This is a genomic window from Fontibacillus phaseoli (assembly GCF_003337355.1).
Lineage (GTDB): Bacteria > Bacillota > Bacilli > Paenibacillales > Paenibacillaceae > Fontibacillus > Fontibacillus phaseoli.
In genome coordinates this window covers 1-57,671 of record NZ_QPJW01000005.1, presented here as the reverse complement: position 1 = coordinate 57,671, position 57,671 = coordinate 1, and the positions used below count along the sequence as shown (strand labels likewise).

Annotated in this window: 43 protein-coding genes and 1 rRNA gene (1 of these 44 running past the window's edge); 40 read left to right on the top strand and 4 right to left on the bottom strand. The window is 42.0% G+C overall.

What is annotated here, in order from left to right; all coding sequences use genetic code 11:
• Nucleotides 1–451, top strand: the 3' portion of a protein-coding gene (gene galU, locus DFP94_RS14455) for a UTP--glucose-1-phosphate uridylyltransferase GalU (RefSeq protein ID WP_114497184.1). 416 nt of this gene lie to the left of the window's left edge; the window shows 451 of its 867 coding nt (coding positions 417–867); the start codon falls outside the window, past its left edge; it ends in the stop codon at nt 449–451.
• Between the two features lie 55 nt (nt 452–506).
• Here the strand turns inward: galU and DFP94_RS14450 are convergent, their stop codons facing one another.
• A complete protein-coding gene (locus DFP94_RS14450; RefSeq protein WP_114497183.1) occupies nt 507–2,963 on the bottom strand; it encodes an O-antigen ligase family protein in 2,457 nt (818 codons plus the stop codon).
• A gap of 205 nt (nt 2,964–3,168) precedes the next feature.
• Between DFP94_RS14450 and DFP94_RS14445 the strand changes: the two genes are divergently transcribed.
• The 23 genes from DFP94_RS14445 (at nt 3,169) to rfbD (ending at nt 31,339) form a co-directional block, all read left to right on the top strand.
• Nucleotides 3,169–4,353, top strand: a complete 1,185-nt coding sequence (locus DFP94_RS14445) for a glycosyltransferase family 4 protein (protein ID WP_245954854.1) — start codon at nt 3,169–3,171, stop codon at nt 4,351–4,353.
• Nucleotides 4,350–5,426: a mannose-1-phosphate guanylyltransferase gene (locus DFP94_RS14440; RefSeq protein WP_114497182.1), complete on the top strand. Its 1,077-nt coding sequence runs from the start codon at nt 4,350–4,352 to the stop codon at nt 5,424–5,426. The genes DFP94_RS14445 and DFP94_RS14440 overlap by 4 nt, the downstream gene beginning before the upstream one ends.
• A gap of 32 nt (nt 5,427–5,458) precedes the next feature.
• Nucleotides 5,459–6,424 (top strand): GDP-mannose 4,6-dehydratase, encoded by a 966-nt coding sequence (gene gmd, locus DFP94_RS14435; protein WP_114497181.1) that lies wholly within the window; start codon nt 5,459–5,461, stop codon nt 6,422–6,424.
• Nucleotides 6,425–6,437: 13 nt separating this feature from the next.
• A complete protein-coding gene (locus DFP94_RS14430; protein ID WP_114497180.1) occupies nt 6,438–7,397 on the top strand; it encodes a GDP-mannose 4,6-dehydratase in 960 nt (319 codons plus the stop codon).
• Between the two features lie 17 nt (nt 7,398–7,414).
• Nucleotides 7,415–8,164 carry an ABC transporter permease gene (locus DFP94_RS14425; protein ID WP_181873158.1) on the top strand — a complete coding sequence of 250 codons (750 nt, stop codon included), beginning with the start codon at nt 7,415–7,417 and terminating at the stop codon, nt 8,162–8,164.
• 14 nt (nt 8,165–8,178) lie between these two features.
• Nucleotides 8,179–8,913 (top strand): hypothetical protein, encoded by a 735-nt coding sequence (locus tag DFP94_RS14420; RefSeq protein WP_114497178.1) that lies wholly within the window; start codon nt 8,179–8,181, stop codon nt 8,911–8,913.
• Nucleotides 8,900–10,525: an ABC transporter ATP-binding protein gene (locus DFP94_RS14415; RefSeq protein WP_114497177.1), complete on the top strand. Its 1,626-nt coding sequence runs from the start codon at nt 8,900–8,902 to the stop codon at nt 10,523–10,525. The genes DFP94_RS14420 and DFP94_RS14415 overlap by 14 nt, the downstream gene beginning before the upstream one ends.
• Nucleotides 10,515–12,362 (top strand): glycosyltransferase, encoded by a 1,848-nt coding sequence (locus tag DFP94_RS14410; protein WP_114497176.1) that lies wholly within the window; start codon nt 10,515–10,517, stop codon nt 12,360–12,362. Before DFP94_RS14415 ends, DFP94_RS14410 begins: the two co-directional genes overlap by 11 nt.
• The gene (locus tag DFP94_RS14405; RefSeq protein ID WP_114497175.1) at nt 12,359–13,402 is read left to right on the top strand and encodes a glycosyltransferase family 4 protein; all 1,044 of its coding nucleotides are present in this window, start codon (nt 12,359–12,361) and stop codon (nt 13,400–13,402) included. The genes DFP94_RS14410 and DFP94_RS14405 overlap by 4 nt, the downstream gene beginning before the upstream one ends.
• A gap of 11 nt (nt 13,403–13,413) precedes the next feature.
• Nucleotides 13,414–14,784: a glycosyltransferase family 4 protein gene (locus DFP94_RS14400; RefSeq protein WP_114497174.1), complete on the top strand. Its 1,371-nt coding sequence runs from the start codon at nt 13,414–13,416 to the stop codon at nt 14,782–14,784.
• Nucleotides 14,777–16,960 (top strand): hypothetical protein, encoded by a 2,184-nt coding sequence (locus DFP94_RS14395; protein ID WP_114497173.1) that lies wholly within the window; start codon nt 14,777–14,779, stop codon nt 16,958–16,960. The genes DFP94_RS14400 and DFP94_RS14395 overlap by 8 nt, the downstream gene beginning before the upstream one ends.
• Before the next feature lie 62 nt (nt 16,961–17,022).
• Nucleotides 17,023–19,668 carry a LamG domain-containing protein gene (locus DFP94_RS14390; protein WP_114497172.1) on the top strand — a complete coding sequence of 882 codons (2,646 nt, stop codon included), beginning with the start codon at nt 17,023–17,025 and terminating at the stop codon, nt 19,666–19,668.
• The gene (locus tag DFP94_RS14385; RefSeq protein ID WP_181873157.1) at nt 19,665–20,057 is read left to right on the top strand and encodes a GtrA family protein; all 393 of its coding nucleotides are present in this window, start codon (nt 19,665–19,667) and stop codon (nt 20,055–20,057) included. Before DFP94_RS14390 ends, DFP94_RS14385 begins: the two co-directional genes overlap by 4 nt.
• On the top strand, nt 20,057–21,613 hold the full coding sequence (gene rfbH, locus DFP94_RS14380; RefSeq protein ID WP_220270920.1) for a lipopolysaccharide biosynthesis protein RfbH: 1,557 nt from the start codon (nt 20,057–20,059) through the stop codon (nt 21,611–21,613). The genes DFP94_RS14385 and rfbH overlap by 1 nt, the downstream gene beginning before the upstream one ends.
• A gap of 18 nt (nt 21,614–21,631) precedes the next feature.
• A complete protein-coding gene (gene rfbF, locus DFP94_RS14375) occupies nt 21,632–22,429 on the top strand; it encodes a glucose-1-phosphate cytidylyltransferase (RefSeq protein WP_114497170.1) in 798 nt (265 codons plus the stop codon).
• A complete protein-coding gene (gene rfbG / locus DFP94_RS14370; protein ID WP_114497169.1) occupies nt 22,426–23,496 on the top strand; it encodes a CDP-glucose 4,6-dehydratase in 1,071 nt (356 codons plus the stop codon). The genes rfbF and rfbG overlap by 4 nt, the downstream gene beginning before the upstream one ends.
• 12 nt (nt 23,497–23,508) lie before the next feature.
• Complete coding sequence (locus tag DFP94_RS14365) at nt 23,509–25,275, top strand: thiamine pyrophosphate-binding protein (protein ID WP_114497168.1); 1,767 nt, start codon at nt 23,509–23,511, stop codon at nt 25,273–25,275.
• Between the two features lie 10 nt (nt 25,276–25,285).
• Nucleotides 25,286–26,248, top strand: a complete 963-nt coding sequence (locus DFP94_RS14360; protein WP_114497167.1) for an NAD-dependent epimerase/dehydratase family protein — start codon at nt 25,286–25,288, stop codon at nt 26,246–26,248.
• A complete protein-coding gene (locus tag DFP94_RS14355; RefSeq protein WP_114497166.1) occupies nt 26,241–27,185 on the top strand; it encodes a glycosyltransferase family 2 protein in 945 nt (314 codons plus the stop codon). The genes DFP94_RS14360 and DFP94_RS14355 overlap by 8 nt, the downstream gene beginning before the upstream one ends.
• A 937-nt stretch (nt 27,186–28,122) precedes the next feature.
• A complete protein-coding gene (locus tag DFP94_RS14350; protein ID WP_114497165.1) occupies nt 28,123–28,866 on the top strand; it encodes a sugar phosphate nucleotidyltransferase in 744 nt (247 codons plus the stop codon).
• 18 nt (nt 28,867–28,884) lie between these two features.
• On the top strand, nt 28,885–29,433 hold the full coding sequence (rfbC, locus tag DFP94_RS14345) for a dTDP-4-dehydrorhamnose 3,5-epimerase (protein WP_114497164.1): 549 nt from the start codon (nt 28,885–28,887) through the stop codon (nt 29,431–29,433).
• A gap of 14 nt (nt 29,434–29,447) precedes the next feature.
• Complete coding sequence (gene rfbB / locus DFP94_RS14340; RefSeq protein WP_114497163.1) at nt 29,448–30,470, top strand: dTDP-glucose 4,6-dehydratase; 1,023 nt, start codon at nt 29,448–29,450, stop codon at nt 30,468–30,470.
• Nucleotides 30,467–31,339 (top strand): dTDP-4-dehydrorhamnose reductase, encoded by an 873-nt coding sequence (rfbD, locus tag DFP94_RS14335; protein ID WP_114497162.1) that lies wholly within the window; start codon nt 30,467–30,469, stop codon nt 31,337–31,339. Before rfbB ends, rfbD begins: the two co-directional genes overlap by 4 nt.
• Before the next feature lie 102 nt (nt 31,340–31,441).
• Here the strand turns inward: rfbD and DFP94_RS14330 are convergent, their stop codons facing one another.
• Entirely contained in the window at nt 31,442–33,355 is a 1,914-nt protein-coding gene (locus tag DFP94_RS14330; protein ID WP_114497161.1) for a hypothetical protein, read from the bottom strand.
• 236 nt (nt 33,356–33,591) lie between these two features.
• Here DFP94_RS14330 and DFP94_RS14325 point away from each other — a divergent pair, with 236 nt between their 5' ends.
• On the top strand, nt 33,592–34,533 hold the full coding sequence (locus DFP94_RS14325; RefSeq protein ID WP_245954836.1) for a glycosyltransferase family 2 protein: 942 nt from the start codon (nt 33,592–33,594) through the stop codon (nt 34,531–34,533).
• A gap of 189 nt (nt 34,534–34,722) precedes the next feature.
• Here the strand turns inward: DFP94_RS14325 and DFP94_RS14320 are convergent, their stop codons facing one another.
• On the bottom strand, nt 34,723–35,502 hold the full coding sequence (locus DFP94_RS14320; RefSeq protein WP_342768251.1) for an acyltransferase family protein: 780 nt from the start codon (nt 35,500–35,502) through the stop codon (nt 34,723–34,725).
• Nucleotides 35,503–35,534: 32 nt separating this feature from the next.
• Complete coding sequence (locus DFP94_RS26295; RefSeq protein ID WP_114497159.1) at nt 35,535–35,846, bottom strand: acyltransferase family protein; 312 nt, start codon at nt 35,844–35,846, stop codon at nt 35,535–35,537.
• A gap of 147 nt (nt 35,847–35,993) precedes the next feature.
• Here DFP94_RS26295 and DFP94_RS14310 point away from each other — a divergent pair, with 147 nt between their 5' ends.
• The 15 genes from DFP94_RS14310 to DFP94_RS14240 form a co-directional block, all read left to right on the top strand.
• Entirely contained in the window at nt 35,994–36,926 is a 933-nt protein-coding gene (locus tag DFP94_RS14310) for a glycosyltransferase family 2 protein (RefSeq protein ID WP_114497158.1), read from the top strand.
• Nucleotides 36,923–38,329 carry an undecaprenyl-phosphate glucose phosphotransferase gene (locus tag DFP94_RS14305; protein WP_114497157.1) on the top strand — a complete coding sequence of 469 codons (1,407 nt, stop codon included), beginning with the start codon at nt 36,923–36,925 and terminating at the stop codon, nt 38,327–38,329. Before DFP94_RS14310 ends, DFP94_RS14305 begins: the two co-directional genes overlap by 4 nt.
• Before the next feature lie 187 nt (nt 38,330–38,516).
• Entirely contained in the window at nt 38,517–39,395 is an 879-nt protein-coding gene (locus DFP94_RS14300) for a phosphatidylinositol-specific phospholipase C/glycerophosphodiester phosphodiesterase family protein (RefSeq protein ID WP_114497156.1), read from the top strand.
• A 267-nt stretch (nt 39,396–39,662) separates the two neighbouring features.
• Nucleotides 39,663–40,376 carry a heptaprenylglyceryl phosphate synthase gene (pcrB, locus tag DFP94_RS14295; RefSeq protein WP_114497155.1) on the top strand — a complete coding sequence of 238 codons (714 nt, stop codon included), beginning with the start codon at nt 39,663–39,665 and terminating at the stop codon, nt 40,374–40,376.
• A 720-nt stretch (nt 40,377–41,096) separates the two neighbouring features.
• Nucleotides 41,097–43,469 carry a DNA helicase PcrA gene (gene pcrA / locus DFP94_RS14290; RefSeq protein ID WP_114497154.1) on the top strand — a complete coding sequence of 791 codons (2,373 nt, stop codon included), beginning with the start codon at nt 41,097–41,099 and terminating at the stop codon, nt 43,467–43,469.
• Between the two features lie 456 nt (nt 43,470–43,925).
• A complete protein-coding gene (ligA, locus tag DFP94_RS14285) occupies nt 43,926–45,941 on the top strand; it encodes an NAD-dependent DNA ligase LigA (RefSeq protein WP_114497153.1) in 2,016 nt (671 codons plus the stop codon).
• A 262-nt stretch (nt 45,942–46,203) separates the two neighbouring features.
• The gene (locus DFP94_RS14280; protein ID WP_114497152.1) at nt 46,204–47,547 is read left to right on the top strand and encodes an ABC transporter substrate-binding protein; all 1,344 of its coding nucleotides are present in this window, start codon (nt 46,204–46,206) and stop codon (nt 47,545–47,547) included.
• A gap of 221 nt (nt 47,548–47,768) precedes the next feature.
• Nucleotides 47,769–49,130, top strand: coding sequence for a radical SAM/SPASM domain-containing protein (locus DFP94_RS14275; protein ID WP_114497151.1), 1,362 nt, complete (start codon nt 47,769–47,771; stop codon nt 49,128–49,130).
• A 300-nt stretch (nt 49,131–49,430) separates the two neighbouring features.
• Nucleotides 49,431–50,333, top strand: coding sequence for an N-acetylmuramic acid 6-phosphate etherase (gene murQ / locus DFP94_RS14270; RefSeq protein ID WP_114497150.1), 903 nt, complete (start codon nt 49,431–49,433; stop codon nt 50,331–50,333).
• A gap of 2 nt (nt 50,334–50,335) precedes the next feature.
• On the top strand, nt 50,336–51,796 hold the full coding sequence (locus DFP94_RS14265) for a PTS transporter subunit EIIC (RefSeq protein ID WP_181873155.1): 1,461 nt from the start codon (nt 50,336–50,338) through the stop codon (nt 51,794–51,796).
• Between the two features lie 51 nt (nt 51,797–51,847).
• Entirely contained in the window at nt 51,848–52,897 is a 1,050-nt protein-coding gene (locus DFP94_RS14260) for a DUF871 domain-containing protein (protein ID WP_181873154.1), read from the top strand.
• A 46-nt stretch (nt 52,898–52,943) separates the two neighbouring features.
• A complete protein-coding gene (locus DFP94_RS14255) occupies nt 52,944–53,810 on the top strand; it encodes a MurR/RpiR family transcriptional regulator (protein ID WP_114497147.1) in 867 nt (288 codons plus the stop codon).
• 216 nt (nt 53,811–54,026) lie between these two features.
• The gene (locus DFP94_RS14250) at nt 54,027–55,490 is read left to right on the top strand and encodes an ABC transporter substrate-binding protein (RefSeq protein WP_114497146.1); all 1,464 of its coding nucleotides are present in this window, start codon (nt 54,027–54,029) and stop codon (nt 55,488–55,490) included.
• A gap of 41 nt (nt 55,491–55,531) precedes the next feature.
• Nucleotides 55,532–57,010, top strand: coding sequence for an ABC transporter substrate-binding protein (locus DFP94_RS14245; RefSeq protein ID WP_114497145.1), 1,479 nt, complete (start codon nt 55,532–55,534; stop codon nt 57,008–57,010).
• 362 nt (nt 57,011–57,372) lie between these two features.
• Nucleotides 57,373–57,671, top strand: a 16S ribosomal RNA gene (locus DFP94_RS14240); the annotation flags it as partial.

The window sequence follows — 57,671 nt, the reverse complement described above, 5'->3', positions numbered from 1 at the left end:
TTGCCTTAAGCAAATGATCGACGTGTACAACTTCCAGAAGGCGTCTGTCGTTGGCGTACAGCCGGTTCCGTGGGAGGAAGTTTCCCGGTATGGGATCGTGGACGGTACCGAAATCGGAGACCGCGTGTATCAAGCCAGACAATTGGTCGAAAAGCCGGCGGCGGATCAAGCCCCGTCGAATTTGGCCATTATGGGCAGATATATTTTAACCCCGGCAATCTTCGGTATCTTGGATGAGCAGCATGAAGGCGTTGGCGGTGAAATTCAATTAACCGATGCTATTTCGCGCCTAAAGGATACGGAACGTATCGTAGCTTATCATTTTGACGGCACCCGACATGACGTTGGAGAGAAGCTCGGATTTATCCAGACCACGATTCACTATGCCCTTCAGAATAAAGAACTGCGTGATGGATTGCTATCCTACATGAGAGATAAAATAGGGAATTAAAAAAATCGGCACTCTCTTTTATGAGAGGCCGATTTTTTAGTGCCCAGAGTGGGAATTAGAAGGTTAACTCTACAAGTTGTGCAATGGAATCTTTTTCGCTCGGATCGATTTGAATCAGTTGATCATAGACGGCCTGGTCAGTGCTTCCTGACTTCTGCAAGGCAGCCAGATACCAGCGGGCAATTTCCCGGTTAGTATGATCATTCAAATCCGGGCCTAAGCCTTGTTTAAAGATGGCAACAGCCTCGGCAGACCTGTTCATCATAAATTGCATCTTGCCGGCATTTAGCGCCATTGTAGGGGTTACAGCAAATGGGTTGCCTTGGAACTGCCCCTTCGGCAGGTTCTTCAGGTGCTCCACGCCACGGACTACGTGATCAAAGGCTTGGAGTCCGGAGGTGAAGTACTGCTCTTTTTGGGCCACATCCTGATTTCCCAATGCCTGATAACCCATTTCGAATGATTGCACGATGAGTCTTTCATACCAGTCTTGATCATAAGTGTAACGGTCTGCATTGTCCTTCAGGACATTATAAGCTTTGTCTGTTTCTCCTTTGAGTTGATAGAGAAGGATGAGCTGATTGTAAATATTTTTGTTAAACGCATCCTTTTTCAGCGCATCCGTCAACAGCTTCAGGTCTTCATTGAAAAATGCTTCTTCTTTAGTTTGTTCATAGACGGCCCTAAGGAGAACATTGTAGTTGAGTATAGCATCCGGGTGGTTGCTCCGCTTTTTGAGTGCATCCGCAAACGGGGCTTTGATTTCCTGGAAGTCGGAGCTCGTTGCCATTAATGTTCTGCCTTTTTCGATTGCATTATTGGCTTGGATATACCGGATGGACGTGAAAATCAACACCAGTACCCCGACCACCAGAACAGCGCTATACAGGGTGCGGAAACCGGTTGACTTCCAAGCAAACCGCTTTACCGGATGATTGTCCATCGCAGCGGCCATACCACCCAATCCAAGGAAGACAAGCATACCGATAAAGACGTAACTCATGTTAAAGTCCATTAAACTGTGGACCAGAATCGATATGACCACGATAAAGTAGATGAAGTAATCATTTCGCTTTGTTTCATCGGAATGAATATAGCCGCGAATATATTTATAAAAAATGAAGGCAAGGAATGCGAGTAGTACTATGAAGCCTAATACCCCGACTTCGACCAGATATTGCATAACAAAGCTGTGCGCCTGACGGCTGGCGTACGGGTTGTTCTGGTATTTTTCAAAAATGGAAGCCCAAGCGCCTCCGCCTGCTCCAATCACGGGATAATCTTTAATTACCTTCACGGCATCTTTATAGAACGTTAAACGTTCTAGCAAACTATGTTGCTGTAAATTGATGTTTTCCAAACGCTGTCCGATATTTCCCGGAAGAACATTTTTAAGGCTAGTACCAAGTAGCAAGACAGCCAGAACCACAACAGCTGCGACAGAAACGATCGGCAGCCACAAGTTTGCAAGTTTTTTCGCAGACCAGCGTTCCGTACGTTGTTCCAGCCATGGAGCCAAGTAACGTTGAATTACCCAGGCCAACCCAGCCACCACGACGGATGCAACAAGCACGTATCCCCAGCCTTTGGCAGGGTCGCCGATTTGCCCAAGATGAAATTGCTGTCCCAAATCCGTGACCGGTTTGGCAACCGCCAGGGTCGCTGCTGCAGCAATTATACAATACAGAATCCAAAGAATTTGCTTGGCCGGTTTCAAGAACAATAGCAAGATAACAAAGACAACCGGAAGAAACACTAATCCGCCGCGGGAAAGTGTCAGCAGCAGCGAAAGCACCATGGGTACCAGCATAAAGGCATGAATTACCTGGCTATACCATTTTTGGGATCGGGTGATCGCAAAAATCGCTACAAAGAAGAACGCCATCAAAAAAGCGGCGTATGTATTCGGGTACTGGAACACCGAGGCTAAACGCGGACCGTTAGCATCGACCCAAATGGCCTGATTATATTGTCCGTTTATAACCGTCTTCGTAAACCAGCCGACGATCGCCGACGCAGTCCGGCCTTGGCCGAGCCAGTTCAGCAAGCCGAACATGACGATAATATATGCAACAGTAATTGTGGTCGTTTCTATGATAGAATTACTTTGCTTATTTTGAAGCAAATATAGACCAATAATGAACAGCATCGCATACAGACATTGAATGAGTACAGCGTTCATCGCATAATACTGGCTTGCTGCAGAGATCAGACCCAGAAGGTAGGTAATCGGGATCAACAGCACCCAAACGGCCGTCCAATCCCGTTGGTCCTCTAACTTGATTCGCTTGAAGAATAATGCCGCCCAGGCTATCAACAACAAGCTTCCTGTCAACACTGCCCAATAAATGGACTTTTCAAAATTCATAACAAGTCCATTAAACAACCCGGCCTGGAACGGTGCCCATACCAAGAATAAAATCAATCCAACCATCAACACCCATAACGTCGCAGGCAAATTTTCCCCATTTCTCGACGTTGCGGCTTTTTTCCCGTATACTGGATTCGACACGTATTTATCTCCTTTGCTAATAGATACGTAAGTATTTTAGCATAAGGAATAGAATGGGGCTAGATTCCATCAGGCTAACGTCCAAGATTTGGTGGTGTAAAAAATTAAAAACTTTATTTATAAGGTTACATATAAGCTAGCGGTTAAAGTAAAGCCTCTTATCACATCTATAATTCCGCCGAGTGTCAGACAAAAAGTGAAGAAAATGCTATTAAAGAAAGCTTTTCCTATTGAAAAGAGTCCTTCACCTCGCAATATTGCTAACGGTATGAAGGGTGTGAATTTGCTGGGCTATTCCAGGGCGGAAATGGGGATCGGCGAATCTTGCAGAATCGCTGCCAATAACTTGGATGCGGTGGATATACCGTTCGGAATCCTTAATTTCACAGGTACCAATAGTGCCAGAATGGAAGATATGTCTTGGGCTCATAAAGAAGTTACTGAACCGGCATATCATATAAACTTGCTGCATGTGAATGCCGAGCAGATGACTGAAATATATGCGCACTATGGGAATTCGCTTTTTCAAAATAAATATACGATAGGATATTGGCATTGGGAGCTTCCCGATTTTCCTGACGAGTGGCTCGAAGGTTTTAATTTGGTGGATGAAGTATGGGTTCCGTCTACTTTTGTAGCAGATTCCGTCGCTGTAAAGAGTCCGGTTCCGGTCGTGAAGATTCCTCATTCTATTGAAGTTAAAATCACGGAACCTCGAGATAGAGCGTACTTTCATTTACCGAAGGATGCATTTCTATTTCTTTCTATGTATGACGTGAAAAGCTATCAGGAAAGGAAAAATCCGAAAGCAGCAGTGGAGGCTTTTAAAACAGCTTTTAAGCCGGATGATTTTCGCGTCGGACTTGTATTGAAAGTTAATAGCTACAAAAGCGGATCGACTGATATCAAGGCACTGGAGACACTAATAGGAGATTATCAAAACATTCATTTAATTACGGATACGATCAGCCGAAATGATGTTAATGCGTTACTATGCGTAACAGACTGTTTTGTATCCTTACACCGTAGTGAGGGCTTTGGCCTTGGATTGGCTGAAGCCATGTACCTTGGAAAGCCGGTGATCGGAACAAACTGGTCTTCAAATACCGATTTTATGGATATAAGCAATTCCTGTCTTGTTGATTATACGCTAATCCAAGTTGGAAATGATTACGGCCCTTATAAGGCATACCAGCAATGGGCGGATCCGGATGTTGGTCAAGCAGGAGACTATATGAAAAGATTAACTGCCGACAAAGAGTTCTATGACAAGATTGCTCTTGCCGGTCAAAAAAATATCAAAGAGAACTTTTCACCGACGGCTGTCGGGAAATTGATACAAGAACGTTTAAACTACATTGAATTATGGAAATTCGGAGGAAAATCATGACTATAACATGCGTCATCATGGCTGGAGGTAAAGGGGAACGGTTTTGGCCCAAAAGCAGAACCAATCTTCCTAAACAATTCCTAAACATTTCAGGAAATAAGTCAATGATTCAACAGTCTATAGCCCGGTTGGAGAAGCTGATAGATATTACCCAAATATTTATCGTAACGAATGGGTTATACGCTGAATTAATTAAGGCTCAAATTCCGCATTTACCGCATGAGAATATTATTATCGAACCTGTGGGAAGAAACACGGCACCTTGTATCGGTTTAGCTTCCATATTAATTGAAGAACGGTTCCCCGACAGTACCATGATTGTATTACCCTCGGATCATATCATTGAAAATGAAGAGGGCTTTATAAAGATTTTGGAAACGGCTGTGGAAGTGGCACAAGATAATCAAAGCCTAGTTACTTTGGGAATTCAACCCGGATATCCAGAAACGGGATACGGATATATAGAAAGTACTAACCAAAAGAAAGAAGTTAATGATCTGGAAGTCCTCAAAGTAAATAAATTTGTTGAGAAACCCGATCAAGCTACCGCAGAGTCCTATTTGCAGGCCGGGAACTATTACTGGAATAGCGGAATTTTCGTTTGGAGAACGGAAGTGATCCGTAAATATATCCAGCAGTTAATGCCGGAGATGCATGATATACTGGAAACGATGCGAGCCGCTTTTGGCAGCATAAATTTTGCTGAAGTTATTAAAGACGAATTCATTAAGATGCCTGATCAGTCCATTGACTATGGAATTATGGAAAAGGTTGAGAACATCTATGTAATACCTTGTATTTTTGGATGGGACGATGTTGGCAGCTGGACCGCTTTGGAACGAATCAATGAACTTGATGAAAATGGAAACGTCATTAAAGGAAACATTCTAAATCTCGACACCAAAAGATGCATCATTGAAAGTAACGGTAAGTTAATAGCTACCCTAGGGATTGAAGACCTGATTATTGTCGATACCGAAGATGTCACTCTAATTTGTAGTAAGGACAAAGCTCAAGAAGTAAAACTGCTGCTCAAAGAGTTGAGAATGCAAAAACTGGAACAATACCTATAAATTATATCGAAAAGAACTGGAGAGATTTGATTATGTCAAAAAATGCACTGGTAACCGGAATTACGGGACAAGACGGCTCTTATTTGGCTGAACTTTTGTTGGAAAAAGGTTATAAGGTTTATGGTCTTCGTCGTAGAACCAGCACACCGATAATGGATAATATCGAGCACATCAAAAATGAGATTGAATTTATTGAAGGTGACTTGTTAGATCAAGGGTCGCTTATTAATGCAGTTCGAAAATCTAGTCCGGATGAAGTGTACAATCTGGCTGCACAATCTTTTGTGGCCACATCTTGGGAACAACCTGTTTTGACTGGTCAGGCGACTGCAATCGGAGTTACAAATATGCTGGACGCTGTTCGCTTAACGAAACCTGAGGCCAGATTCTATCAAGCTTCCAGTAGTGAAATGTTCGGTAAAGTTGTCGAAACACCGCAGAAGGAAACAACCCCTTTTTATCCGCGTAGCCCTTATGGTGTTGCCAAGGTTTACGGCCACTGGATTACTGTGAACTATCGGGAAAGTTATGACATGTACGCATGTTCTGGAATCTTGTTTAACCATGAATCGCCGCGTCGCGGAGTCGAATTTGTTACCCGTAAAGTAACGGATGCGGTAGCGAGAATTAAAATGGGACTCCAAAGCGAGCTGCGCATGGGCAATCTGGATGCCAAAAGAGATTGGGGTTTTGCTGGGGATTATGTTAAAGCAATGTGGTTAATGTTGCAGCAAGACTCACCGGACGATTATGTCATTTCAACAGGAGAAACACATACTGTTCACGAGCTTGTTGAAATTGCTTTTGGATATGCGGGACTGAATTGGAGAGATTATGTGGTTATCGATCCTAAATTTGTCCGCCCGGCTGAGGTCGATTTATTGCTTGGGGATAGTACGAAAGCGCAGGAGAAGCTGGGATGGAAGTTGGAAGTTGGCTTTGAAGAATTGGTGAAAATGATGGTGGATAGTGATTTAAAGAAGCTAAACCAAAAGTAAAGGGAAATATACCGTGAAAACTGCTCTGATTACTGGCGTGAATGGATTTGCTGGACGACATTTGGCTCAACTATTAATGAGCCAGCGTTTTAAAGTTTACGGGACAACAAGATTAACCCCTACATTTTTTTCTGAGAATTCCATTGATGAATTAATTGTCTCCGATATGGGTAACAAAGAAGAATGTGTTCAAGTATTAACAACGGTAAAGCCGGACGTTATTTTTCACTTGGCTGCACAAAGCAATGTAAAGGAAGCTTGGGAACAGCCGAGTGACACTTTTTTCTCGAATACGGTTAAAACAATGTACTTATTTGAAGCTGTAAAACAAGTATCCCGTAATATTCGTATTATAAGCATAGGTTCATCCGAGGAGTATGGTTATTCGAAGCAGATGGAGTTTCCCATAACAGAGAATAGTATGCTTAATCCTACTAATCCATATGGCGTATCCAAGATGAGTGCGGGGTTAATGGCCAAACAATTCTTTGAAGGTTTCGGCATGGATATCATTCATGTTAGACCCTTTAATCATATTGGACCAGGCCAGAAAAAGGGATTTGTTGTACCGGATTTCGCTCATCAAATTGTCAATATTGAAAAGGGCAGGCAGAAGCCAGTTATTTCTGTTGGGAATCTTTCCTCTTTAAGAGATTTCACGGATGTCAGGGATATTGTCAACGGATATAGATTAATTGCTGAGATGGGAATTAAAGGTCAGACTTATAATCTTTGTTCTGGAAAGCCGACCTCTATTGAAGATTTGCTTCTTGCAATGATATCTTTATCACCTTCGGAAATTACAATAGAGGTGAATCCGGATAAACTAAGGCCGGTGGATATTCCAATCTATTATGGAAGCAATGATAAAGTCATAAATCAGACCTCTTGGGAAAGAGGGATAGATCTGAATCGAAGCCTTGAAGATATTTTAGAGGAAATCAGAAAAGAAGAGTGGTTAGAAAAATTATGAGAAGTGGTACCCTTTATATGATTTGGGACATGGTAAAAAGGGATTTTCGCAATAAATATGCAGGCTCAGTATTCGGGTTGTTATGGAATCTTCTGATGCCAATTGCATATATTATTATTTACACTACGGTATTCTCACAAATAATGGCGGCCAAGTTACCGGGAATGAATACTGGTAAATTTGATTACAGCGTTTACTTAAGTTCTGGTATCTTAGCATGGACTATTTTTAATACGACAATTACCAGGTTTCAAAATGTTTTTATTGAGAATTCGAACATCGTAAAGAAAATATATTTCCCTAAATCCATACTTGTCTTTTCCTTGACAGTTTCTTCGATTATTGAGTTGGTCATAAATTACTCTTTATTATTTTTAGTTTTATTGGGAATTGGTTATGATCTGCATTTTAGTTACATTGCTGTTTTTATAATTATAATTCTGCAACAAATTTTTTGTACTGGCATTGGAATGATCCTTTCTGTCCTTAATGTTCACTTTCGTGATTTAAACCAAATTACATCAATAATTATTCAAGTTTGGTTTTGGCTTACGCCTATCGTATATGTCTTGGATATTTTACCGGATGGATTGAAGAAGACCATGTCATTCAATCCTCTTTATTATTTTATCGAATCTTATCAAACTCTGATTTTGCAAGGAGATATTGTTAATTTCATCAACATATTCTTGATTTCAATCATTACCTTCCTATTTGGATGGATAGTTTATAAGCGTATGATAAATGAAATATCCGACTTGATTTAAATCTGGAGGGGAACATGGAAAAACTTAATTTTAATGAAGAGCAATTGAAAACGCGGATTCACGATAGAATTTTGTTTAAACTAAATAATTGTTTACCGCACCAAGCTACTACTAATCAAAACGATGCTGCGTTTAAACCATTAATTGACAATCATAATATTCTAGATATTGAATTCTTTTCCCATCGAAAATTTGCAGGGAAATTTATTGTTTCTACAAAGAAGCTTTTGAGGAAATTGCTTCGCCCGATTTTTATGAAGCAGATTCAATTTAATCAGAAGGTAATCGATCAGTTATATGTTGTTGACCGGCAAGTAGTGGATAATGATGCCTCAAATAAGGAGCTTTTTAAAAGTATATCTGTTGAAATAACCAATGATATTATCGATGAATGCAAAATGGCACTTCAGGAAGTTGCTCGTTCTAATGTAGAGAGTATCCGAAATTTTTATGAAGATGAGCTCCAGACTAAAATCAGCGAACAGATTAGTGAGCAGATTAGAGTCCGTGAAGATCAAATAAACGAACAAATAAGCACTTTAAAAATTCAATTAAATAGGGATATAAAGAGTAATCTTTATAGGGATCTTGCGGTATTTGAAGGAAATCATAATAATGAGTTGAATCGATACCATCTGCTTCTGATGGCTTTAAGAGAAAATCCGGAGAATTTGGATCTTGAGACTGAAGTAATATCAGCTTTTGAAAGTATGAACAAAAGTGGGTTGAAAACGAATGATTCTATATAATGCGAGGATAACTCCAATCGTTGAAGAAACACAAGTTATTACGACTTCGGGTAGAATGAGCTCAATTTCATTATTAATAACAAACATTGGCGAGGAAGTATGGTATGCGTACAATAAAGATCATCCGGTTTTAATAGGCTATCATTATAAAAATGATAAGGGTGCTGTTATTGAAGGTATGCGCACAAAATTGCCATATAATATAGCCCCGGGTGAGAGCGTATTAGTAAAATGCAACTATATTGTTTATTCAAAACTCGATTCCATAGACATGGAGTGGGATTTAGTACGTGAAGGGGATTCCTGGTTTAAATCGTATGGTTCGGATTCTCTCATTATCGGAGTGGATTTAACTAAGGATTCATCTAATGCCGAAGAAAATGGAGTAGATCAGAACTTGGCGATTGTTTGTAAGGGACTGAGTAAAAAGTTTAAATTGTATTCTCAAAATAGCGCTAAATTGATTGAATTATTTTCTGCTGGAATAGTAAAAAAACATCAAGAATTTTGGGCTTTGAAAAACCTTTCGTTTGAGGTGAAAAAAGGGGAAACATACGGAATTATTGGTTTCAATGGTTCCGGAAAAAGCACGTTGCTTAGTATCCTTGCTCAAACTAAGCAACATACCCAGGGCGTTTTTAAAGTTAATGGCAGAATTGCAGCATTGCTTGAGTTAGGTGCGGGATTTCATCCGGAATTAACCGGCAGACAGAATGTTATCTACAATAGTTATTTATATAGCATTCCAAGTCATGAGATAGAAAAAAAGATGGGGGCTATCCAAGAATTTGCTGCTATAGGAGATTTCTTTGATAAACCGGTGAAAAGTTATTCAAGTGGTATGTATGTTAGGCTAGCTTTTTCATTGGCCATTCATGTTGACCCGGATGTACTTATAATCGATGAGGCTTTGGCAGTCGGGGATGAAGTGTTTCAAAGAAAGTGTTATTCGAAATTTGAAGAATTTAAGGCTTTGGGAAAAACAATTATTTTAGTAACACATGATTTGAATGCTGTTAGAGCTTTATGTGACCGGGTAGGCATCATTTATGATGGAAGCTTAATATTCGAGGGTAGTTCAAATGAAGTTGTGAATTACTACCAAAAGATGTCATTGACAGCAAATCTCCAAGTGGCAGCTCATACTGAGAATGAAAGTAAAGAATTGCGATACGGAAATGGAAAAGCTAAGATAATTGATTATGAATTAAAAGATCAGGAAGGCGTTTCAACAACAATTTTCAAAAGTGGAGAAAAAATCAACATTTACATTAAGGCTGAGGTGTTTGAGCAAATATCCTCTCCTGTTTTTGGTGTGATTATAAAAACAATAAATGGGATCGAAGTATTCGGTACTAATACCAAAATTTTAGGGGAAAAGATAGGTACTGTTAGTAAAGGCGACACTATAATTACTGAGTTACAATTCCCGAATTATTTAAATGAAGGGACGTATTTTTTAACTTTAGGAATTACAGACCAATCGGGAAATGAAACTGTTACAATTGATCGCATGATTGATGTCTCTTTTATACGGGTCTTAAATGATATTAAATCCATTGGATTGGTAAATATGAATATAGAGGCAGGGATTAAAATCGATGTTCAATAACAATTTGATTTTAAAAAACCCCAAAATATATATTTTTTGTTTTTCATTTAAGAAAGATAAGGATATTGAAGCAATAAAAAAAGAGGCGCGAACTTATTATCAAACCTATAAATCTATAGACAATAGAGTTGACTTCAAGTTTATTTCACTGGAAGAAGAATTGGGTGACAATGTAGAAAAGTATGAAGAACAATATGATATTTATTACTGGGGTATGAACTTTGGTGGTTTACTTCAAAAGGAAAAACCTGATATTATTCATATTTTTGCAGATAGCTTAGATGGATATTATTTGTTTGAGAAAAGTTATTCTCCTTCTTCATTTGTTACTTTGTATACTATTACTGGTATGGTCGGATTAAATAAATATGATGAAGGTTATTTGATACATTTAAGACATGCTATAGATGTTGGAAACTTATATTTATTTGTTGAATCAACTTTTGTTAAAGAGGCTTTTGAACAAGTAGGGCTCCAAGCCCATATTATGCTTCCTAAGCTTAAGAATGGCTTGGTAAAAAGTCAACAGACAAGGTCCGGAGATAAATGTTTTACAATTGGATTCGCATCTTCCCCCTTGTCAAAAGATATATGGGAGGACCGGGGGATATATTTACTCGTTTCTGTAGCGAAGCAACTGAGTGATTACAAATTCAAACTTGCATGGAGATATGAGGGTTACCAAGAAATGGTAGATCTGTGCAGAGAATCAAATGTCAATAATGTAGAGATTCATAATGGATTTTTGGATATGGAGAAATTTTACGACGATATTGACGTCATGATTGCGCCATATACTTCAAACAATAATAATCATTCATGCCCATTATCTATTGTTGAATCAGTTCTCTACGGCATCCCTGTTTTGGTATCAGAGTATGTCGGTTTAAAAGATATTATTACTAGTTATGAAATAGGAGTTGTTTCAAAAAGCGACAGTGCGGAGATGGTAGCTAAGCTTAAAAAAATCGAGGAGAATTACAATTACTATAAGCTAAATGCCGATAGATATGGCAAAGAACTGTTTGATATTAATAATTTCGAGAATAATAACTACTTGAAAATCTATAATGAACTAATAAGTCAGATGCCTTCACCGACATTGAAAGAATGGCAGGAAGAGTTGGATGCTAACGGAAAGTACTTAGTGATGGATCGCATCGGAATGGCTGAATACTACAATGATTCATTTATTGCACAAAATTATGATGTATCTAGGTTTTCGGAATTTCCGATGAGAACTTACGATAAGCTAGAGCGAATGGCCGTCAATCTGCTTATTAAAAGGTTTTCTCAAAAATCTTTTGGGGAAAATGAAATTTTGGATATTGCCTCTGGAGATGGAAGGATTCTTCAGGCTTTGCTTGGTTTTGGAGAAATAACTGCCGTTGAAAACTCCTCTTTTATGATAGCTACTTCCGTTAAAAAATTGTCAGGAACGGTTTGTTATGTTAAGAATGACTTTTTTAATTTTATGACAGATAAAAAGTATGACATTATCACAGTATTTAGATTTATTCGACACTTTAATTATAATGATAGAAAAATTCTGTATAAAAAGCTGAATGACTTTTTAGAAGAAGGTGGGATAATTCTCGCGGATTTCCCTAATACATCGGCAGAAACTCAGTTACGCTCTTCCCTTAAGTGGGCATCATTCAATGTTTATGATGTGTTTTGGCATCTATTTGAATTGATCAATGAGCTTAATGATAATGGATTTGAAATATTAGATCATATATCGGTTGGAGAATATTTGAATGCAGGCAAAATTCCTGACCAACTAGCTTTATCGAGAATAGTTTGCTTCAGAAAAAAACAGGCGGTAATAATATGAAAAAGAAGATAGCAATTTGCCACGCTCAAGTCCCCTTTGTTCGTGGTGGTGCAGAATTGTTAGTTGAGTCCTTGTATGAAGAGTTAAGGAAGAGAAACTATAATGCGGAGGTTGTTTCTCTTCCTTTCAAATGGTACCCGAACGAACAGCTTATTCAAAGCATGATGAACTGGAAGTTCATTGATTTATCCGAGAGTAATGGGGAAAAAATAGATCTGGTTATAGGCACGAAATTCCCTTCTTATGGTATAGAACATAATAATAAAGTTACCTGGTTAGTGCATCAATTTAGGCAGGTTTATGACTTGCTCGGTACACAGTACAGTAACTATGATTATTCTCCTGAGAGTTTGTCGGTAAGAGAGCTAGTGAATCGATATGATTATAATAGTCTCTCTGATTCCAAAAAAATCTATACTATTGCTCAGAATACAACAGATCGGTTAGCTAATTATAACAAAATTGATTCTGAAGTATTATATCATCCTCCAAAACATGTGGGTTTTTACTATTCTAATAACTTTGATAATTATATACTCTCTGTAGGTAGATTGGATAAATTAAAAAGAGTGGATATTTTGATAGAATCGTTAAAGAATGCTGATCCTAAAGTTAAATGTATTATTGCGGGGCAGGGGCCTGAAAGAGAAAATTTGGAGAGTTTAGCTTCAAAACTTGGCTTATCAGACAGGGTGGAATTCCTTGGGTTTGTTGAGGATAAGCAATTGCTTGATTTGTACGCCAACTGTTTAGCAGTTTATTTTGCGCCGTATGATGAAGATTACGGATATATAACATTAGAGGCATTCTTATCCTCAAAACCGATTATTACTTTGGATGATACCGGTGGAGTGCTGGAATTTGTTAAAGATGATGTAAATGGTTATGTTTCTTCAAACTCCTCTCAAATTTCGATGAAAATTGATTATTTATATCATAATAAAAAAGTTGCAAAAGAATTCGGAAAATCAGGACATGATTCTGTAAAACATATATCTTGGGATCATGTTATAGATTGTTTGACGGAAACAATAAGATAGGGGTTTGAAAATTGAAAAAGATAGCGTACTTTTCACCGTTAAATCCGATTCGATCAGGGATTTCTGACTACAGTGAGGATCTATTACCGGAGTTGTCTAAGGTTTATGACGTAGAAGTATACGTCGAAAATGGATTTCAAGTTGAAAATACCAACATAAAAGAGAATTTCGTAATAAGGGAGTATGCTGAATTTTCGAAGAGATATAATGATAAACAATATAGTGCAATTCTTTATCATATGGGAAATAACTACTCCGCGCACAAAGAAATTTATGAATTTATCTTGAAATATCCTGGAATCGTGGTACTTCATGACTATTCATTGCATCATTTCTTTGCAGCTAAGACATTGGAACAGGGCAACTTAGATGAATATCGTGAAGAGATGTTGTATTGTCATGGTAAAGAGGGGCTTGATGAGGCAAATAGATTTTTGAACGGTGAAATATCTCCGATATGGGAGAGTAATTCGCTAAAATATCCACTTAATTTACGGATATTGGATAATTCAGCAGGCATTATTGTGCATTCGCAGTTTGCAAAGGATCTGTTAAGAGAACAAGCAAGTTATGTGCCCATCGAAGTTGTACCTATACCAGCACCACACATTAGTAAATTAGAGGATATTGAGAGAGAAAAAGAAGATGCTCGGGGAGAACTAGGTATCAATAGAGATGATTTTGTCATAAGTGCTCTAGGATACGCTAACCCTACGAAGAGAATTGATAAAGTAATTTCAGCTCTCTCGGTAATAAAGTCGAAGCAGTTTATCAAAAAATTTAAATTCTATATTGTTGGGGAAGTTCCGCCCTCGTATCCAATTCAAGAGCTTGTAAGGAAGCATAAGTTAGAGAATGAAGTTGTGTTTATAGGTTACGTTAACCTCAAGGACTTTGATAAATACATTGCTGCTTCAGATATGTGCGTTAACCTGAGATATCCGACACAAGGGGAGAATTCTGCTAGTTTGCTTAAGATAATGGGGCGCGGTAAGCCAGTGATTACTACTAATATTGGTTCGTTTTCTGAGTTCGCAGATGATGTTGTGCTTAAGGTGAACATTGGAAAAGATGAAATATCTCATTTGGTTGAGGAATTGGTAAGAATATTTAGAATGGATAGATCAATTATATCAAGTAAAATTCTCGAGTTAACTAACAACAACCACACTATTGAAATTTCTTGTTTAAAATATTCTATGTTTATAGATGATATTGTGAGAGGGAACAAGGTCAATATTAATTTGGGCATTAGTTCGTATCTTGATAGATTTACCTCGATTTTTGATTCAATAGAAAATGATACAGGAAAAACAGTTGAGTTAAATATTTCAAAAATATACAAAGTATTTTATAAAAAAACAGGGGATAGTTATGATTAAACAGACTAAAAAAAATATTGGTTATATAATAGTATCTGTGCTACTTTCTATTATTTTCACCTTTTCTATACTTAAGTTATGGAACGCTGACTTGTCTGTTCCCTTTAGTTACTCTGGTGATTCTCTTCTTACCGGATTAATGATCAAAAGCATTATTAATAATGGGTGGTATTTATCGAACAACTTTGTTGGGGCACCATTTGGGTTAGAATTTTATGATTTTACGATGTTTGATAATTTTTTTCTATTTCTTATCAAAATACTATCCTTATTTACTTCCCATTATGCTCTCATTTTTAATTTATATTTTTTGCTAACATTCCCACTAACGGCAGCTCTTTCATTTTATGTTTTCAAGAAAATGAATTTTTCCGCTTTTATTTCTCTTATAGGAAGCCAATTGTTTACATTCGTTCCGTATCATTTTCTGAGAGGTCAGCCTCATCTGTTTTTAGCCTCATATTTTTTTGTTCCTATTATTGTGTTGATACTATATAAGGTTTATGCTTCTGAAGTGAACTTTTACCAAATTAATAACAGGAAATTAAAGCTGAATATAAATAAAGCGAATTTCCTTTTAGTGTTATTTTGTCTGGTATTCTCTTCATGCGGGATTTATTATACTTTTTTTTCGTGCTTCTTTTTGAGCATCATAGGTATTTCTGCTTGGATTAACAAAAAGAAGACTAGAAACTTGATAAATGCTTTGATAATTATCGCTATACTTTTAGTTGGAAGTTTGATAAATATAGCTCCTAACATAGTTTATAAAATTGGTAATGGAAATAATATAGCTGTAGCAAATAGAAGTTACGTCGAATCTGAAGTTTACGGGTTGAAAATTTCACAACTTTTATTACCTGTTACATCACATAGAATTTCTTATCTTGAACAATTAAAAGCATCTTATAATAGTCATTCTCCGTTAGTAAATGAGAATGATTTTTCAAGCTTGGGCATATTAGGTAGCATTGGTTTTGTAATTTCCTTGATTTTATTATTTTTAAGAAATCGTTTCAGGTCAAATAAACTCCCCTTATTTTTTAGTGAGATGAATATCTCTGCTCTGTTGTTAGCAACAATCGGGGGATTCGGTACTTTGTTTGCCATGATAATTTTGCCTGAGATTAGAGCATACAATCGTATCTCTATTTTCATCTCATTTTTTTCAATATCAATGTTCTTAATTGTAGCCGATATATTAAAGGGGAAAATCAAAAAAAATGGGTATAGATATTCCTATAATATTTTGCTTTTTTTAATTATGGTGTTTGGTTTACTTGACCAGACAACAAGTTCCATGGTGCCAAATTATTCTTCCACCAAACAGGAATTTGATAGTGATAAATCATTTGTTGAAAGAATAGAAAAGTCCTTGCCTACTGGGGCCTTAGTTTTTCAATTTCCTTACGTACCATTTCCAGAAAATCCACCCGTAAATTTTATGGGAGACTATGAATTATTGAAAGGGTACATGCATAGCGATTCGTTGAGATGGAGCTATGGAGCAATGAAAGGGCGGAAGGCGGACCTATGGATTAAAAATGTGGCTTCAACTTCTTCGACAAACGAGATTATTGAAAAATTGTCCTTTTCAGGATTTAGCGGAATTTATGTTGATAGAAGGGGGTATGGGGATAACGCTAACTTGATTGCTAATGAAATTCAAAAAATTCTACAAACTACTCCAATAGAAAGTGATAATAAGAGATTATTATTTTATGATATGAATAATTATAATCAGAGGTTGAAGTCAAAATTCTCAACACAAGAATGGAATGAGAAAGCTAATGATACGCTCCATCCGCTACTGATTTCTTGGAGTACTGGTTTTTATGATATGGAGCAATCCGGAAATAACTACTGGAGATGGAGCAGTTCAGTAGGTGAGTTGGATATAAATAATTTTTCAGACACTAGTAAAAAGTTAAGATTAGAAGGGGTAATATCAACTGGTTCTAGTATTAAATCAGATTTGTATATTAAAAGTGAATTAATTAACAACGAAATCGAATTAAATAGTTCAGGTCAATTTATAAATTACGAATTGGTGGTGCCTCCTGGTAAATTTACAATAAAATTCATGAGTAATGCCGACAGAATAGTAAATTCAGATCCCCGAGAACTTGTCTTTAAAATTTCCGATTATAAAATAGTCGAAATTAAAATAGACTAATTAAAAATTGACTTCAAAGAAACAGTATTATTAAATTTGGAGAATTTAGGAGAAATTTAATCGTGGAGCATGAAAGAGAAGCGGAAAACAAAAGAAGTTTTGTTTTGGGTTTTATTGTCACACTATTGTCATTAGTGGTGGTCTATATTTTGTGCATATTCGTTAAGAAAGAAGTAACCAATAGTATTTATTTTGAGATAAGTGGATTATTTACTGTAAGTGTCGATTCTTTCTTACCCGAACCTCAAGAAAGGCTAAGATTCGTACTTTCGGTAATCTGTTTTCCAGTAGTTATATCATTAGTTTATTTGCCTATTAATAAAGTCATTTCAAAAATTTCATCTCGAATTACAGATACACTATTTAGGATTTTCGTAGCAATATCAATTCTTATTTTGGTTTCTTTACTTTGGATTTATGGCAGACAGGATTCGAATCATTTTTTCATCAGAGATTATTTTCTATTAAACGAGCCTTTAATTTCAGTGTTACTAATCGTTTTAATGGCTATGACATTTTTCTTGTTTAAGTATAAAAAGTTAAACTTTGAATTGCAGACATCCCATTGTCGGAGGATTAATTTATTCGCTAGTATCCTAATCATTAGTGCTCTATTGCTGATATCACTTACTAATGTTTACTCTGTATATTCAATTAATGATACTGGGATGTACACTAGTCACTTGAATGCAGTATTTCATTCCGTGGCAGCGATTTATAAAGGCGAGAGTTTGCTTGTCGATGTTAATAACCAATATGGTTTATATCCTCATTTTTTGGAGATTATATTTAGAATTATTGGATTGGATGTTTTTAAATTTACTTTGGTCATGAGCCTACTGATTTTTCTTTGCTTCTATTTTTTATATAAATCTTTGGATCACTTAATAACAAAAAAAGCCTTTGTAATCCTAGGAATATTTTTCGTTATATTTTATGGTTACGTTCACTTTAAAGTTTACAGCAGAGATCCGTATTTTCAATATTACCCGATAAGAACATTATTCCCGACATTATTAATTTATTGTTCCATCATTTTCTTCAAGCAACAAAGCAAAAGAAAGTACTACCTTTTTACACTGTTATTTTCTATGGGTGTTCTTTGGAATCTCGATACGGGGTTAATTGTGTTAATTGCTTGGGTTTTGGTATTGATCTACGACAGCGCTCTACAAGATCAATCGTTTGGTTCGGTTATTAGAAAGAGTAGTAAACATATTATTACCGCGATAATTTGTTTAATTGTAGTGGTTCTGTTCTACTGCTTGTTCATCTACCTTCGCTCAGGACAGATCCCCGACATCGTTGAGTTTTTCAGTTATCAGATCTATTTTTATGGTTATGGTTTTTTTATGTTGCCAATGGAATTGATTCACCCGTGGAATTTGGTGGCTTTAACTTACATTGTAGGGTTAGTTATATCTTTCATTGGATTTATTAATAAAAGCAGAACCACCATGATGAGATTGATTTTTCTTCTTTCTATTTTGGGTACTGGCTTGTTCAGCTATTATCAAGGGAGAAGTCACAATCATGTGTTATCCTTGGTTTGGTATCCTGCTTTAATGTTGCTTATACTATACATATATTTGCTATACGAAAGGCAACGCAATTATTTTAGAAATGGTGAGAAGCAGAGCTGGATTTTTTCTTTTATTTCTATAGTCTCAATATTATTTTTAGTATTTACTTTTATTACTCTTCTCAGCAGCGGTAAAGAACTTTATAGTGTTATGAATGAAAGGTGGTCTAAATTAGTTGAAAGAAACGAGACTCCTGTTACCAATGAGTTAAGCTTTATTAAAGATAACACGTCTATGGACGAGAAAGTCTTGATATTGTCTTACCATTCGGGGATTGACTACTTGAATTCTAATGCCGATCCATTCTTGAATATACCTGGCACATCGGAACTATTTTTGAAGAAAGACTATGAAAGAATCTTTGCGGCGATAGAAGATAGTTCATTGAACAAAGTGTTTATCGATAACAATTTTATTAGTAATATCCAACTGAATTACGGCTTTAATGTAAAGGTATTGAGTTTATTATATGAAAATTTTGATATTGTAGACCGAAGCGACTTGGGCAATGTATTGTTGCTTGAGAGGAAAGAAACGAGTAATTCGCATTTGAAAATGGAATCACTTCCAGAAATCAAAAATTCGTTGCATTATTATATTTATGATAATTTTTATGTTGGCTATCCTGATACTAATGAGATTATTGGGATAAAAGAAAATTTATCAGGTATTAACCTGGATCAACAATTTACTATAGAAGTAGTTGTCAAGCCCGAGAATATACAAGCACCATTCGCTGCTATAATCGGGAATCACCCTGGTAACGGAGGGCAGGGCTTTGTAATTCAGCAAGAAAATAAAAATCAAAATAAATACAATTTTAGTTATGGGGATGGGAAAGGATGGAATACCACATCAAGTGTCCAACTAGATCCTGATAAATGGAACTACCTAACGGTTACTTACGACCATGGGGTTGTAGTAATTTTTAAAAATGGAGTGTTACAAAATAAAATTGAAAATGATCAATTGTTATTCGAGAATAGTGAAATGCCACTGTCAATTGCCAACTGGGTGAATCAGGATAGAGCGTTTAGAGGCGAGATCAGGGAGGCAGTAATAAGTAATGAAATTTTATCACAAGAAACAATTGCGGATCGATGGAAGATCATAGGTGGAAAATGAATAAATCGGTGAAGTTTATTATTGTCGGAGTTCTAAATACATTAGTTGGTTTTGTTGTTTATGCGGGATTTATTCAGTTTGTAAACCGTAATTATTTTATTGCTCTTGTTTTCTCTCATATTGTCGGAGTTGCGCATAGTTATCTTTGGAATAATAAATGGACTTTTGGCCAAAAAAATTATCAAGCTAAGAGTGCTGCAAAATTCGTAGTGGTTTATATTTTTACGTTTTTGGTAAATTTGTTTCTATTATTTATTTTAGTTGATACAATGGGAACAAATAAGCTAATTGCTCAGGGAATTGCGCTATTTATTACTACTCTAATCAGTTTTTTTGCTCATAAGCATTGGAGTTTTCAAAATAAATCAGAATCTGAAGGGGTGCAGTAATGCTAAAGCGAGGAGAAATTGTCTTTAATAAGGTTAAACAAAGTTATGCTTTAATTAGCAGCGAACAAGACCAAACTCAGGGTTATGAGCTGAATCAAACGTTGCCGGAGAATTATGCGGAAAAATACCATGTCGAGTTAACAGATATTGATCTTAATACCTCCCTTTATCTTGATATACGAACAAAAATTGATATAGATTTAAAAGAAGTGGAGAAGGTATCAAAGCTACAGCACAAGGATTTGGAGAGAATAAAAAGACTGGAAATCCTGTTCAAAGTCGAAGAGTATTATGACTTATTCCACTCCGATCGGGGCAAAAATTTTGATTCTGAGAAATCACCCGTAGTATATGGTGGGCGTGTATACGACGAAAAGGAAATGCGAAGCTTAGTGGATTCGTCATTAGATTTTTGGTTAACGGCTGGCAGATATAACAAGCAATTTGAAAAGGAATTCGCAGAGTATCTTGGAGTAAGATATGCATTGCTTACAAACTCGGGGTCTTCAGCCAATCTATTAGCGTTTTCTGCATTAACTTCACCGAAGTTAAAAGAAAAACGCATTATGCCGGGTGATGAAGTGATTACCGTTGCTGCAGGTTTCCCTACAACAGTTAATCCTATTGTCCAAAATGGTGCTGTTCCAGTTTTTATCGATGTTGAACTTGGAACCTATAATATTAGGGTTGAAAAAATAGAAGGTGCTATAACTCCCAAAACTAAAGCTATAATGGTTGCCCATACAATGGGAAATCCGTTTGAATTGGATAAGGTTATGGAGATTGCTGACAAATACGGCCTTTGGGTAATAGAAGACAACTGTGACGCACTTGGTTCAATTTACAATGGCAAATTGACGGGGACATATGGCCATATTGGCACATCCAGTTTCTATCCTCCACATCACATGACTATGGGAGAGGGTGGTGCTGTGTATACTAATAATGCCCTACTAAAATCAATCATAGAATCGTTCCGTGACTGGGGGAGGGATTGCTGGTGTCCATCCGGTTGCGATAATACATGTAATAAGCGGTTTGGTTGGGAACTTGGGTCATTGCCTTATGGTTATGATCATAAATATACTTATTCCCATATCGGTTACAACTTACGTGTAACTGAGATGCAAGCAGCAATTGGAGTAGAACAATTAAAAAAGGTCCCTTCATTTACTGAGGCTAGAAAGGCAAATTTCAAACGCCTGTATGAAGGTTTGAAAGAACTTGATGAGTTTTTAATTTTACCTCATGCGACTAATAATTCCGATCCTAGCTGGTTTGGTTTTATAATGACCGTTCGAGATGGTGCCCATTTTACTAAAAATGAAATTGTAAACTTTCTTGAAACTAATAGAATTCAAACGAGAATGTTATTTGCCGGGAATTTGACAAGACAACCGTCCTTCCAGGGAGTGAATTACCGAATACACGGAGAACTAACCAATACTGATAAAATACTGAACGATACATTTTTAATTGGAGTTTATCCTGGATTGACAGATGCCATGATCGATTATGTGATTGATAAAATTAGGAAGTTTGTTCTTTCAAAATAACTGGAGGAGGATACTTAATTGAAGGTTGTTATACTAGCCGGAGGTTACGGCACAAGAATTAGTGAAGAGTCGCACCTTAGACCGAAGCCAATGATCGAAATCGGGCAAAAACCAATACTATGGCATATAATGAAGCTTTATTCCCAGCATGGTTTCAATGATTTTATCATTTGTCTTGGCTATAAAGGTTTTTATATTAAAGAGTACTTTGCCCATTATTTTCTTCATGAATCGGATGTAACCTTTGATTTTAGAAATGATAATCAGTTGATTACTCATCAGCATACAGCTGAACCTTGGAAGGTTACCCTTGTCAATACAGGCATTGATACGATGACTGGTGGAAGAGTAAAAAGGGTCAAGGATTATATTGGCCAGGAGCCTTTTATGCTTACTTACGGTGATGGAGTGTCAGATGTAAACATAACGGAACTTGTTCAATATCATAAATTACATGGCAGACTTGCAACTGTTACGACAGTACAGCCGAGTGGAAGATTTGGTGCATTAGATATTTCACTAAATAATGAAGTGAATGGTTTTCAGGAAAAGCCCAAGGGGGATGGTTCTTGGATTAATGCAGGCTTTTTTGTACTTGAACCTGAAGTGTTAAATTATATAGCTGCAGATCATACAGTTTTTGAGAAAGAGCCTTTAGAAGGATTAGCGAAAACTGGACAGTTAATGGGATATAAACATGAGGGATTTTGGCAGCCCATGGATACGCTCAGAGATAAAAATTATCTTGAAGATCTATGGAAATCGGGCAAAGCTCCTTGGAGAACGTGGGAGAAGGAATCGGTGGATGCATTATGATAGACGCTAACTTTTGGAAAGATAAAAAGGTGTTTATAACGGGTCATACGGGATTTAAGGGTTCATGGCTCTCCATATGGTTAACATCTCTTGGAGCCAATGTGACTGGTTATTCGCTAAATCCGACAACCAATCCTAATTTATTTGAGTTAGCCGATATAGAAGCATTGATAACTAGACACGTGATTGCTGATATTAGAGATAGAGATTCGCTATTATGTGCTATGCAGGAGGCTCAACCGGAGATTGTGATTCATATGGCTGCACAACCTTTAGTTCGGGAGTCATATAAAAATCCGGTGGATACCTACGCTACGAATGTTATGGGGACCGTTAACCTTTTTGAGTCTGTCAGATCTTGTGAAAGTGTTTCTGTAGTGGTCAATGTAACTACCGATAAATGTTATGATAATAAAGAATGGGTATGGGGATATAGAGAGGATGAACCGCTGGGCGGTTATGATCCTTATTCTAGTAGTAAAGCCTGCTCAGAATTGGTCACTAGCGCTTATCGTAATTCTTTCTTTAATAATCCTAATGAACGTTTCGTAGCTGTAGCCTCTGCTAGAGCTGGCAATGTTATCGGAGGCGGAGACTGGGCAGAGGATCGACTTGTACCTGATTGCATCCGTTCAATTCTTACAGGAGATCCGGTGATTTTAAGAAACCCAAACTCCATTAGACCATGGCAGCATGTCTTGGAACCACTTAGTGGCTACCTGCTCCTTGCACAATCGTTATATCAACATGGGAGAGAGTTTTCAAGTGCATGGAACTTTGGCCCTCATGATGAAGATGCTAAACCTGTCGAGTGGATCGTAAGAAAGATATGTGAAAAGTGGGGAAGGGGGGCCTCTTTTGATATTGACGCAAGTCCTCAACCTCATGAAGCCCATTTTCTCAAATTAGATTGTTCTAAAGCAATTACTAATCTAAAATGGAGTCCAAGATGGGACTTGGATACAGCCATTGATAAAATAATTGAATTTACTAAAGTATTTGAAGATGATAAGACAGCCTTGAGAGGGATTTGTCTTGCACAAATTAATGAATACCAGAACTCCTAGGAGGGCCGACTCATGAAGTTATCAGACTACGTCATTGATTGTTTGAAAAAGGAAGGCATCTCACATGTTTTTGAGTTCATTGGTGGAGCGATAGTGCATCTACTCGATTCTATTTCACTTAGGAATGATATAGAATGCATCTCAGTTAGACATGAACAAGCCGGTGCTTTTGCAGCAGAAGCTTATGCTAGGATGAATGGTAAATTAGGAGTAGCTATGGCCACTAGTGGACCGGGTGCCTTGAATTTATTAACGGGCATTGGAAGTTGCTACTTCGACTCAGTTCCTTGCCTTTTTATAACGGGACAAGTAAATACTTATGAATATAAATTTGATAAACCAGTTAGGCAGATTGGATTTCAAGAAACAGATATCGTAAGCGTTGCAAAACCCCTGACTAAATATGCAGAACTCGTAACTGATCCTAAGAATATTAGATATGAGTTGGAAAAGGCTGTTTATTTAGCCCAAAAGGGAAGACCAGGCCCAGTTTTGTTGGATATACCAATGAACGTACAAAGAGCAGATATTGATCCGGATACTTTGGAGAGCTTCTATGAGAGCGAAGAATATTACAAATTAGAGGGAAATAAAGCCGTTTCAATTGAATGCCTAGATCATGTAGTTTCACTTATAAAGGATGCTAAAAGACCGTTGGTACTTGCTGGTGGAGGGGTTCGGTTAAGTAATGCTTGCGAGGAATTGAAACTATTTCTAGATTTAACAGGCCTGCCATTAGTAAGTTCCTTAATGGGATTAGATGTAATTCCACATAGCAATCCTCAGTTTGTTGGTCTGATTGGTTCTTATGGTAATAGATATAGCAACTTGGCCCTGGCTAACTGTGATTTATTGATAATCCTAGGTTCCAGATTAGATAGTAGGCAAACAGGTACTCGACCGGACACATTTGCAAGAGGTGCAAAAAAAATCCATGTCGATATAGATAGCTTGGAATTAAATAATAAAGTACAAGTAGATATTTCAATAAAGTCGGATTTGCGACAATTCTTGAGTAGCCTTAATAGCGCTTTAGTTAACTTTAAAAGACCAAATATTAGCGAATGGCAAGACATGATTAAGACTTTGAAAGAGAAATACCCAACATATTCTTTTAAACCAAGTGAGAATGAAATTGAACCCAATCGTTTCATGGAACTTCTTTCCTCCAAGTCAGGTCATTTTGGGGCTGTTTGTTTAGATGTGGGACAGCATCAAATGTGGGCCTCCCAATCGTTTGAAATCCAAGATGGGCAGAGGCTTATTAATTCCGGTGGTATGGGTGCAATGGGATTTGCATTACCAGCAGCTATAGGTGCTGCATTAGCCTCGTCTAAAGAAGTATTGGTTATCGCAGGGGACGGTGGTATTCAATTAAATATACAAGAGCTTGACACGATCACCAGATTGCATCTGCCAATAAAAATTGTTGTGCTTAACAATAATTCGCTTGGGATGGTAAGGCAATTTCAGGATTTATATATGGATGGGCGACAACAGTCGACGGTCAATAAAAATCCTTCTTTTAATGCAGTGTTTAAGGCTTATGGAATTCCCTCATATCAAATTGATTCGTCTGATAACGTAGCTATTGTTGATGAATTCTTGTCTGTAAATGGCCCGTCATTTTTAGAAGTTAGATTAGAGAAAAAGACAGAAGTACACCCTAAGTTAGTTGTAAATAGACCAATAGAAGATATGTTTCCTTATCTTGACCGTAAAGAACTTAAGGAAATCATGCTAATTGATTTAGTTGAAGAAATGGATATTCCGAAGTAGGAGTGCAACTATGGGAAAAGATGCGATGAAATCGATTGCTATACTTGGGGCTTCGGGACATGTAGGGAAAAACGTTACTAAGTTTCTTAGTGAAAAACCTAACTATCGAATTTATCTGTTTGTGAGATCTCAAAGAAAAATGGTCAGTTTTTTACGAGAAAATAAGATGATGAATAATGACAACATTAGTATTTTCACTTATGAGGATTTTAGACAAGGTATGTATGATATTGTAATCAATTGTATTGGTATTGGGGACCCAAATGAATTACTCAGACAACCTTACCGAATCTTTCAGATCACAGAGGAATTTGATAATTTAGTATTAAATTATATTGGGAATAATTCAAATACCCTCTATATTAATTTTAGCAGTGGGGCTATTTATGGTACTGATTTTAATGAAGAGGCCTCAGAGTCCAAACTTGCTTCAATTGATATAAACCATTTAGGGATAAAGGATTTTTATGGTATATCCAAATTACACATGGAAGCTAAGCATCGAAGCTTGGCTAATAATTTTATAGTGGATATCAGAATATTTGGTTTCTTTAGTAGATATATTGATAGGAATTCTAGTTTCTTTCTTAACGATGTCACAAACAGCATTCTAAATAATAAGCCGCTTATCACAAGCAGGCAAAATATGATTCGTGATTATATCCATCCTTCGGATTTAATGCTACTGATTGAGTGTTGTATTGATAAGCACTCGATTAATACTTCATATGATGCATACTCATTGAACCCAGTTACAAAGGTTGAAATAATAGAACAATGTATCATGGAACATAAGTTACAAGTCCAATATCAAAATGATGCAGGACAATCCCAATCGGTTACGGGCTCAAAGAGCAATTATTACTCCGTTAATAAAAGTGCAGCAGAGATAGGGTATTGTCCAAGCTACAGTTCGATGAAGTGTGTCTTAGAAGTAATTAACCAACTGAAATCGGGGATATTAAATGTATAAAATAAGTATTGTGACTCCTTGTTATAATGAGGAAGATAACGTTGAAGAGTTATATAGACAAGTTAAGGAAGTATTTAAGACTATTGACGACTGTGTTTATGAACACATTTTTATCGATAATGATTCCAAGGATCGTACAGTAGCAATTCTTAAAGGTTTGGCTGCAATTGATCAAAATGTAAAAATTATTGTTAATTCACGCAATTTTGGACATATCCGCTCGCCTTATCATGCGTTGCTACAGGCTCAAGGGGATGCGGTTATTTTGCTCGTAGCAGATCTCCAGGACCCTCCTTCTATGATTAAGGACTTTATCGTAAAATGGAAGGAAGGCTACAAAGTTGTTCTTGGCGTAAAAAACCAAAGTAAAGAAAGTCCTGCCATGTTTGCCATACGAAAAATGTACTACAACTTCATCAATAGAGTTTCAGAGATTGAATTAACCAAAAACAATACAGGTTTTGGTCTATACGACAAAAAAATTATTGAAATTCTTAGACAAGTCGATGATCCATATCCTTACTTTAGAGGGCTAATATCCGATATTGGATTTGAAAGCTATAAAATCAAATACGTCCAGCCTGTGAGAAAAAGAGGAATCACTAAAAATAATTTTTATACGTTGTATGACATAGCTATGTTAGGAATTACAAATCACTCCAAGGTTCCATTGAGACTAGCCGCAATGATTGGTTTCTTAATGTCTGCGCTAAGCCTTATAGTTGCATTGGGTTATTTCATTGCAAAATTGATTTATTGGAATTCATTTTCAATGGGGACAGCCCCACTTATTATTGGTTTGTTTTTATTTTCTTCAGTGCAGCTATTTTTTATAGGGATTATTGGAGAATATATTGGGTCAATTCATACTCAGGTGCTAAAGAGGCCTCTTGTTGTCGAAAAGGAAAGAATAAATTTTACAAGTTGTGATGACTAGATAAAGAAATCTTGAGCCAGAAATTAATTTTTAGGTTAAATAACCAGTCGCTGTTCCGGTGACTGGTTATTTAGTTTAGTTCAATCCACTGTCTATTTCTGGAGTTGGAAAATCGAATACTTGCTACCTTTTTTTTTGAAGAATAAGATCGTTCAACCAGTCTATTGAATATAAATAGCTATTCGGCAGAATTACAATATATTTTGAGTCTTTTACCGCGCGATTTGCCTCTATTTTGAATACATCCAAAGGTTTTCCCAATATTAATTGAGGGCTTCTCACGTAAAAATTCGCAATCGCTTGCCGGATATGATTAGGCTCTTCCTGATATAATAAAAGCTTATCTTGCGGATTTAATGAGTCACTTAATAATCGTAATTCCGAACAAGAATCCAATGAACATACTACTCATATACAAGGCATTAAAGAATAATAGGAACATCATAAGCATTACTGTTTTTTGCCTAAATAACTTGAGATGCCGACTAAAAATGATTCCGTCTAAAATGGACAGGCTGATAGTTATTAGTGAGAGTAGCAAATAACTTTCCATAGAGTTAATATGGAATAAGATATTCATAAAGTCTTAAAAATAAACCAGACCTAGACATTTTTCGTTTTAAAAACAAGTTATATCCGGATGCATCGAACGTATTTGAATCAGTATTCCGTTTAACTGGGCCATATTGCTGTGCATTCTCTGCGATGTCGTGTATACCAATACGTCACTGTCTACTGTAATGGTCTGTAGTCCCTTCACGGTCAGCGGGATATGAGTATAAATAGTAGAATAGAACCATTTGCAAAATCACTTAGGCAATAACAATAAGCTTGCTCCAAGTCCGGCATAATAAAGCAGGAGGTAAGCTCCGATATATATACCATCATGTGATTTAAGGCGACTATAGAACTATATTTATAATGAAAGGATAATTGCATGAAAGCCATCATTCTAGCCGGCGGGACAGGCTCCCGCCTCTATCCTTTAACTAAAGTTACCAATAAGCACCTTCTCCCCGTTGGTAGATATCCTATGATATTTCACTCGGTTTATAAGTTAAAACAAGCGGAGCTCAAGGACATTCTCATTGTTACTGGCAAGGAACACATGGGTGATGTAGTAAACTTGCTAGGCAGCGGAAACCAGATGGGGGTAACCTTAACTTATAAAGTTCAGGATGAGGCCGGGGGGATTGCACAAGCTCTTGGCTTAGCTGAACATTTTGTGGGAAACGACCAGATGGTAGTCATTTTGGGCGACAATGTATTTGGTGATGATATTTCAACCTATGTCTCTAATTTCCGGAAACAGAAAACCGGCGCAAAGATACTTATTCAACAAGTGCCGGATCCAACCCGCTTTGGAGTTCCCGAACTTCTTGGGGAGAATATTGTGTCCATCGAAGAAAAACCCGCACAACCGAAATCTAATTTCGCTGTTACCGGTATCTATATGTTTGACCACAAGGTGTTCGAAATAATTAAGACTTTAAAGCCTTCTTCCCGGGGCGAATTGGAAATCACGGACGTAAATAATGCATATATTGAAAAAGGTGAGCTTACTTTTGACGTATTGCAAGGCTGGTGGACGGATGCAGGAACGCACGCTTCGTTAGCAAAGGCAAATGAACTGGCAAAGGATTTAATTTTCGGTGAGGAACTTGGCAAACTCAAGCTTTAGTTAGGAGGATCCTTGACTATGAATGTGACCTCGTTAAAATTGCAAGGGGCAGCATTACTTGAACCGGTGGTACATGGGGACCACCGGGGCTTTTTTATGGAGAGCTACAATGAGGAAGTCATGCATTCACTCGGGTTGAAGTATAACTTTATTCAGGATAATCAATCTTTGTCTGCTGAACCAGGAGTCGTGCGCGGCTTGCACTATCAATTGAATCCGCAAGCTCAGACAAAACTGATCCGTGTCTTAACCGGAGCAATTTACGATGTAATTCTCGACATTCGTAAAAATTCGCCTACTTTCGGTCAATGGGTAGGCGTTATCCTTAGTGAGTACAACAAACGTCAGCTTCTAGTTCCAAAAGGATTTGCTCACGGATTTTGTACTTTGGTGCCAAACACCCAAGTTTTATATAAAGTAGATGAATACTATTCCCCTGAACACGACCGCGGCATATTATGGAATGATCCGGCGTTACATATCGATTGGCCGGTGAGTGAACCGCAGCTGTCGGACAAGGACCGTCGGCACCCGCTTTATGCGGATGCGGAAATGAATTTCGACTAGGAGGAACTCATTCCATGAAATTGCTCGTTACCGGCGGTGCCGGATTTATCGGCAGCAACTTTGTTCTATACATGCTTAGTCAACATCCTGATTATAAAATCGTAAATGTGGATGCTTTGACTTACGCAGGAAATTTGGAAAATCTGAAATCGGTCGAGAAGCATTCGAATCATACGTTTGTTAAAGCGGACATTACCGACGCCAAGGCGATGAATGAGCTGGTCGGTCAAGGCGTTGATGTCGTAGTCAATTTTGCGGCTGAATCGCACGTGGATCGGAGTATTTTGGAACCGGATGTGTTTGTGAAGACGAATGTACTTGGAACGCAGGTTTTATTAGATGCTGCCCGAAGTCATAATATTAAGAAATTCGTCCAGGTTTCTACGGATGAAGTCTACGGTACTCTCGGGGAAACGGGACTATTCAGCGAAACTACGCCGCTCGCCCCAAACAGTCCTTATTCGGCAAGTAAAGCCGGCGGGGATATGTTGGTTCGTGCTTATCATGAAACTTTCGGTTTGCCGGTCAATATAACTCGTTGTTCGAACAATTACGGACCATATCAATTTCCGGAGAAGTTAATCCCATTAATGATATCGAAAGCATTAGCCGATGAGCCGCTTCCGGTGTACGGGGACGGACTGAATATTCGGGATTGGCTGTATGTCGAGGATCACTGCAGTGCCATAGACCTTGTAATTCATCAAGGGCGCAATGGTGAAGTATACAATATAGGCGGAAATAACGAACGAACCAATCTTCACATCGTGAAGACGATTTTGCACAAGTTAAGTAAGCCGGAGACGCTGATCACTCATGTTAAAGATCGTCCAGGGCATGACCGCAGGTACGGAATCGACCCGACGAAGACAATGACCGAACTCGGCTGGAAACCGCAGCATTCTTTTGAGACTGGTATAGGGGAGACGATTTCCTGGTATTTGGACAATAAGGAATGGTGGAGCAGGATTCAATCCGGAGCCTATCAGGAATATTACGCCAAGCAATACGGAGAGCGCTTGGGTGATAGAGAATGAAAGTATTAGTAACCGGAGCTGCCGGGCAACTAGGATCTGACGTAGTTATACTGTTTGAAAAAGCAGGTCACACCGTATGGCCCAGTGATCGGGATTCCCTGGATATTACCGACCTCGATGCTTGTTTTCAGAAACTAAATGAGTGCAAACCTGACGCAGTGATTCATTGCGCTGCATACACAGCCGTGGATCAAGCTGAACAAGAGATTGATGCCGCATATGCCGTCAATGCCGTAGGAACCCGGAATTTGGTGCTTGCCAGTGAACGGGTGGGAGCGAAGTTCTGCTATATTAGTACAGATTACGTATTCGACGGAATGTCGGACGTTCCTTATCACGAGTACGATTATACAAACCCTCAGAGCATTTACGGAAAATCGAAGCGGGCTGGCGAAGTACTGGTTCAGAGTCTGTCTTCTGCTTTTTTTATCGTGAGGACTTCGTGGGTTTACGGAATGCATGGCAATAATTTTGTTAAAACCATGCTCCGATTAGGAGAAGAAACATCGGTACTTAACGTGGTAAATGACCAAAAAGGATCTCCGACTTATACGACCGATTTGGCGGAATTTATCCTGGAACTGGTTCAGACCGAGAAGTACGGAATCTACCACGCCTCCAATACGGAATCGTGCACCTGGTATGAATTTGCCCAGGAGATTTTTTCGGAAGCGAGAAGCATTTTAGGAAAAGATTATCCGGTACAGGTTCAACCCTGTGCAACGGAGGATTTCCCGCGTCCTGCTCCCCGCCCTAGAAATTCCGTAATGGAGCACTTATCGATTCGCACAAATGGATTAAACGATTTACGGCCTTGGAGAGAAGGCCTGAGAGCTTTTATCAAGGATCTCTTCGAAACCGTCACGTAGATCGGAAAAATAGTTACGGAAGCTAAATCGCATAAATTACTTTATCCTTAAAAAGGATAACAACCAGCTTTCTCATTGCGTGAGAGCTGGTTGTTTAGTTGATTAGAGTTGAATTATTGAATAGTGTTCCCCTCTTCTATATATGGATGACCCGTTAGAATGTTGTAATAAAGAATGATTATTCGGTAGGACAATAAAATAACCTGAGTTTGTGTTCGCATTTCTTGCCTCTGCCTTGAAAGTATCTATGGAGGTTCTCAAATATAATTGAGGAGACCTTACAAAAAAGTTAACACTCATTTGCCTAATATGATTAGGGACTTCTTCATATAATAGCAGCTTATCTCTCGGAGTTAGAGAGTCGCTTAATAACCGTAATTCCAAATAGTGTTTACTCTCAAAATCGTCCATATAACCCATATATCTTTTCGTTAAAATTGTTGTAGAAGATAAGTTTACTACGACAATTACCGAAACGAACAGATAAAGAAATCGAGTGGCAGAGCGTGTTTTAATTTTAATCTGGCTTGTTAAAACGATCTCGATCGCTGCACAAAACCAAATAATAAAGAAGAAAGACAACAGGTGCAAAGATTTATAGTATCCATAATAATATTTTTGTAAAAAGCCAATACTAAGTGAAGCGGACATAGTTACAATAATACATAAGTTAAACAATCGCGCTCTAGCTCTTTTTTTTGCGAAATAGATAAATATAAGAAATAAGGCAACAAACAAAAAGAGGTACGATATTATTTCGATCCCGGTAGAAAGAACCGAAGTTATTTTGGGTTGCCCTATTAGAATTTGCAGCAACTCCCGATACCCCTTCCACTTCATCAATGAAACTTCCTCATGGGAGTGAGGCACCACCCCAAGCAATTCGTAAATAGGAACGAGAAAGTGGATGTTTCCGATACCTGCCGCAGTTTCTACACCGGATTCTGACCCGACGGCGGGTAGAAAGGTTGGTATCATTCGCTGTATAAATAGATAAACCGGCTTAAAGAAAACGATAATAAAGCATAGTAAGAATGTTAACATTGATTTGAGAGAAATCCGATTGTAAATACTAGCTCTTTTTTTAAAGAAAAGACTTGCGATAAAATACATGCCCAGTATAGAAAGAATGTAGATTAGATAAGTGGGATGAGTGGCCAAAACACTGCCCGTTAGGAATGCCAAGTAAATAGTCTTGGGAAGATCAAATTGATGCATGTGATCCATAAAATATTTCCCTACAATCAGGCATAGTATAAGAACCGGCATGACGGCGTTCATGGATAAGAAGCCAATGAACACGCTACTCATATACAAGGTATTAAAGAACAATAGGAACATCATGAGCATGATTGTTTTTTGCCTAAATAACTTGAAATGCTGACTAAAAATGATTCCGCCTAAAATAGACAGGCTGATAGTCAGTAGTGAGAGTGGCAAATAGCTTTCCATGGAATTAGTATCGAATAGGATATTCATAAAGCCTTGGAAATAAACCAAACCCAGACGCTTTTCGTTTTTAATAAACCAGTTGTACCCGGATGCATCGAACGTATTTGAATCCGTATTCTGTTCTACTAGGCCATATTGTTGGGCATAATCTGCCGATGTCGTGTATACCAATACGTCACTGTTTATCGTGATGGTCTGTAGTCCCTTTGCGATCAGCGGGATACTGAGTATTAATAGAAAAATAAAATGAACCGCGAAAATCTTGAGATGTGCTTTGGGAACTTTAATTAACTTGATGCGTCTTACGGCAACCAAGTTGATGACAGAACAAAGACCTACGATCAACCATAACATGTTAGCAGACGGCCACTTTAAGAAAGATAAAGCTTGAGGAATTGCCGTTAAAAGAGAGAAGCCGACGATCGGAGTGATAAATAAGAACCATCTGGAAAATCGCTTAGGCAATAACAGTAGACTTGCCCCAAGCCCGGCAAAATAAAGTAGGAGGTAAGTTCCGATATAAATACCTAAAAGAACAATAAGGTTTTGAAGTAGAGAGTACATTATGTATAAACCACCCTTTTTTTCTCTAAGACACTAAAAAATTATTATACATCAAATGATTTAAGGGGACTATAGACTATTTAGGTATATACCCTATGATTTTATCAAGGAACTCTCGCTAAGCGAGTAATGATATTGGTTTAGGCGGCGCTATTTGATACAATAAGTGAAAAGTCAAAGAACACTATTAATTTAGTGTTCTTTTCTTTTGATATTTTAGAAAATGAGGACTTTAAATGATGCAGCCCACTGTCACTGTACAGATCGTTACATACAATAGCGCCGGAGATATCGAGCAATGTCTTGATGCCGTGCTCCGGCAAAGCTACCCGGCCGATAATATCGTTGTGGTGGACAACGCATCTTCCGACGATACGACGGAACGGGTGCGCTCTTTTAGCGGGAAATATCCTGCATCTATTACTTTGGTCGAAAACCAGCGTAATATCGGATTTGCCCCAGCCCATAATCAGGCGATTAGGCTTACTAGTTCCGATTACGTACTGGTATTGAACCCGGATGTTACACTCGAGGCAGACCACATCGATCTTTTAGTCAAAATTATGGAGTTAAGACCTGAAATCGGAAGTACGACCGGCAGACTTGTCCTGCAAGGAAATCCTGAAATTATCGATAGCACCGGACTTGTAATGAACCGGATTTGGAGAGCCTTCGACCGTGGTGCTGGTGAACCGGCAACGCAGTGGATGAATTCATCTGAAGTTTTCGGTGTTTCAGGTGCTGCTGCGATGTACTCTAGAAAAATGATCGAGGAGATTTCGATTCAAGGTGAATTTTTTGATGAAGACTTCTTTGCTTATAAAGAAGATGTGGACGTGGCTTGGCGTGCTGGACTACTTGGTTGGAAGGCATATTACTGTGCTGAGGCTGTCGGTTTACACAAACGAGGGTGGAAAAAAGGAAGCCGAGGTTCACAACCCTTGTTCATTCGCAGGCACTCCTTCATTAACCGTTATAAAATGATTTACAAGAATCTGTCCGGAAAACGTTGGCTACGCCATTTGCCGCAGCTTTTTGCATACGAGATTGCAGTTCACGGATACATTTTGCTGAGGGAACCGAAAGTGCTTGCTGCCTGGATTGATTTCTGGAGAGAGCTTCCCAGGTTACGGGCAAAGCGGGGAGAGGTTAGGGAAAAGCTACACGACCGGAGATAGAGTTAGCTGTCATGATCCTTTCTTTCATAAACGGAAACAGACCGTCCCAGGACAGGTTCGGTCTGTTTCTGAATCCTTTCACAACCACCGGCATATATAGCTACTATTGTGCGGAGGGATCAATTGCTGCCTATTACCTCGTAGTATACGCGGGCCTCAAACGCCGCTTGCCGTGGCCGTAGATTATATCTATACTCTTCCCACCAACAACTCGCCCGCAGAACTCCTATTCTTGCTAATCCCAATACATAGAATCAGACTCAGCAGCGAACACAACGCAAAGGATATTACCGTCTGTGCGAATACGCCGATCACGCCTAAGTAGCTGATTGCCAGAAAGTTTGTCAACCGCAAGGCGAAGGCATGAATGAGATAGGCGCCGAAGGAGTATTTTCCGAAGGTGCTCAGCAGATTGGCCGGCCAGTTGTGTCTGGTTGCGATTTTTTCCGCCAAAGAAAACAGCAGGCAGATTAGGAGCAGAATGGTTACCATCATGAAGGGCTTTAAGGGAGCTGTTACATCTGCACTAAAAAGATACGGGTTGTCCGTGACCCCTGCGTTGATCCGGGAAACTTTGGCATAGATAATATACATACAAATTGCTAGTAACCCTAAACTGAATACCCATGTTTTCCTCACAAAGGTTTTCCAGTGATCATAGTATAGTCCTACCAATCCACCCAGGATAAAGTAAAAGATCCAAAACAAAAAGTTCCGGTCCAAATAATTGAAAATGAAGCCCAATTGAGGGTCATCATTGTAGATCTTACCTTTGGACAGAGTATAAACAAAAATCATATTGACCGCGAATGCTGCCGTAACTACCGTGAAGTTTACCTGCCATTTCCTATTCTTTGAAATAGTCAATCTGAATAGAGGAAACAAAAAATAAAAGGGAATGATCATCACCATGAACCACAAATGATAGGAAGCTTGTCCTGTAAAGGATAACTTCACAATATCCAGCAATTGCTCCCACGTGCTCGTTGCCGCAACCCCACTTAAAAAACCGACCCATGCATAGTAGAAACTGTCCAAGACAGGTAGGGAATAATAACTTGCTTGAATCTTTTTCTCAGGAAATCCACATAGTTGATTTTGGCATCATAATTATAAAAAAGTACGACTCCGGTGATAAACACGAATAACGGAACCGCAAATCGAATGAGTCCGAGCACAGTCGTGCCTACCGTTAATGTCAAAGGGCTTAGACCTGGCTGATAAAATATTCCCGCTATAGTATGCTGCAAAACAACCGCTAAGAATGCCATTCCTCTTAATATCTCAATTTCCGCTAATTTTTCTTTTCTCATTTTGATCTCCTCTATCGTTGCTGGTTCATCCTCACCATAAATAAAAAAAGAGATTCAGTCAACATACAAGACAAGGGTACCCCCCTCCCTATGACATTATGCTATAATGTCGATAGATTACTAATTTTGTCAGGAGAAGATTTAATCATGGATTTGAGTGTGATCATTCTCAGCTACAATACATGCCACTTAACGCTGGACTGTTTGCGATCCGTATTCGACTCGGAGACGGTCTATTCTTATGAGGCGATTGTCGTGGACAATGCGTCGATAGATGACTCGGTAGCCTCAATTCGGGAGCAGTTTCCGCAAGTAAGGTTGATTGAGAATTTTGAAAACACCGGCTTTGCCAAAGCAAATAATCAGGCCATGGCTATCTCGAATGGACGCTACGTCCTTCTTCTAAATTCGGATACCATCGTGCAGCCGGATACGTTTCAAACGATGATTGCTTACATGGATGAGCATCCGAATGTTGGTGCCGCTGGTTGCAAAGTGATCCTGCCGGACGGCTCGCTAGATAAAGCTTGCAGACGAGGTTTCCCTACGCCTTCTGCTTCTTTTTATTATGCCTTTGGTTTCTCCAAGTTGTTTCCGGATAAGCCCCGGTTTAATCAATACCAACTCGGCTATATGGACCCGAACAAAACTTATCCGATCGATTGCTTGGTGGGCGCTTTTATGATGGTCCGGCAAGAAGCCATCCAGCAGGTCGGCGGACTGGATGATACGTTCTTCATGTACGGCGAGGACATCGATTGGTGCTATCGGATTAAACAAGCGGGATGGGGTATTCATTATCATCCGGCCACATACATTGTTCACTATAAAGGAGCCAGCAGCCGTCGCAAGCCGGTGAAGATTATTTATGAATTTCATCGGGCCATGTGGATATTCCACCGTAAGCATTATTTGCAGCAATACGCTTGGTCGACGAACATGGCTGTTTACACTGGCATTGCGCTGAAATTCGTGCTTTCCCTGTTTAAAAATAAACTGATCCCGCGGAGCGTTGTACCCGCTTCTACAGTTGCAACGCAGCCCGATCCGGCCGGCACGAAGATGGAGGTGAAATCATGATTCGCAAAAATCAGAGATTTTTGACGCAGCTCTATGTATTGGCGGATTTTGCGTTTATCCAGATTTCCTTCTTTATGGCCTGGTGGATCAAGTTTGAGAGCGGCTGGATTCTTTATGAAAAACCGCTCCCGGTTGAAATCTATGCTTTCTGGAGCATTATTTACGGTGCTATCGCCGTGTTCGTAGGGATTCTAATCTCATTTTATTCTCCCAAGCGCAAAAAACGTTTTGCGGACGAATTACTGAAGTTATTCCAGGTCCACTTCACTAGCCTGGTCGTTTTGCTCAGCTTGATGTTCTTCGTTAAGCAGGTAGATATCTCACGTGCTTACCTTGCTTTCTATATGACGTTTAACCTGCTGTTCATCATGTTCTACCGCTATTTCCTAAAAAGATCGCTCAAGCAACTGCGGAAGAAAGGCTTCAACAAGCAATTTGTACTCATTCTTGGGGCAGGCTCGCTCGGCCAAAAGTTTTACGAAAATTTGCGGCAGTACCCCGAGCTTGGCTATGAGATTGTCGGATTTTTGGATGACCACAGGGAGTGGACACTGGAGGAAAAGGCGAAGTTTAAGCCAATATTGGGCGCCGTAGATCAACTGGAATCCATACTGGAGACCAAGTTGATTGACGAAGTCGTACTGGCGCTGCCGTTAACCGCCCACTCCCGGTACGCCCGGATCATTACCATTTGCGAAAAGGTTGGGGTCAGGACGCTGATCATTCCCGATTTCTTCGACTTTTTGCCAGCCCGGCCCTATTTTGATAACTTTGCCGGGATGCCGATGATCAATGTTCGCGATATTCCGCTTGACCTTGCCGGAAACCGGATCGTGAAGAGGTTTTTTGATATTGTGTTCAGCGTCTTCGCCATCCTGATTACTTCGCCACTGATGCTGCTGATCACCATCGGGGTAAAACTGACCTCAAAGGGTCCGGTAATTTTCAAACAAGAACGGGTAGGTCTGAATCGCAGAAAGTTTCAAATGTATAAATTCCGTTCCATGCGGTTGCTATCTGAAAAAATGGCGAACACAGAGTGGACAACGGAGAACGATCCCCGACGAACAAAGTTCGGTACTTTTTTGCGTAAAACTAGTCTCGATGAACTTCCGCAATTTTTCAATGTGCTGGCTGGTCATATGAGCGTAGTCGGACCGCGTCCTGAACGTCCTTACTTTGTGGATCAATTCCGGGAGGAAGTACCCAAATATATGGTGAAGCACCATGTACGTCCTGGAATTACCGGTTATGCGCAGGCCCACGGGCTGCGTGGAGACACGTCGATCGAGGAGCGGATCGAGCACGATATTTTTTATATTGAGAACTGGTCGATTCTGATGGATATCAAGATTATTTTGAAAACGGTAGTTAATGGATTTATAAATAAGAATGCTTATTAAAAATTGGATAAGACGATGAGCAACCAAGTGTAGGTCCACGCTTGAAACTACTTTGAGCCACTTCAGTTCCGATATGTAATTATACCCTGCGGACTCGTAGCTGAGTCCGCAGGCTTTTTTTTGTGTATAGTATAATAGAGTTATAGATTTGGATCATAATTTTCATAATAAAAGGATGCAGTTCATCATGAAAAAAAGATTCTTCTACTACACCGCACTAATTCTCGGTCTATGCATCATTCTGATTGTTATTCTCTTCCGGCCGCAGGCTCCCCGGTACGAAGGCTTCATGGCCCACCGCATGGTGGCCCACGCCATGGGCGGGATTGAGGGGCTGACGTACAGCAATAGTTACGAGGCTTTTGCGGCCAATTATGAAAAAGGAATCCGCGTATTTGAGGCGGATCTGCTGCTCAGTAAGGATGACGAGCTCATCGCCCGGCACGAGTGGGGAGAGAGCTTCACGAAAATGATGGGGCAGGAAGACGTGATGGACCCCGGCACCCATGCCGCGGTATGGACTTTCGAGGAATTCAAAAACGCCAAGATCATGGGCAAGTATGAGCCGCTTGGTTGGGATGACATCCTTGATCTAATGGTGCAGCATCCCGATATGTACTTGGTGACCGATACGAAGCAGATTGAGCCGGAGGAAATCGACCGGATTTTCACCAAAATTGTGGAGAGTGCCAAACAGAAGGACCCCGCACTGCTGGAGCGGATCGTTCCGCAAATTTACTACCAATCGATGTGGGATGCGATCGAAGCGATCCATCCTTTCGAGTCGGTGATTTTCACGCTTTATCAGACCCATGATTCGGATGCCGAGGTCATAAGGTTTGCCAAGGAAAAGGGGCTTGCCGCCATTACCATGTCGGAAACCCGGGCCAACGAGAAGCTAGTAGCCGCGCTGAACAAGATCGGAGTTCCTTCTTATGTTCACACCATTAATGACCCTAAGACGATTCTGAAGTTTAAGCGGATGGGTGTCTACGGGTTTTATACGGATTTTCTGGACGAGGATGACGCGGGCCGGGTGAGTTGGTTGGATTACTTGGGGCTATAAAAAATTCCGGATATAGATTAAAGGGTACGTTCTGATTCACGGAGCGTATCTTTTTTGTTCCCATTCGATGCGAACGTTGACAGCACTTCTATGGTAACATAGACTAGAAGTGGCTATGAAAAATGGCCTGTTTACATGAGGCAGCTGACAGTGATAAAGATCGACCCATATGGCGGATAGAGGACGAGCGGGGCGGGAGACAGGCCCCGTTTTTCGTGACTATAGCGGGTGTCTTCATAGTATGAAATAGGCTTGGAGGAATCGGCGTTGAAGCAGAGTTTGCAGTCATGGCGGCATGTATTCAAATTGGACCCTGACCGTCTGATCGGGGATGAGGCCTTGGAAGCCGTCTGCATGTCCGGGAGCGACGCAATCATGGTCGGAGGCTCCAGCGGGCTGACGTATGACAACACGGTAGAACTTTTGTCCAGGATACGTCAGTTTGAGATTCCGTGCGTGCTGGAGGTTTCAGACCTAGAAGCCGTCACGCCCGGATTTGATCTATATATGATTCCGATGGTGCTCAACACCACGCGGAGTGATTGGCTGATCGGCCACCAGGCCCGGGCGGTCGAGCAATACGGGTATATGATCCCTTGGGACATGCTCGTGCCGGAAGGATACATCGTGCTGAACCCCGATTCCACCGTTGCCAGAATAACCGAAGCCGATTCGAGGCTGGACGCGTCGGCAGTTGCGGCATATGCGCAGGTCGCCGATAAGCTGCTCCGGATGCCGATCGTCTATGTAGAGTACAGCGGCATGTTCGGAGACATGGAACTTGTCTCGGACGTGCGCAGATCGCTGTATGATGCGCGTCTCTTTTATGGCGGGGGGATCACAGACGCCGAATCAGCCCGTCGGGCCGCGGCCGTTTGTGATACGATCGTCGTCGGCAATGTGGTGTACAGTGACTTGCAGGCAGCTTTGGACACCGTACGGGCGTTAAAAGGAGAACAGCAAGAGCAACAGTTACGGTAGCAGTTAATAGTAACGACAACGGTAATAGTAACGGTAGCAATAGCAGTAATAGTAATAGTAAGGGCAACAGTAGCAGTAGCAGTAGTAGTAGTAGCGGTAGCAGTAATAGTAACGGTAAGGGCAACAGTAGTAGTAACAGTAACAGTAACAGTAGCAGTAGCAGTAGCAGTAACGGTAAGTGCAATAGTAGCAGTAATAGTTTCTGTCATAGTAACGGTAGTAATAAGGGAACGGGGAGCGTGCTGAAACCGGAGTCGGGGCTTTGACGGAATCTGAGGATATGGAACCCCTGGAACCCCGGAACCCCGGAACCCCGGAACCCCGGAACCCCGGAACCCCGGAACCCCCCCGGTGATAAAATAACTGGATTTCCTCCAGCTATTTTTGGTAAATCGTATTATAGAACTGAATTAACTGGAAAACCTCCATCTATTAGTGGTCCAAATAGGCAATATTGGCATAAATCAAGCGAATTAGCTGTAGGTTTTACAGATGTTTAAAGAGATTTAGCGGAGAACACGAAATTAGCTGTATATTTTCCAGTTAGTATCTAACACTTCGATAAAAACGCTATTTTCACTATAGTAATTTATAATGTGCCTTATCCAATATTCTATATTCCTTTTTTCGGCCAATAATCCGCAATTTATCATTCACTTTTCGCTAGTCGCCGTTACTTCAGTTCACCCTAAGCTAGAGCATTTGGAAAGGAGCATTACTATGCAACCTGTTAATATACAAGAGGCGGTGTCCCGTCTTAATCCAGAGCAGCGCAAAGCCGTCGAAACGACGGAAGGTCCGCTGCTGATCATGGCCGGCGCGGGCAGCGGCAAGACGCGCGTGCTTACGCACCGCATCGCTTACCTGATCGCCACCCGCAAGGCGCCGCCGTGGGCGATCCTGGCGATCACGTTTACGAACAAGGCCGCCCGTGAAATGCAGGACCGGGTCTCCCGGTTGGTTGGCGGTTCGGAAGGAAGGGACATTTGGGTGTCCACCTTCCACTCCATGTGCGTGCGGATTCTCCGCAAAGACATCGAGCGCATCGGGTTTACGTCGAATTTTTCCATTCTGGACTCGACCGATCAGCTTTCCGTCATCCGAAATTGCATGAAAGAACTGAACATCGACACCAAGAAGTTTGAGCCGAAGGCGGTTCAATCGATGATCAGTACGGCAAAGAACGAACTGGTCACGCCGAAGCAGTATGAGCAGAAGATCGGGGACTATTTCGAAGGTCTTGTTGCCAAAGTTTATGCCATGTACCAAAAGAGACTGCGCAGCAACAATTCGCTCGATTTTGACGACCTGATTATGAAGACGATCGAACTGTTCAAGGAAACGCCGGAAGTGCTGGATTTTTATCAGAAAAAATTCATGTACATTCACGTCGACGAATATCAGGATACGAACCGGGCGCAGTACATGCTGTGCCGGATGCTGGCCGATAAGCACCACCGCATCTGCGTCGTGGGTGATAGCGACCAGTCGATTTACCGCTGGCGCGGGGCCGACATCACCAATATCCTCAATTTCGAGAAGGACTACCCCGAAGCAAGCACAATCATGCTGGAGCAAAATTACCGCTCCACTTCGACGATTTTGAACGCGGCGAACGGCGTAATCGGCCGAAATACCGGACGTAAGCCAAAAAAGCTGTGGACCGACAAAGGCGACGGCGACAAGATCATGGTTTATCGGGCAGATTCGGAGCATGATGAAGGTTACTTTGTAACCTCGGAGATCACCAAGGATATCAAGGACGGGAAAAAATACCGCGAACACGCCATCCTGTACCGGACCAACGCCCAGTCGCGGGTCATCGAGGAAATTCTGATCAAATCGGATATCCCTTACCAGATCGTAGGGGGCATCAAGTTTTACGACCGTAGAGAAATCAAGGACCTGCTTGGATATTTACGATTGCTGTCCAACCCGGATGACGATATCAGTTTGACCCGGGTCATCAATGTGCCGAAAAGAGGCATAGGCGATACGACGGTAGGCAAGCTGGCGGATGCTGCGGCAGAGCGGGGAACTTCCATTTTTCGCGTTCTGGAGACGGTAGACGATCTCGGCATCGCCGGGCGTACGCGCAATGCGTTGGTCGAGTTTTATGATATGATCGCGGCGCTGCATCAAATGGTGGAATATCTGTCCGTTACCGAACTGACCGAGAAATTGCTGGAGATGACACAGTACCGCTTAGAGCTGCAAAACGAAAACACCCTTGAATCGCGATCCCGGTTAGAAAATATTGATGAATTTCTGTCAGTAACGATGGAATTTGAGAATAATAATGAAGATAAGTCGTTGGTGTCCTTCCTCACCGATTTGGCGTTGATCGCCGATATCGACAGCATGAACAACAACAGCGACGCGGAAAAACAAAACGACGATGCGGTCGTGCTGATGACGATGCACAGCGCGAAGGGGCTGGAGTTCCCGGTTGTCTTCATTATCGGCATGGAGGAAGGCGTATTCCCGCATAGCCGGGCCTTCCTCGACAATGAAGAGCTGGAGGAGGAACGCCGCCTCGCTTATGTAGGCATCACACGGGCCGAGGAGAAGCTGTTCCTTTCCTGCGCGCAGATGCGTACGCTGTTCGGGCGGACTACGGCGAACCCGCCGTCGCGGTTCCTGGAAGAGATTCCCGAGGAACTCAAGGAAGACACGGGCATAGCCCGTGACCGCTACCGCCGGGGAACCGGGATCGGCGGCGCGTACAGCGGCCGCGGCTTCGGTGCCAGCGGCGGCAGCAACTTCGGCCACCGCGGCGGCGGGGCCGAAGCTCCGGCCTCGCGGCCTGCCGCAGGCGGCCGCAGCACGGGCCGCAGCAGCGTCACCGTGACGGTGCCGGGCATGTCCGGCACCGCCGGCGCTTCCGCCGCGGCCAAAGCGCCGGGGGCGGGCAGCCCCGGCGGCTTCCAAGCCGGCGACAAAGTGTCGCACGGCAAATGGGGCATCGGCACCGTCGTGGCGATCAAAGGCTCCGGCAACGACATGGAGCTGCAGATCGCCTTTCCGGCGCCGGTCGGCGTGAAACGCCTGCTCGCAGGCTTCGCACCGATCACCAAAGTGACCGAGGGCTGAAAATAGCTTCAGCCGGTCCTTGCTCCTAGCAACAACTCGGTGCACCTTACATCGGCTGCTCTCGAGACTTGATTGTACACCTATCATGGACAAATCGTAAAAATGTCCACCTAAAAGCGGACAAAGAGGCGTTACGCCCGTCAAAGAGTATTTATCAATATTTGGGCATTCTAACGACTTAAACGTACAATATGCAGTGTTTTGGAAATTGAAGAGAGAGTATCTTTCGAATGGAGGAGTGTCCACCTTTTGAAAGACATTTCCTCGTTATTTTCCACCCGACAAGGACAAATGTGGCTCCTCGCATAGCAATGCATAGGCGGAGACAGGGAAATGAAAGTTGAACCGGAAACGGAAGAGCCCACGGGGCCTCGGGAGTTTAGAAAGTCCAAGGATTCCCTAATAACTCCGGCGGCTTCCCCCGTTTCCATACATATTAAGGAGGGTTGTCCCCGCATGGATGCAATGCAAAGAATGGAACAGCTTGTAGAGCAGTTAAACCAGTACAGTTACCATTACTATACCTTGGACCAGCCGCTTGTTAGCGACAAAGAGTATGATGTGCTGTACGACGAATTGGTCGCTTTGGAGGCCGCAGCCGGCGTCCAGCTGCCCGACTCCCCTACGCTGCGGGTAGGCGGGGAACTGCTGCAAGGCTTCAAGCCTCACCGGCATCTCGCACCGCTGTGGAGCCTCGACAAAGCGCAGAACGAGGAGCAGTTGATCAATTGGAACAACCGGGTGCAAAGATTAATCACGGATTACAACAGCAAAAATTCCGACAATCCGTTGCCTGAGCCCACTTATGTAGTGGAGCTTAAATTCGACGGCCTCACGCTGAACCTTACGTATACCGATGGCAAACTGGTTCAGGCATCCACGCGGGGAAACGGCGCTGTTGGCGAGGGAATTCTTGCTCAGGTCAAAACGATCAAATCCGTGCCGCTTACGATCCCGTACAGCGACGGCACGATCGAAGTGCAAGGCGAAGGCATCATGAATTTGTCCGTTCTGGCCAAGTACAACGAAATTGCTGCCGAACCGCTCAAAAATGCCCGTAACGCCGCAGCAGGGGCACTTCGCAATCTGAATCCGCGTACGACGGCAGAGCGAAAGCTAAGCGCATTTTTCTATAATGTGGGATACTCCGATGGCGTTCAGTTTGGCAATCATCAAGAGATGATGGCTTTTCTTAAAGAGAACCGTTTTAAGGTGAATCCTTATGTGACTTATCACGATAGCTTTGACAAGGTGATGGAAGTTCTTCACTCCATCGTGGAGCAGCGCGCTTCGCTGGATTATTTAATTGACGGGGCAGTTATCAAAATTACCGATATGCGCATTCGGGAAGCGCTTGGGTATACCGACAAATTCCCGCGCTGGGCGGTTGCGTTCAAGTTCGAAGCCGAGGAGACGACGACGATTCTCGAATCGGTATCCTGGAACGTGGGCCGGACCGGCAAAATCACCCCGCTAGCCAAGGTGGAGTCGGTAGAATTGGCCGGGGTAACCGTACAAAACTGCACACTGAACAATGTCGGAGACATTGAACGCAAAAACTTGAAGTTTGCGCTCGGCACTCGCGTATTCATTCGCCGCTCCAATGACGTTATTCCGGAAATTCTCGGCAAAGTCACCGAAGAGCAGGACGGCGGCGAGATCCTTTATCCCGAAAATTGCCCGGCGTGCGGTTTTCCTTTGGAGCAGCGCGGCGCGCATCTATTCTGCAACAACCGGCTCGATTGTAAGCCGCAAATCGTCAGCCGGATTACGCATTTTGCATCCCGTGACGCGATGGACATCGAGACGTTCAGCGAGAAAACGGCGGAACAGCTTCATGATGAGTTGAACGTACGCGAGCCGGCAGAACTCTACACCTTGTCGTTTGAAGACCTGATCAAGCTGGACCGGTTCGGGGAGAAAAAAGCCAACAACCTGCTCCAGGCCATTCAGCAGAGCAAAGGGCGCGATCTGGCATCGTTCCTGTTTGCGCTCGGCATTCCGAACACCGGCAAGTCGACGACGAAAGTGTTGGCCGACCATTTCTGCGACTTGTCCGCGATCATGTCCGCCACCGTCGAGGAACTGACCTCCTTGCCGGATATCGGTGGCATTGTGGCCGAAAGCATCGTTTCGTTCTTCGCCGATCCGTTCATGCAGGCCGGCATCCAAAAAATGCTCTCCCTCGGCGTGGAAGCCAAAGCGCCGGAGGCAGCGGCTGCCCCGGTGACGGATTCTTTCTTCTCCGGCAAAACGGTCGTGCTGACCGGCACCCTGCACCAGCTTGGCCGCGACGAAGCGACGGAGCGGCTGGAAGCGCTCGGCGCCAAGGTCACCGGCAGCGTCTCGAAGAAGACGGATCTGGTCATTGCGGGAGAGAAGGCGGGGAGCAAGCTGACCAAAGCCAAGGAACTGGGCATTCCCGTGATCGAGGATGAAGACGAGTTTATCGGGCTGCTGGATGGAAAATAACAAGGACAAGTAAGATCAAACATTTTGAGTTAATTGAATATTTGTTGGGCAGAAGGTATGGTCTTCATATTTGAGGAGATTGTATCTTCTTTTTTTATAACTCTAGATACCTTTATGTGGTAATATTAGGAATATAATTACTATTATTGCTCTATATTTTGATTACTGCGCTTCAACTCCTTTATATCCATAAGTCATTTAACAACTGGAAGTTTCACCTTGGTGACCCTTAATATTTTATGAGAGGTATGGAATAAATCATATGTTAAAAAGAAAAGCCCTACTTCTAATTATGACCATAATTCTAGTTCTGATTAACTTAAACGGTTGTATAAATAAGGAGACCCCAGAATCGAATAAACCCATCTTAATTAAGGTATTGACTTGGAATGAAAAGGAATTTTTTGAGCGTTACGGAAATGTTTTTCTTGCTACACATCCTAATTTCGATTTAGAAACTATTTTAATTCCAGAGTATTTGAAACCTGGAGAAGATTTAAATCAAGCGATCGAGAGAATCATAATAAATGAATCACCCGATGTCGTGTCACTTAATATGGAATTCTATGATTACTTAAGAGAAAAGAGATTATTAGAACCATTAAACCCATTTATAAAAAGGGACAATTTAGACTTGTCGACCTATACTCCAAGTGTTATTGAGTTTCTACAGGATAATCAAAATGATTTGTTTGGGCTCACTCCTACCTTTACGGGTAAAGCAATTTATTACAATAAAAAATTGTTTGCTGATAATAATATTCCAGAACCGACCGATTTAATGACTTGGGATGATATTTTTGAACTGGCGCAACGATTCCCTAAATCCTTAAATAATAACAATACACCTGTTTACGGATTTTATCATAAGGATATGGCAAATTCATTTTTGTTCGGGTTAAGTATTGGTGAAGGTAGTGGAGTGACATTATATAACAACAATACTTTTACTTTAAACACCGAGGCATGGAATAATATTTTTGATAACGTAGTTCAATGCGTTGAGACGAAATCTTGTTATGAAGCAAAAGATACAAATCAAGGTAATGTAATTACAAACAATAGTAATATGGATATTCAGAGCTATCCATTTCTGGCTGGAAATATTGCAATGGCAATCGATGACTCAACATTATACAAACTTATGATTAATAACGATAAATATAAAAATCTTGAGTGGGGGGTGGTTTCTTATCCTGTAAGTTCAGAGTATCCGGATACCGGGAATATGATCGATATAAATGAAATCTTTTCTATAAATTCTTCATCCGCACAAATAAAAGAGTCATGGGAATTTATTAGCTATATAAACGGTGATAGCTATGCCAAATTAATCCAGAGAATAAACCCTTATGAACTTCCTGTACGAGAGAATACTATTGAAAATTCGGACCCTCAAATGCTGGCTTTTTATAAAGTTCTTCATGTGAATAGCAACTTGACCAATAAATTGAGAAAGCTTCCTAAAAAAGTGTTATCAAAAATAGACGAGTCATCCAAAAAATATATGACTGAGATTTATAATAAAAATATGTCTATTCAGGAAGCATTGGAGGCAATCGAAAATGAACTTCAATTAACCATAAATGAGGAATTAAAAAATTGAGGCACTCGTTAGTATGCTCTTTAATTTTAATCTGAAACTCCGGGCTTGCGATTGATTTCATACCGCAGCCCGGAGTTTTTTGCCGTCAGGCTATTTTCCGAAAAGTGACTCAAATCATTGAAGCATTCCCGTCTTGCTCTCATCATGGGAAAGAGCCATCGGGAAGCCTTGCTTTCCGATGCTTGCGAAACCACATTGAACATGAAAGATGGGAATACCGAATGAATCATGAAGCATTGCAGTTACAGTGGAAACCCTCGCGGTTTAATGCGCAGAGCGGGGATGATGTGGGTGGCCTGGTGCTGTACAACAGCTACACCGGCGCGATCGCCTCATTTTCGGCTGAAGAGCGAAGCCTAGTGTTGGAGTGGCTGCGGCCTGGTGCACCTGTTCCGGATCCGGTTCCACCCTTGTTCGCCGGGCTGATCGAGCATGGGTTTCTCGTCGGTGCCGATACGGATGAACTCCGCCGGGCCATGTTCCTCCATCAATCGATGCATGCCCAGGATACGATGCACCTGGTTCTCCTTGTTACCGAAGCGTGCAATTTCCGCTGCAATTATTGCTATGAACATTTTCCGCGGGCATCGATGACTCAGGAAGTCGTCGCAGGCTTGGAAGCGTATATGAAAGAACGAGCCGGAACGCTGAATCGGCTGACGATCAGCTGGCATGGCGGCGAGCCGTTGCTCGTCCCGCACATCATTGAACGGCTGTCCCGGTCGTTCATGGCGTCTTGCGAGCAGAGCGGTGCGACATATGGGGCCGAAATGTCAACCAATGGTTATTATCTGACCAAGGACCGTTTTGAGCAGATGCTGGATTTGCATGTCGAGCGATTTATGGTGACGTTGGATGGTGACGAGCGGGTGCATGATACCCGCCGTGGACTTCATGGCGGCGGGGGAACTTACCGGACGATCATAAACAACTTGCTGTCCCTGAAAGAAGTGGAACGTCCTTTTGAGATCAATGTCCGAGTTAACTTTGACAACAGCAACCTGGAAGCCGTCCAACAGTTCATTCCCGTATTGCATGAATTGTTTGGGGATGATCCACGGTTTAAAGTGTACTTCCGTCCCGTCGGCTGCATGGGTGGCGAGAATGATCTGAACCTGCCGGTGTGCGACGAGCGAATCAAGGATGTTAAAATTTGGAAGTTCAATGAACAGGCCATTGCTACCGGACTTACCGTCAGTTCTTTTATTTCGGATACGTTGCTTCCGACCGGTGCCGTGTGCTATGCCGCAAAGCCGAATTCCCTTGTCGTCGGTTCCGACGGTTTGTTGTACAAATGCTCCGTCGCTTTGGAGCAGGACAATAACCGGCTCGGTGTGATTCAACAGGACGGCACGTTGGATCTTGATTACGACAAGCTGGCGCTTTGGACGACCTCCGGCGAGGAGAGCGATGAGAACTGCCAGGCTTGTTTCTTCCGTCCGGCTTGTCAAGGAAATCATTGTCCATTATTCCGCATGCGCACCGGACAGCGCCCGTGCTCTTACGAAAAACGCCAAATCAAACAGGCCCTACGAACGATCTGGCTGCAAAATGAAGCGGATGAAGCGGTGTATTCCAACTGAAACTCAACGACTGATACGCCATTTATTAAGGAGGTGATATGAAGTGAAAGTAATCCGTTCCGCAGCACAAGCTGCTCTGGTTAAAACGGGCCGCGTCTCCAAGTCGGTTCCAGGAAATTTGAGCTAAGTTATCTCGACTAAAAAGTCTTCAAACCGGAAATGATCCGGTTTGGGGACTTTTTTTGTGATGAAATAAACCTATCATCTTTTGAAACATTATTACATAAAAACAAAATATTATTGTAATTTTATTTCTGATGGTGTACACTGTGGGCAGATAGAGATAAGGGAGGGATATAGTTGCTGGATAACTTGATTACGGAAACAAGAAATGACCGTACGCTGGATTTGGATCAACTGTCAACGATATCGGTCCTGGAGTTGATGCAGGAGGAAGATGCCAAGGTATCTTTGGCGATTAGGGAGCAATTGCAGGATATCGAAAAGGTGACCCGATGCGTCATCGAAAGTTTCAAACGGGGAGGACGACTTATTTATACAGGGGCCGGTACGAGCGGTCGGATGGGAATTATGGATGCCGTCGAATGCGTTCCTACGTTCGGTACGGATCCGAACATGGTTCAAGGCGTTATCGCAGGCGGCGAAACGGCTATCCGGTTAGCGGTGGAAGGTGCGGAGGATTCGCTCGAACAAGGCGAGGCTGATTTGAAAAAACTGAATCTAAGCGCTAAGGATACGGTCCTGGGAATCGCGGCCAGCGGACGCACGCCTTACGTCATTGGCGGGCTTCAATATGCCGCCCGGGTCGGAGCTTCAACGGCCAGTCTGTCTTGCAACAAAGACGCCGAGATCAGCAAATATGCCAAGTATCCGATTGAAATTATTACCGGTCCCGAGGTATTGACAGGGTCGACGCGTCTGAAAGCCGGAACGGCTCAGAAAATGGTGCTCAATATGATTTCAACGGCGGCCATGATCGGGATCGGGAAAGTTTACAGCAATCTGATGGTGGACGTTCAGCCGACGAACGAGAAGCTGGTGATCAGAGCCAAATCCATGATCCGGGAGATTACGGGATGCGATCTTGAAACCGCTTCCGATTACTACGAAAGAAGCCACCATCAAGTGAAACAGGCAGTAGTTATGTTGCTTACAGGCCTGGAATATGAGGAAGCACAGCTGAAGCTGGCGGAGTCGGAAGGATTCATACGACGGGCCATACAAACAGAAAAGGGGATATGACCATGGCAAAAGAAAAAGAGTTGGCCTTAGAAATTCTGGATACCATCGGCGGCATCCAAAACGTAGAGCTGGTTACCCATTGTATGACGCGCGTCCGTCTCACGCTGCGCGACGAAGAGACGGCCAATATCGAAAAGTTGAAGAAGGTGCCGGGCGTCCTTGGAGTGATCGTTGAATCCACTCTTCAAGTGATTGTCGGCCCCGGGCTGGTAGGCAAGGTCGCCAAGGAAATCGCGGAGATCAGCGGAGTTGAGATGGGCGAGCCCATTCCTATGAATGCAGCTCCCCAAGGCACGGCCAACGACCTGGGCGACAACAAAAAAGAGGCAGCCAGAGTAGCTGCCGAAAATAAGGAAAAATATAAAAAACGCAATGATACTCCGATTAAAAATTTCTTGAAATCAATTTCGCATATTTTTATTCCGTTGGCACCCGCCTTTGTGGCGGCCGGTCTGTTGGCTGGAATTACCGCCGTAATCTCCAATTTTATTACGGCCGGCTACCTGGCCGGAGACGGCTGGCTTCAATTCAATCTGATCCTGAACGTCATCAAGAACGGCGTATTCTCCTACATGGCGATTTTTGTGGGGATCAACTCGGCCAGAGAATTCGGGGCAAGCCCATCTCTGGGCGGATTGATCGGTGGCGCAACGCTGCTTACGGGGATGAAGCCCGAGCTTCCGATCATGAACCTGTTTACCGGAGAGCCGCTCATCGCCGGACAGGGCGGAATTATCGGTGTCGTTTTGGCCGTATGGATATTGTCTATTATTGAGAAAAAGCTGCATAAAATCATGCCGGACTCTATTGACCTGATTGTGACTTCGCTATTGAGCGTATTGGTTACGGGGTTGTTGACCATTTTCCTGATCATGCCTTTTGCAGGCTTTGTCGCCAGCAACCTGTTGATCGCCGTCAACTGGATTCTCTCCGTCGGTGGAGCCTTGGCCGGATTCGTGCTTGGCGGGATTTGGCTGGTCATGGTTATGCTGGGACTGCATCATATCATGACGCCGATCCATATCGAGCTTATTAACCAGACGGGCGTGACTGTTCTGCTTCCGATTCTGGCGATGGCGGGAGCCGGACAAGTTGGCGCGGCCCTCGCGCTTTGGGTCCGCTGCTATAAGAACAAACCGCTTACGAACATTATCAAAGGCGCCTTACCGGTTGGTGTAATGGGCATCGGGGAGCCGCTGATCTACGGGGTTACGCTTCCTCTCGGTAAGCCTTTTGTAACGGCCTGTCTGGGTGCTGCCTTTGGCGGTGCGGTGATCGGGTATTTCGGCAATGTCGGTGCGATTGCTATCGGTGCGACCGGCCTGGAGATGCTCCTGCTGATCGCGGACGGCAAATGGTGGATTTATCTTCTCGGACTGCTCACCGCCTACTTTTTCGGCTTTCTATGCACCTATCTGTTCGGCGTGCCGAAGGAAGCCAGACTGCCTAAAGAAGTTGCTTAATGAAACCGGACAACTACAAAAATTAGAATGAGTTAAAAGGAGTGGATGAGAATGGGCGGCGTACTTGTCTCGTTGACGGAACAAAGCATCGAGGAGTCTTTGGCTTATTTGACGCTAATGCGCCAGCATGGTTTCGATACGATTTTTACTTCCTTACAGATTCCGGAGGAAGACCCCGACAATTTACTTGAACCATTGAAAGAGATCGGCGGGTTTGCGGCTGAGCATCATATGATGCTGATGGTCGATGTTTCTCCGCGAACGTTTGAGAACTTCTCACTTGTCCAATTGAAGCAATGCGGCGTTACGGGGCTGAGAATCGATAATGGGATGGAAAATGCGGAGGTCGCGGAACTTACCCGTGATTGGCAGGTTTCTCTCAATGCAAGCACGATCGATCAATTCTTTCTGGATGATCTGAAAAGGCTGGGCGCCGACTTTTCGGCTCTGGAAGCCTGGCATAATTACTACCCCCGACCGGAGACAGGACTTGAATGGAACACGTTCAAAGCCCAGAATGAGTGGTTGAGGTCTCAGGGACTAAAAGTAGGTGCCTTTATTCCGGGCGACGGAAGCCTAAGAGGGCCTTTGTATGAGGGATTGCCTACCTTGGAACAACATCGCCATCAATCGCCTTTTGCCAATTACCTGGAACTGCAATACCAGGGTGACGTGGATCTGGTGGTAATCGGAGATTTGTCGGTCAGCGATTGGACGATGCAGCAGTTTATTTCATGGAATGAAGGAGTTGTGCTGCTCGGTGTCCGCGATCAACGGCCGTCCCATGTCTGGGATGAAATCCATCATAACCGGCCGGATATCGCACGGGATGTGATCCGCTCGGAGGATGCGCGAAGACATTTCAAAGGAGAGATCGAGCCCGCCCACTGTGTAGAGCGGCCCCTCGGTGCTTTGACTCTGGATAATGACAAATACAAGCGTTACAAAGGCGAATTCCAGATTGTTCTGAATCCTCTTCCGCGTGATGAACGGGTGAACGTGATCGGTTATGTAACCGAGGAAGATTTTCCGCTGCTGCCGTTTTTGCAAAAGAGCGGCCACCCTTTTCGTTTTCTTGCCAGGGAACATCATCAGGCATAATATAGTAGTATTGAGTAGGTTCAGAGATTGATTTGGAGGCGTTAACGTGGGTGTTGGTCAAATATTATCACGAATCGAGAATGTGATGCCGAAATTAACGCAATCCGAGCAAAAGGTAGCGCGATTTGTGCTTGCCGTTCCGGATGAGGTCGTATTTATGTCCGTGCAGGAAATGGCTACCCGTTCTCTTTCCAGTAGCGCTTCGGTTGTCCGCTTTTGCCGTTCCATGGGTTTAAAAGGTTTTCCGGAACTGAAAGTGGCTCTATCGGCGGATTTGGCCAAGGACCAAAAGACAGGGTATTACGATTTGAACAAAAACGAGAACACCGCCGATCTGGTCGACAAGATTTTATCTAATGCGGTGCAATCGCTAAGGGATACGGTGGGTTTGCTTGATATCGGCGTGATCGAGAAGGTGGCGCGCAGCCTCCACGACGCCCCGGCGATTTTCGCTTATGGCGTAGGGGCTTCCGCCCTGGTGGCGGAAGATATAGCGCAGAAGTGGCTGCGCCTGGGCAAGAATGCTTATGCTTTTTCGGACATGCATGTCTTGACCATGAGCATGGCCAATGCACCCCAAGGGAGTGCTTTTATAGGCATATCTTACAGTGCCGCTACCAAGGAAGTGCTGCAGTTAATGAAGTTTGCCAAAAAGAACGAACTCGTGACGATCAGCTTCACCGGATTCGGGAGGAGCGAACTATCGGAACTCAGCGATTTCAATCTGTATACTTCGTTGGCTCCGGAGGCCAAGGTCAGAAGCGCGGCGACCGGATCGAAACACAGCCAATTTTTCATTATTGATGTGTTGTTCTATGTTTATGCTTCAATTAACATCGAATTTTCGATCGATAAAATTCAAAAGACCCGCGATGCGATTAATGAGTTGAAGAATAAAGAAATAAACGATTGAGAATGTCCCGCAAGCGAGATATGCTTCGTCAAAATGAAAAGCCTTTTCGGATCTAAAAGGGGTCCGGAGAGGCTTTTTTCCATATTAGCAATCACTTGCTTATTTTCTTATGAAACCAAAGGTGGAAATCAATAACAAAATTATGTAACTTTCCATCTCTTACATACGTTATACCACTAGGAAGCCATATTAAAAAGTTTAATATAGGGGGTAAAAATGAAGTTCAAATGGTTACATAAGTCGTCGCTCCTGGTCGTCAGCAGCTTACTGCTGATCGCTGGTTGTAGCGGAGGGCCGGCCAAGGAGTCGCAAAAGGAGCAGCAAAGTCTCAAAATCATGTTCGGGGACGAAGGGTATTTTTATATGACCTACGGTGATCTCTTTACCATGAAGTATCCGAACATCGATATCGAAGTTGTAAGCACGCAAAACTTATATAACGGGGAGCAACAAGATTACAAGAAGGCCTATAAGGATTTTGTGGAGAAGGAACAGCCGGATATCATTATGCTGGATACGGATAACTACGACTCGTTCGCTTCGGAAGGTCAGCTTATGGAACTCGATACCCTGATTGACAGGGACAAGTACGACACAAGTACGATTTTTCCCGGCCTGATCGATCTCTTGAAGGAAAGAGCCGGCGGAAAGCTGTACGGGCTCGCTCCATCCTTTTATGGAAACGCCATTTACTATAATGCCGATTTATTTGCCAAGTATGGAGTGGAAGTTCCGCATGACGGGATGACCTGGCAGGAATTGATCGATACGGCCCGTAGGTTCCCGGTGGAGGGGGACGAGAAAACACGGATTTACGGATTCGGGGAGCAATACGGGGGCATGACGCTTGAAAACCTGGCTTCCAGAATCGCTTCAACACAAGGATTGCAGGCGATAAACCCGAATACGATGAAAGTTACGCTAAACACGGATTCCTGGAAACAAGCTTATAAGACCGCATTCGATGCGCTGGAATCCAACGCTATCTACAGTCCGAAAGACGGCGGCTTTCAAGGCGGGTCGATGGAAGAATATTATCAAAGCCAACCGTTTCTGATGGGCCGTATGGCCATGACGATGGACGGCTCTTATTTCCTACAGAATTTTAAGCAGGCCAAGAGCGCAATCAAAGATTATAAACCGTTCCAGCTAGGCATTGTCGCAGGGCCGGTAGATCCGGCAACGCCGGATCAAACGCGCGATATTTATTTCGGAAGAATATTGAGTATCCGCGCGAACTCCCCAAATGTGGATGCAGCCTGGGAATTCATCAAATTCGTTAACGGTGACGAGTATGCCAAAATCAAGTCCCGAACGATGAATGACGGGGTGTTGTCGCGAATGGGAGCGACCAAGGAATATGATGGAATCAGTCTGGAACCGTTCTACAAGCTGAAGCCGATGTTCGATAACAGTAACCAGAACATGGACAAGATTCCGGGGGAATTTTACCAAAAGTATCAACCGATTGTTTCCAGAGAAATGGATCTCGTTCAGAAAAAGAGCAAATCGATAGACGAAGCGCTGCGCACGATCGAGCAGGAAGGTCAGGCTCAGCTGGATATAGCGGTGAAGGAGCAGGCGAACAAGAAAAAATCCGATGCTTCGGGTAATGAGAGCGCAGGGGGTGGAGCCGCGGCCGAAACTAGCGTTACCGTTGAATCCGATTCAGCGGAATAAAATGTGGTGGGAGAACAATTTTTCATGATCTGGAGGAGCCTATGTTAAAAAGTAAAAAGCTGCACAAGTTAACGCTAGCCGCGATGGCCAGCCTGCTGGTGTTGATTACCGGTTGCAATAGTAGTCCAGCGAAAGAAACCGAAACCCAGCGAAGCCTGAAAGTGATGTTTTATGATGAGAGTTACTTTTTTCAACAATACGGTGATTTGTTTGCCATGAAATATCCGAATGTCGATATTGAAGTCGTCAGTACCCAATCCATATACTCCGGTAATAATGGGCAGGTCGTCGACTATAATAAGGCGTTAAGAGATTTTATTGACAAGGAACAACCGGACATCGTGATGCTGGATACGGATAATTACGATAAGATGGCTAGCGAAGGAAAACTGGTGGAACTGGATTCGTTAATCGAGCGGGACAAATATAATATCGATACAATTTACCCTGCTCTTATTGAATTGCTTAAAGAAAAAGGGGCAGGAAAGCTATATGGATTAAGTCCAACTTTTAACGGCTCCGCTGTTTTCTATAATGCGGACTTGTTTAAAAAGCACGGGATCGAGCCGCCTCATGACGGAATGACCTGGCAGGATATTCTTGATCTTTCCCGCCGATTCCCAAGCGATGGAGATGAGAAAACCAGAGTTTACGGCTATGGCACAGATTATGGAGTGTCATTTAGTATGTTGGCCCAGGAGATTGCTTCTGCGGAAGGGTTGACCGCTGTCAATCCGGATACGCAAAAAGTTACGGTCAATACGGATTCCTGGAAAAAAGTTTATAAGCTCGCGCTTGATGCTATGGAATCAAAAACCGTGAATAGTCAGCAGGACGGCAGATTCACGGGCGGAACGATGGAGGAGTATTACCAGAGCCAATTGTTCCTGATGGGCCGGGTTGCAATCACGACGGGTCATCCGTACCTGCTGCAAAATTTAAAAGACGTTAAAAATTCGCTCAAAGATTACAAGCCGTTTGAACTTGGAATGGTTACGGGACCGGTTGATCCGGCGGATCCTCAAACGACGCGGAATGTGTACTTCAATGAAGTTTTCGGAATCAGAGCGGGATCCCCGAATGCGGACGCTGCCTGGGATTTCATTAAGTTCATTAACGGGGATGATTATGCAAAGATCAAATCCAGAACGATGAACAACGGGTTATTGTCCCGGATGGGCTACAGTACGGAGTACGACGGGCACAATCTGGAAGTCTTCTATAAGCTGAAACCGAAAACTACGCCGGATATGTCTTCGCGGATGGATAAAATCCCTATGGAATTCTATTCGCAGTATCAGACGATTATGGATCGCGAACTCGCACTTGTCTTGGATAAGAAGAAATCCATTGATGAAGCATTGCTGACGATCGAACAGGAAGGCCAGGCCGCGCTCGATAAGGCCATCAAGGATAAAGAGGCCAATAAAGGCAAAGAGGATACGGCGAGCGGTGAAGGAGCAGCTGGAACGGGCTCAAGTTCTGATAGTTCCGTTATCGTGATTGAATCTTCTAAGTAAGGTTATTCACGGTACAAAGAACTGATCTCATGGCGGGGAATGAACTCCGGCGTGAAGATCAGTTCTTTTTTATTTAGAAAAATATACTTATTGCAATTGATGGCTGGGCGTGGTAAATTATTTCTTGTCGCTTCGAACGGTTTGCTTGCTAAATCGCTTGCGCCATAAAAAAGAAGTTGACACCGAGTTGAATCCTTGCTATAATGAATAACTGTTCGACAAAAATTGACATCGTGTAGGTTCTAGTCGAATAGAAGCAAGCAAGTTCTTTGAAAACTGAACAAATGGAACACGTCATAATTTAAACGATTATTATAATCGTCAGATTCAAAATGAGCTATCAGCTTTCAATAGGTTTCACTTTATTGGAGAGTTTGATCCTGGCTCAGGACGAACGCTGGCGGCGTGCCTAATACATGCAAGTCGAGCGGACTTGATGGAGAGCTTGCTCTCCGGATAGTTAGCGGCGGACGGGTGAGTAACACGTAGGTAACCTGCCCGTAAGACTGGGATAACTACCGGAAACGGTAGCTAATACCGGATAATTTATTTCTTCGCATGGAGAAATAATGAAAGACGGAGCAATCTGTCACTTACGGATGGGCCTGCGGCGCATTAGCTAGTTGGTGGGGTAACGGCTCACCAAGGCGACGATGCGTAG

Excerpts from the sequence above, each read along its gene's own strand:
- DFP94_RS14445 (WP_245954854.1), top strand. The coding sequence starts at position 3,169 with ATGCTATTAAAGAAAGCTTTTCCTATTGAAAAGAGTCCTTCACCTCGC.
- DFP94_RS14440 (WP_114497182.1), top strand. The coding sequence starts at position 4,350 with ATGACTATAACATGCGTCATCATGGCTGGAGGTAAAGGGGAACGGTTT.
- gmd (WP_114497181.1), top strand. The coding sequence starts at position 5,459 with ATGTCAAAAAATGCACTGGTAACCGGAATTACGGGACAAGACGGCTCT.
- DFP94_RS14425 (WP_181873158.1), top strand. The coding sequence starts at position 7,415 with ATGATTTGGGACATGGTAAAAAGGGATTTTCGCAATAAATATGCAGGC.
- DFP94_RS14420 (WP_114497178.1), top strand. The coding sequence starts at position 8,179 with ATGGAAAAACTTAATTTTAATGAAGAGCAATTGAAAACGCGGATTCAC.
- DFP94_RS14415 (WP_114497177.1), top strand. The coding sequence starts at position 8,900 with ATGATTCTATATAATGCGAGGATAACTCCAATCGTTGAAGAAACACAA.
- DFP94_RS14410 (WP_114497176.1), top strand. The coding sequence starts at position 10,515 with ATGTTCAATAACAATTTGATTTTAAAAAACCCCAAAATATATATTTTT.
- DFP94_RS14405 (WP_114497175.1), top strand. The coding sequence starts at position 12,359 with ATGAAAAAGAAGATAGCAATTTGCCACGCTCAAGTCCCCTTTGTTCGT.
- DFP94_RS14395 (WP_114497173.1), top strand. The coding sequence starts at position 14,777 with ATGATTAAACAGACTAAAAAAAATATTGGTTATATAATAGTATCTGTG.
- DFP94_RS14385 (WP_181873157.1), top strand. The coding sequence starts at position 19,665 with ATGAATAAATCGGTGAAGTTTATTATTGTCGGAGTTCTAAATACATTA.
- rfbH (WP_220270920.1), top strand. The coding sequence starts at position 20,057 with ATGCTAAAGCGAGGAGAAATTGTCTTTAATAAGGTTAAACAAAGTTAT.
- rfbG (WP_114497169.1), top strand. The coding sequence starts at position 22,426 with ATGATAGACGCTAACTTTTGGAAAGATAAAAAGGTGTTTATAACGGGT.
- DFP94_RS14365 (WP_114497168.1), top strand. The coding sequence starts at position 23,509 with ATGAAGTTATCAGACTACGTCATTGATTGTTTGAAAAAGGAAGGCATC.
- DFP94_RS14360 (WP_114497167.1), top strand. The coding sequence starts at position 25,286 with ATGGGAAAAGATGCGATGAAATCGATTGCTATACTTGGGGCTTCGGGA.
- DFP94_RS14355 (WP_114497166.1), top strand. The coding sequence starts at position 26,241 with ATGTATAAAATAAGTATTGTGACTCCTTGTTATAATGAGGAAGATAAC.
- DFP94_RS14350 (WP_114497165.1), top strand. The coding sequence starts at position 28,123 with ATGAAAGCCATCATTCTAGCCGGCGGGACAGGCTCCCGCCTCTATCCT.
- rfbC (WP_114497164.1), top strand. The coding sequence starts at position 28,885 with ATGAATGTGACCTCGTTAAAATTGCAAGGGGCAGCATTACTTGAACCG.
- rfbB (WP_114497163.1), top strand. The coding sequence starts at position 29,448 with ATGAAATTGCTCGTTACCGGCGGTGCCGGATTTATCGGCAGCAACTTT.
- rfbD (WP_114497162.1), top strand. The coding sequence starts at position 30,467 with ATGAAAGTATTAGTAACCGGAGCTGCCGGGCAACTAGGATCTGACGTA.
- DFP94_RS14330 (WP_114497161.1), bottom strand. The coding sequence starts at position 33,355 with ATGTACTCTCTACTTCAAAACCTTATTGTTCTTTTAGGTATTTATATC.
- DFP94_RS14325 (WP_245954836.1), top strand. The coding sequence starts at position 33,592 with ATGATGCAGCCCACTGTCACTGTACAGATCGTTACATACAATAGCGCC.
- DFP94_RS26295 (WP_114497159.1), bottom strand. The coding sequence starts at position 35,846 with ATGAGAAAAGAAAAATTAGCGGAAATTGAGATATTAAGAGGAATGGCA.
- DFP94_RS14310 (WP_114497158.1), top strand. The coding sequence starts at position 35,994 with ATGGATTTGAGTGTGATCATTCTCAGCTACAATACATGCCACTTAACG.
- DFP94_RS14305 (WP_114497157.1), top strand. The coding sequence starts at position 36,923 with ATGATTCGCAAAAATCAGAGATTTTTGACGCAGCTCTATGTATTGGCG.
- DFP94_RS14300 (WP_114497156.1), top strand. The coding sequence starts at position 38,517 with ATGAAAAAAAGATTCTTCTACTACACCGCACTAATTCTCGGTCTATGC.
- pcrA (WP_114497154.1), top strand. The coding sequence starts at position 41,097 with ATGCAACCTGTTAATATACAAGAGGCGGTGTCCCGTCTTAATCCAGAG.
- ligA (WP_114497153.1), top strand. The coding sequence starts at position 43,926 with ATGGATGCAATGCAAAGAATGGAACAGCTTGTAGAGCAGTTAAACCAG.
- DFP94_RS14280 (WP_114497152.1), top strand. The coding sequence starts at position 46,204 with ATGTTAAAAAGAAAAGCCCTACTTCTAATTATGACCATAATTCTAGTT.
- DFP94_RS14275 (WP_114497151.1), top strand. The coding sequence starts at position 47,769 with ATGAATCATGAAGCATTGCAGTTACAGTGGAAACCCTCGCGGTTTAAT.
- DFP94_RS14265 (WP_181873155.1), top strand. The coding sequence starts at position 50,336 with ATGGCAAAAGAAAAAGAGTTGGCCTTAGAAATTCTGGATACCATCGGC.
- DFP94_RS14260 (WP_181873154.1), top strand. The coding sequence starts at position 51,848 with ATGGGCGGCGTACTTGTCTCGTTGACGGAACAAAGCATCGAGGAGTCT.
- DFP94_RS14250 (WP_114497146.1), top strand. The coding sequence starts at position 54,027 with ATGAAGTTCAAATGGTTACATAAGTCGTCGCTCCTGGTCGTCAGCAGC.
- DFP94_RS14245 (WP_114497145.1), top strand. The coding sequence starts at position 55,532 with ATGTTAAAAAGTAAAAAGCTGCACAAGTTAACGCTAGCCGCGATGGCC.